This window comes from Rhizocola hellebori (assembly GCF_016862955.1).
Classification (GTDB): domain Bacteria; phylum Actinomycetota; class Actinomycetes; order Mycobacteriales; family Micromonosporaceae; genus Rhizocola; species Rhizocola hellebori.
Map to the genome: position 1 here is coordinate 1 of NZ_BONY01000083.1, position 40935 is coordinate 40935.

41 protein-coding genes and 2 tRNA genes are annotated in these 40935 nt (G+C 65.3%); 26 read left to right on the plus strand and 17 right to left on the minus strand.

The genetic code is table 11. The features are described from left to right. Positions 1-122 precede the first annotated feature (122 nt). Together Rhe02_RS40230 and Rhe02_RS40235 are read right to left on the minus strand one after the other, a co-directional pair. Complete coding sequence (locus Rhe02_RS40230; RefSeq protein WP_203913763.1) at positions 123-1310, minus strand: MFS transporter; 1188 nt, start codon at positions 1308-1310, stop codon at positions 123-125. 52 nt (positions 1311-1362) lie between these two features. Next, positions 1363-2211 carry an EamA family transporter gene (locus Rhe02_RS40235; protein ID WP_203913764.1) on the minus strand — a complete coding sequence of 283 codons (849 nt, stop codon included), beginning with the start codon at positions 2209-2211 and terminating at the stop codon, positions 1363-1365. Between the two features lie 42 nt (positions 2212-2253). Here Rhe02_RS40235 and Rhe02_RS40240 point away from each other — a divergent pair, with 42 nt between their 5' ends. Next, positions 2254-2877 (plus strand): helix-turn-helix domain-containing protein, encoded by a 624-nt coding sequence (locus Rhe02_RS40240; protein ID WP_203913765.1) that lies wholly within the window; start codon positions 2254-2256, stop codon positions 2875-2877. 12 nt (positions 2878-2889) lie between these two features. Here Rhe02_RS40240 and clpX read toward each other — a convergent pair whose 3' ends face one another. The 4 genes from clpX to tig form a co-directional block, all read right to left on the minus strand. Beyond that, positions 2890-4173 (minus strand): ATP-dependent Clp protease ATP-binding subunit ClpX, encoded by a 1284-nt coding sequence (gene clpX, locus Rhe02_RS40245; RefSeq protein ID WP_203913766.1) that lies wholly within the window; start codon positions 4171-4173, stop codon positions 2890-2892. 222 nt (positions 4174-4395) lie between these two features. Then, the gene (locus Rhe02_RS40250) at positions 4396-5028 is read right to left on the minus strand and encodes an ATP-dependent Clp protease proteolytic subunit (protein WP_203913767.1); all 633 of its coding nucleotides are present in this window, start codon (positions 5026-5028) and stop codon (positions 4396-4398) included. A 50-nt stretch (positions 5029-5078) separates the two neighbouring features. Further along, a complete protein-coding gene (locus Rhe02_RS40255; RefSeq protein ID WP_203913768.1) occupies positions 5079-5690 on the minus strand; it encodes an ATP-dependent Clp protease proteolytic subunit in 612 nt (203 codons plus the stop codon). A gap of 139 nt (positions 5691-5829) precedes the next feature. Continuing rightward, positions 5830-7197, minus strand: a complete 1368-nt coding sequence (tig, locus tag Rhe02_RS40260) for a trigger factor (RefSeq protein ID WP_203913769.1) — start codon at positions 7195-7197, stop codon at positions 5830-5832. A gap of 256 nt (positions 7198-7453) precedes the next feature. Here tig and Rhe02_RS40265 point away from each other — a divergent pair, with 256 nt between their 5' ends. The 3 genes from Rhe02_RS40265 (at position 7454) to Rhe02_RS40275 (ending at position 8517) form a co-directional block, all read left to right on the plus strand. Then, positions 7454-7999 carry a hypothetical protein gene (locus Rhe02_RS40265; RefSeq protein ID WP_203913770.1) on the plus strand — a complete coding sequence of 182 codons (546 nt, stop codon included), beginning with the start codon at positions 7454-7456 and terminating at the stop codon, positions 7997-7999. 301 nt (positions 8000-8300) lie between these two features. Continuing rightward, a tRNA-Pro gene (locus tag Rhe02_RS40270) sits at positions 8301-8374 on the plus strand. Positions 8375-8443: 69 nt separating this feature from the next. After that, a tRNA-Gly gene (locus Rhe02_RS40275) sits at positions 8444-8517 on the plus strand. A 100-nt stretch (positions 8518-8617) separates the two neighbouring features. On the opposite strand, the gene Rhe02_RS40280 is transcribed toward Rhe02_RS40275, so the two are convergent. The 5 genes from Rhe02_RS40280 to Rhe02_RS40300 form a co-directional block, all read right to left on the minus strand. Beyond that, entirely contained in the window at positions 8618-9346 is a 729-nt protein-coding gene (locus Rhe02_RS40280) for a site-specific integrase (protein WP_308442054.1), read from the minus strand. Further along, positions 9343-10044 carry a site-specific integrase gene (locus Rhe02_RS40285; protein WP_203913772.1) on the minus strand — a complete coding sequence of 234 codons (702 nt, stop codon included), beginning with the start codon at positions 10042-10044 and terminating at the stop codon, positions 9343-9345. The genes Rhe02_RS40280 and Rhe02_RS40285 overlap by 4 nt, the downstream gene beginning before the upstream one ends. A gap of 862 nt (positions 10045-10906) precedes the next feature. Continuing rightward, a complete protein-coding gene (locus tag Rhe02_RS50230) occupies positions 10907-11767 on the minus strand; it encodes a hypothetical protein (protein WP_239124362.1) in 861 nt (286 codons plus the stop codon). Further along, positions 11755-12339 carry a hypothetical protein gene (locus Rhe02_RS40295; protein ID WP_203913803.1) on the minus strand — a complete coding sequence of 195 codons (585 nt, stop codon included), beginning with the start codon at positions 12337-12339 and terminating at the stop codon, positions 11755-11757. The genes Rhe02_RS50230 and Rhe02_RS40295 overlap by 13 nt, the downstream gene beginning before the upstream one ends. 92 nt (positions 12340-12431) lie before the next feature. Continuing rightward, the gene (locus tag Rhe02_RS40300) at positions 12432-12791 is read right to left on the minus strand and encodes a helix-turn-helix transcriptional regulator (RefSeq protein ID WP_203913773.1); all 360 of its coding nucleotides are present in this window, start codon (positions 12789-12791) and stop codon (positions 12432-12434) included. A 368-nt stretch (positions 12792-13159) separates the two neighbouring features. On the opposite strand from Rhe02_RS40300, the gene Rhe02_RS40305 reads away from it, so the two are divergent. Genes Rhe02_RS40305 through Rhe02_RS40350 form a run of 10 tightly spaced genes read left to right on the plus strand, consistent with a single transcriptional unit; the run spans position 13160 to position 21738 of the window. Continuing rightward, the gene (locus Rhe02_RS40305) at positions 13160-13822 is read left to right on the plus strand and encodes an SAF domain-containing protein (RefSeq protein WP_203913774.1); all 663 of its coding nucleotides are present in this window, start codon (positions 13160-13162) and stop codon (positions 13820-13822) included. Next, positions 13819-14520 (plus strand): hypothetical protein, encoded by a 702-nt coding sequence (locus Rhe02_RS40310; RefSeq protein WP_203913775.1) that lies wholly within the window; start codon positions 13819-13821, stop codon positions 14518-14520. Before Rhe02_RS40305 ends, Rhe02_RS40310 begins: the two co-directional genes overlap by 4 nt. Then, positions 14517-15842 carry a TadA family conjugal transfer-associated ATPase gene (locus tag Rhe02_RS40315; protein WP_203913776.1) on the plus strand — a complete coding sequence of 442 codons (1326 nt, stop codon included), beginning with the start codon at positions 14517-14519 and terminating at the stop codon, positions 15840-15842. Before Rhe02_RS40310 ends, Rhe02_RS40315 begins: the two co-directional genes overlap by 4 nt. A gap of 4 nt (positions 15843-15846) precedes the next feature. Beyond that, on the plus strand, positions 15847-16680 hold the full coding sequence (locus tag Rhe02_RS40320; RefSeq protein WP_203913777.1) for a type II secretion system F family protein: 834 nt from the start codon (positions 15847-15849) through the stop codon (positions 16678-16680). Beyond that, entirely contained in the window at positions 16677-17588 is a 912-nt protein-coding gene (locus Rhe02_RS40325) for a type II secretion system F family protein (protein WP_203913778.1), read from the plus strand. The genes Rhe02_RS40320 and Rhe02_RS40325 overlap by 4 nt, the downstream gene beginning before the upstream one ends. A 20-nt stretch (positions 17589-17608) precedes the next feature. Next, positions 17609-17815: a hypothetical protein gene (locus Rhe02_RS40330; RefSeq protein WP_203913779.1), complete on the plus strand. Its 207-nt coding sequence runs from the start codon at positions 17609-17611 to the stop codon at positions 17813-17815. Beyond that, complete coding sequence (locus Rhe02_RS40335) at positions 17812-18195, plus strand: TadE family protein (protein WP_203913780.1); 384 nt, start codon at positions 17812-17814, stop codon at positions 18193-18195. Before Rhe02_RS40330 ends, Rhe02_RS40335 begins: the two co-directional genes overlap by 4 nt. Further along, positions 18192-18608: a pilus assembly protein gene (locus tag Rhe02_RS40340; RefSeq protein ID WP_203913781.1), complete on the plus strand. Its 417-nt coding sequence runs from the start codon at positions 18192-18194 to the stop codon at positions 18606-18608. The genes Rhe02_RS40335 and Rhe02_RS40340 overlap by 4 nt, the downstream gene beginning before the upstream one ends. Next, positions 18605-19015 (plus strand): pilus assembly protein TadG-related protein, encoded by a 411-nt coding sequence (locus Rhe02_RS40345; protein WP_203913782.1) that lies wholly within the window; start codon positions 18605-18607, stop codon positions 19013-19015. The genes Rhe02_RS40340 and Rhe02_RS40345 overlap by 4 nt, the downstream gene beginning before the upstream one ends. 35 nt (positions 19016-19050) lie before the next feature. Further along, positions 19051-21738 carry an AfsR/SARP family transcriptional regulator gene (locus Rhe02_RS40350; protein ID WP_203913783.1) on the plus strand — a complete coding sequence of 896 codons (2688 nt, stop codon included), beginning with the start codon at positions 19051-19053 and terminating at the stop codon, positions 21736-21738. A gap of 50 nt (positions 21739-21788) precedes the next feature. Here the strand turns inward: Rhe02_RS40350 and Rhe02_RS40355 are convergent, their stop codons facing one another. From Rhe02_RS40355 to Rhe02_RS40370, 4 genes are all read right to left on the minus strand, one after another. Next, the gene (locus Rhe02_RS40355; RefSeq protein ID WP_203913784.1) at positions 21789-22106 is read right to left on the minus strand and encodes a hypothetical protein; all 318 of its coding nucleotides are present in this window, start codon (positions 22104-22106) and stop codon (positions 21789-21791) included. Positions 22107-22433: 327 nt separating this feature from the next. Further along, complete coding sequence (locus Rhe02_RS40360) at positions 22434-23027, minus strand: DUF6879 family protein (RefSeq protein ID WP_203913785.1); 594 nt, start codon at positions 23025-23027, stop codon at positions 22434-22436. Beyond that, on the minus strand, positions 23024-23377 hold the full coding sequence (locus Rhe02_RS40365) for a hypothetical protein (RefSeq protein ID WP_203913786.1): 354 nt from the start codon (positions 23375-23377) through the stop codon (positions 23024-23026). The genes Rhe02_RS40360 and Rhe02_RS40365 overlap by 4 nt, the downstream gene beginning before the upstream one ends. A gap of 25 nt (positions 23378-23402) precedes the next feature. After that, positions 23403-24335: a helix-turn-helix domain-containing protein gene (locus tag Rhe02_RS40370; protein ID WP_275412681.1), complete on the minus strand. Its 933-nt coding sequence runs from the start codon at positions 24333-24335 to the stop codon at positions 23403-23405. A 444-nt stretch (positions 24336-24779) separates the two neighbouring features. On the opposite strand from Rhe02_RS40370, the gene fxlM reads away from it, so the two are divergent. From fxlM to Rhe02_RS40430, 12 genes are all read left to right on the plus strand, one after another. Further along, positions 24780-26018 (plus strand): methyltransferase, FxLD system, encoded by a 1239-nt coding sequence (fxlM, locus tag Rhe02_RS40375; protein ID WP_203913788.1) that lies wholly within the window; start codon positions 24780-24782, stop codon positions 26016-26018. Between the two features lie 14 nt (positions 26019-26032). Continuing rightward, positions 26033-26179, plus strand: a complete 147-nt coding sequence (locus Rhe02_RS40380; protein ID WP_203913789.1) for an FxLD family lanthipeptide — start codon at positions 26033-26035, stop codon at positions 26177-26179. 70 nt (positions 26180-26249) lie between these two features. Further along, a complete protein-coding gene (locus Rhe02_RS40385; RefSeq protein WP_203913790.1) occupies positions 26250-28982 on the plus strand; it encodes a lantibiotic dehydratase in 2733 nt (910 codons plus the stop codon). Beyond that, positions 28979-30052: a lanthionine synthetase C family protein gene (locus Rhe02_RS40390; protein ID WP_203913791.1), complete on the plus strand. Its 1074-nt coding sequence runs from the start codon at positions 28979-28981 to the stop codon at positions 30050-30052. Before Rhe02_RS40385 ends, Rhe02_RS40390 begins: the two co-directional genes overlap by 4 nt. A gap of 11 nt (positions 30053-30063) precedes the next feature. After that, positions 30064-30918 carry a thiopeptide-type bacteriocin biosynthesis protein gene (locus Rhe02_RS40395; RefSeq protein WP_239124364.1) on the plus strand — a complete coding sequence of 285 codons (855 nt, stop codon included), beginning with the start codon at positions 30064-30066 and terminating at the stop codon, positions 30916-30918. Between the two features lie 9 nt (positions 30919-30927). Next, positions 30928-32217, plus strand: coding sequence for a helix-turn-helix domain-containing protein (locus Rhe02_RS40400; RefSeq protein ID WP_203913793.1), 1290 nt, complete (start codon positions 30928-30930; stop codon positions 32215-32217). Continuing rightward, the gene (locus tag Rhe02_RS40405; RefSeq protein ID WP_203913794.1) at positions 32214-33140 is read left to right on the plus strand and encodes a phosphotransferase family protein; all 927 of its coding nucleotides are present in this window, start codon (positions 32214-32216) and stop codon (positions 33138-33140) included. Before Rhe02_RS40400 ends, Rhe02_RS40405 begins: the two co-directional genes overlap by 4 nt. A gap of 539 nt (positions 33141-33679) precedes the next feature. Then, positions 33680-34414 carry a GPP34 family phosphoprotein gene (locus Rhe02_RS40410; protein WP_203913795.1) on the plus strand — a complete coding sequence of 245 codons (735 nt, stop codon included), beginning with the start codon at positions 33680-33682 and terminating at the stop codon, positions 34412-34414. A 22-nt stretch (positions 34415-34436) separates the two neighbouring features. Next, complete coding sequence (locus Rhe02_RS40415) at positions 34437-35933, plus strand: APC family permease (protein WP_203913796.1); 1497 nt, start codon at positions 34437-34439, stop codon at positions 35931-35933. Further along, positions 35930-36547 (plus strand): GNAT family protein, encoded by a 618-nt coding sequence (locus Rhe02_RS40420; RefSeq protein WP_203913797.1) that lies wholly within the window; start codon positions 35930-35932, stop codon positions 36545-36547. Before Rhe02_RS40415 ends, Rhe02_RS40420 begins: the two co-directional genes overlap by 4 nt. Before the next feature lie 934 nt (positions 36548-37481). Beyond that, positions 37482-38006 (plus strand): hypothetical protein, encoded by a 525-nt coding sequence (locus Rhe02_RS40425; RefSeq protein ID WP_203913798.1) that lies wholly within the window; start codon positions 37482-37484, stop codon positions 38004-38006. Positions 38007-38237: 231 nt separating this feature from the next. Continuing rightward, on the plus strand, positions 38238-39083 hold the full coding sequence (locus Rhe02_RS40430; RefSeq protein ID WP_203913799.1) for a hypothetical protein: 846 nt from the start codon (positions 38238-38240) through the stop codon (positions 39081-39083). Between the two features lie 642 nt (positions 39084-39725). Here the strand turns inward: Rhe02_RS40430 and Rhe02_RS40435 are convergent. Beyond that, complete coding sequence (locus Rhe02_RS40435) at positions 39726-39923, minus strand: NUDIX hydrolase (protein ID WP_203913800.1); 198 nt, start codon at positions 39921-39923, stop codon at positions 39726-39728. Between the two features lie 29 nt (positions 39924-39952). Next, on the minus strand, positions 39953-40720 hold the full coding sequence (locus Rhe02_RS40440; protein ID WP_203913801.1) for a hypothetical protein: 768 nt from the start codon (positions 40718-40720) through the stop codon (positions 39953-39955). Between the last annotated feature and the right edge of the window lie 215 nt (positions 40721-40935).

The following is a 40935-nucleotide window of genomic DNA, read 5'->3' on the forward strand; positions in this document are numbered from 1 at the left end:
GTCAGATCCCATTTTCATGGGCCTCTTCGGGGGCTTCGTGTCCGGGGCGTCTTCCCCGCGGGCACTCGGAGAACTCTACGCCACCGAGTTCTGGTCCGCAAATCGGGGTGGGTTGTCGCCCGTCACATTGTCCCCATTGGACTTGGCGTGGGCACCGGAGCGTGAGCCACCTCTGCCCCGCGCAGGCGAGAAGCACTCAGCACAACGATCAGGATCAGGCCCGTGACCAGCGCGAACGACACCGGCAATGAGGTCAGATGCGCTACACCGCCAATAACTCCAGGCGCGGCTAGGCCCGCGCCGTAGGAGACCGTCGCCACCCCGGCGATCGCGTTGGCTGGATGGGCATCGGCATGGCCGGCCGCGCTGAACGCGAGCGGGACGACGACTGCGACTCCCACCCCGATCAAGCCGAACCCCAAAGTCACCAATAGCCCCGACCAGGAGGTGGCGACCAGGATCCCGCCGATCACGCCGGCCAGTCCGGCGAAGCGCACCGTCCGCACTGCGCCGATACGTGCCACGACGTAGTCACCGCTCAGGCGTGAGGCGGACATGGCCAGGGCGAATGTGGCGTAGGCCACCGCGGCTGTTCCTTCGCCTGTGCCCAGTACCCGCCTCATATAGACAGCGGACCAGTCTGCGGCGGCGATTTCGGCGAAGACGGCACACAGCCCGACCAGGCCAATGATCAGAACCGGGCCACGCGGAAGGGAGAAGCGCGGAGCCGAGTCCTGTTCGGAACCCGGCTCGGTGACCAACAGATACCGGCCCGCGAAGAACCCCGCGATCAGCAGCAGGAAGCCAACTGCTGCAAGGTTTGCCGGTGCTCCCACGCCGAGGTAGGCGGCGGCCGCGCCGATTCCGCCACCGATGAGACCGCCGACACTCCACATGCCGTGCAGGCTGGACATGATTGAGCGGCCCAGGCCCTTCTCGACCGCGACACCTTCGGCGTTCATCGCCATATCCGAGGTGCCCGCAGCCGCTCCGGCCAGCAGCAGGATCGCCATCAGCAGCCAACGGTTGGGCGCCAAGGGAACGAGCATCACCGCGACCGTCCATGCCGCGATGAAGACGCGGGTCACAGTCTTTCCGCCGAACCTGTTGACCAGCCGCCCGGCGAACGGCATCGACACCAATGCTCCGATGGCCGGCATCAGCAGCACCAGCCCGAGCTGCCCTGCTTCCAGGCGCAGATGGTCGGCGACCCAGGGGATGCGGGCGGCGAAACTACCGCTGGACATTCCGTGGACGGCGAAGATGGCGGCCACGGCCCAACGGGCGCGGGTCAGCTCGGGGGTGATCACGAAGGCGACCCTATGCCGGAGAACGCTCTCACGCCCACCCAATGGGGCATTTTCATGACGCCGCAAGCACTAGAGCGGCGCCGGCCAGACCGAGCCCGACGATCTGCAGCGGCACTAGCTTTTCCTTGTGTATCAGCAGAGCCAACAGCACAGTGCTTGCCGGGTATAGCGACGCGATCGGAGCCAAAATGCTGATCTGACCCTCGTACACCGCGAGAAGATAAAGCCCGTTGGCCGACAGGTCGAGCACACCGGCGATGGCGGCGAGCGGGATGATGCGCCGCGATAGTCGCAGACTGCCGCCCATCGGGCGCAGCAGGGCCAGGCCGATCGGCAGCGCGACGACGCGGGCGGCCGCGAGCGGCCACATTCCGGCATCATCACCGGCACGGGCTAAAAGCAGGAAGAACAGCCCAAACATCACGCCTGCGGTCAACGCGAGGCCGAGCACCCTCGGGCTCACCCGGCTCGGCCCCGAGGAAGGCCCTCTGCTGACCAGCCCGATGGCCACCACCGCGCAGAGCGCGCCGATGAGCGGGACGGCACCGGGCCGCTCACCCAACAGCAGACCACCGCCGATCGGAATCACCGCGGAGGTGACCGCTGTCGTAGGTGCGACAACGGCCATCGCCCCGGTGGACAGCCCCTGGTAGAGCAGCACGATTCCGGTCAGACCGGCCACACCGGCGATGGCGCCCCACAGCAGAGCCGACACGCTGAGCTTTCCCGGCACGACAAGCAGAAAAAGTGCGATCATGGGTATTGCGCACACCTGAGAAAAAACAGTTACAGATAGCGCCTGTCCGCGACCTCCCGAGCCCAGCTGAACTGCCCGGCCGCCACAGAAATCGGCGGTGCCCCATATCAAGGCGGAGGTTCCTGCGAGCAGAATGGGCCACATAAGCTAAGTCGTATCACAATATTGACCACAAAGGACAGTGTGTTGACCGACACCACGACCGACCGACCGGGCTCGGTCGAGGAGATCACCGCCGCAGTGGCCCTGCACGTGCGGGCGCTTCGTCAGGGACGGGGCTGGTCGCTGGACGAGCTGTCCGGCCGGTCGAGCGTCAGTAAAGGCATGCTGGTCCAGATCGAGGCCGCACGCACCAACCCCAGCGTGGGAACGCTGGCCCGCATCGCCGACGCCTTCGGGGTGACCGTCGCCCGGCTGCTGCAACCGGCTGCCGATCGCAGCGTGCACCTCTCCGACATGGCCGACGCGCCGGTGCTGTGGCGTGGCGGCCGCGGCGGCACTGGGCGCCTGCTGCGCGGTCTCAACGAGCCCAGCTTCGTCGAGCTGTGGGATTGGCGCTTCGCGCCGCATGAGCGTTATGAATCAGAAGATCATCAGCCTGGTACCCGCGAAATGGCCCATGTTCTAGTCGGTGAGATCGTCGTGACCGTCGACGGCGTGGATCACCCCGTTCTTGCCGGGCAGACCCTCGACTTTCGGGGCGACCGGGTGCACGTCTACCGCAACCAGACCGACTCACCGGCCCGCGTGGTCATGGTGGTCACCATGCCGCCGGGCGAGTTCGACCGCCGGCCGCCGAAGCAGCGCTAAACCCACGGCCGCCTAGGCGGAGTCGCGGTGGTGGCGGGCCCGCCGCCCGGATATCTCGCGGCGCGACACGATGGTCGGGTAGACCTTCTCCAGCACCGTCTCGCGGGTGATCTGCACCTTCTCCGCGTTGGGGTCGCTGGGGATCTCGTACATCACCGACAGCAGGACCTCTTCCAGGATGGCCCGCAGGCCACGCGCGCCGGTGTTGCGCAGCATCGCTTGATCGGCGACGGCTTCCAGCGCCCCGGCATCGAACTCGAGCACCACATTGTCGAGCTCGAACAGGCGCTGATATTGCTTCACCAGCGCGTTGCGCGGCTCGGTGAGGATCTTGACGAGCGCGTCGCGGTCGAGGCTGCGCACGGTGGTGATCACGGGCAGGCGGCCGATGAACTCCGGAATGATGCCGAACTTGAGCATGTCGTCGGGCATGACCTTGGCCAGCACCTCATCGGTGCTGCGCTCGGACACCGCGCGCAGATGGGCGCCAAAGCCCAGGCCGGAACGGGCCGTGCGCTGCTCGACGATCTGCTCCAGCCCGGCGAAGGCACCGCCGCAGATGAAGAGAATGTTGGTGGTGTCGATCTCGACGAAATCCTGGTGCGGATGCTTGCGGCCGCCCTGGGGCGGGACGTTGGCGCGGGTGCCCTCGAGGATCTTCAGCAGCGCCTGCTGGACCCCCTCGCCCGACACGTCACGGGTGATCGATGGGCTGTCGGATTTGCGCGCGATCTTGTCGATCTCGTCGATGTAAACGATGCCGGTCTCGGCGCGCTTGATGTCCCAGTCGGCCGCCTGGATCAGCTTGAGCAGGATGTTTTCCACGTCCTCGCCCACATAGCCGGCCTCGGTGAGGGCGGTGGCGTCGGCGATGGCGAACGGGACGTTGAGCATGCGGGCCAGCGTCTGCGCCAGGTGGGTCTTACCGGTGCCGGTCGGCCCGATCAGCAGGATGTTGCTCTTGGCAACCTCGACCGCTTCACCCGATCGGCTGTGCGAGGACTCGGCCTGCAGCCGCTTGTAGTGGTTGTAGACCGCGACGGCGAGCGCCTTCTTGGCCTGGTCCTGGCCCACCACATAGGAATCCAGGAACTGGCAGATCTCCACCGGCTTGGGCAGCTCTTCCCAGCGGACCTGCTCCTCGCCCGAGAGCTCCTCTTCGATGATCTCGTTGCAGAGGTCGATGCATTCGTCGCAGATGTAGACACCGGGACCGGCGATCAGCTTCTTGACCTGGCGCTGCGACTTGCCACAGAAGGAGCATTTCAGCAGATCACCGCCGTCGATCCGTGCCACCCGCCACTCCCCTGCGCTCGACGAAGACCTTCAAGCCTGTTCTTAGCCTGACGTTACCTGTTATCGAGGGATTTCCGTCGGCTCGACATGCCGCCGCGCTCGGGTCGCCCTCCCCAGCGGCTCACCCGGGTGGGCGCACCGCCGCCCGCCGATTGTGGCACGAGCCCCCGACGACGCCGCGGCACCGCCCGAAATTTTCCGGGCGGTGCCGCCAAATCGTAACTAACGGGCGCCTGCGCCCACCGGGGTCTTCTTGCGGTACTGCATCACCGTGTCGACGACGCCGTACTCGACCGCCTCTTCGGCAGTCAGAATCTTGTCACGGTCAATATCCTTCTTGACCTGGGCAAGATCCTTGCCAGAGTGCTTGGAAATCATTTCCTCAAGCTGGTGACGCATGCGCATGATCTCGCGCGCCTGGATCTCGATGTCGGAACCCTGACCGTAACCGCCCTCGGTGGCCGGCTGGTGCATGATGATCCGCGAGTTGGGCAGCGCCAGCCGCTTGCCCTTCGTGCCCGCCGCCAGCAACACGGCCGCCGCGCTGGCCGCTTGGCCCAGGCAAACCGTCATCACGTCGGGGCGCACGAACTGCATCGTGTCGTAGATGGCCGTCATCGCGGTGAACGAACCACCGGGCGAGTTGATGTAGATGGTGATGTCGCGGTCCGGGTCCTGCGCCTCCAGCACCAGCAGCTGGGCCATCACGTCGTTGGCCGACGCGTCGTCCACCTGCACACCCAGGAAGATGACGCGCTCTTCGAACAGCTTGGTGTACGGGTTGGATTCCTTCATCCCGTAGGACGTGCGCTCCACAAAGGACGGAAGGATGTAGCGATTGGACACCTCGGCCATAGCCTGCCGACCGGTGATTTCCGAGAAGTTGGGGATCATTGTGCGCTCCTTCAGTTCCCGACCGGCACCTGGGAGGTGGCGGTAATCACGTGGTCGATGAACCCGTATTCCTTGGCCTGCTCCGCGGTGAACCAGCGGTCGCGGTCGCCGTCGGCCTCGATCTGCTCCACGGTCTGGCCCGTGTGCAGGGCAATCAGCTCTTGCATCAGGCGCTTGGTGTAAATCATCTGCTCGGCCTGGATGGCAATGTCGGCGGCGGTTCCACCGATGCCGCCGGAAGCCTGGTGCATCATGATGCGTGCGTGTGGCAGGGCGTAACGCTTGCCCCGCGCGCCCGCGCACAGCAGCATCTGGCCCATCGACGCCGCCATACCCAGCGCGATGGTGGCCACGTCGTTCTTGATGAACTGCATCGTGTCGTAGATGGCCATGCCGTCGTAGACGGAACCACCCGGCGAGTTGATGTAGAGGCTGATATCGCGTTCGTCGTCCTCAGCGGCGAGCAGCAGCAGCTGAGCACAAATTCTGTTGGCGATCTGCGTGTTGACGTCACTGCCGAGGAAGACGATGCGCTCCTTCAACAGCCGGTTGTACACAGAATCGTCGAGGCCGCCGGCAATCGGATCGGAGCCCCGTGCGTCGGGAACATGCAAAGCACTCATGTGGCAGCCCTTCTGAGAATCTTCCTATGCCGACCCTAACCGCTGGCCAACAGCGCAGCTTCCCCGCTCTGGCCGTGTTCGCTCTCAGCGCATGTAGTGAGTAAAGGGACCCGCGATAGCGGGTCCCTTTAGTTCTGGCTCAGTGGTTGTGGCCCTCGTGATCACCATGGTCGTGACCGCTGTGGTCCTCGGTCGTGCGCAGCGCGTCGAGCGAAAGCACCTCGCCGTTGGTGTCGGTCATGATGACCCGCTCCATCACCAGCGCCAGCGCCTTGCCCCGGCGCACATCGCCGTAGACCGCCGCGGCGGCACCGGCCTTGACCAGCTCGTCGTAGTACTGCTGGGGCTGCATTCCGGCCCGCTGGGCCCGGTGGACGATCTCGTGACCGAACTCGTCGTCGCTGACGTCGACGTTTTCCGCCTCGGCGATGGTGTCCAGCACCAGCTGGATCTTCACGCCCTCGGCCGCGGCTTCAGCCAGATCCGAGTCGATCTGCTCCTCGGTCTTGTCCTCGACGCTCAAGTACTCCTCGAGGCTGGCGCCCATCCGCTCCAGCTGATCGACCATGGCCTGCTTGCGCTGGGCCACCTCGTCGGCCACCACACCCTCCGGCGCCGGGACACTGGCCCGCACGACCAGCTCAGCGAGGGCCTTGTCACGGGCGGCGTAGAGCTGCTCCACCTTCTTCACCCGGGTGATGCGCTCCTCCAGGTCGCCGCGCAGCTCGTCGAGCGTGTCGAACTCGCTGGCCAGCTGAGCGAAGTCGTCGTCGAGGGCGGGCAGCTCACGCTCCTTGACAGTGCGCACGGTCACCAGGACGTCCGCGTCGCTGCCGGCGTGCTCGCCGCCGACCAGCGCGGTGACAAAGGTGGCCGTCTCGCCTGCGCTGAGGCCAACTACAGCTTCATCCAAACCTTTGAGGAGGGTACCGGAGCCGACCTGGTGCGACAGGTTGGTCGCCGTGCCGCCCTCCACCTCCGCGCCGTCGACCGTCGCGTTGAGGTCAAGCTGCACGAAGTCGCCCTCCACGGCGGCCCGCTCGACGGTCTTGAGCGTCACGAACTTCTCCCGCAGCGCGTCGAGCTGCTCGTTGATCTCCGACTCGCCCACGGCCAGCGGATCCACTTCGACCTTGATGCTGCTCAGCTCCGGGAGCGTGAGCTCCGGGCGAACATCCACCTCGGCGGTGAACTTCAGCGGCTGGCCGTCGGCGAACTCGAGGTTGTCCACGCTCGGGCGGCCCAGCAGCTTCACGTCGTGCTCACGCACGGCGGCGAAGATCTGCGCCGGGATGACGTCTTCGATGGCCTCCTGCAGCACCGCTCCGCGTCCGACACGCTGGTCGATCACCTGCGCCGGGACCTTGCCCTGACGGAATCCGGGGATGTTGACCTGGCTGGCGATCTCCCGGTACGCCTTCTTGAGACTGGGCTCAAGCTCGGCGAACGGCACCTCGATGGCGAGCCGCACACGAGTCGGGCTCAGAGTCTCGACGGTGCTCTTCACTGCGTACTCCTTGAAGATCTTCTACTGCGGACGGATTCGGGCGCAAAACAAGCCCGGTCGAGTGTAGGCGAATCCACCATCGCCCACCCGCATCGGGCCGGTCAAACCCGGCAGATGTCACACCCAATTCAGTCGTGTTCCACCATCACGGCCGACGAACCCGACAAATTAGGATAAGTTACCTATCCGGAGGTGGCGCATGCCGGTACCCGGCGCAATGATCCTTGTTGCTCTTTTCGCCCATATCAGCGGCCCGATGATGAAGGTTCCCGCGCCCGGCGCCGACCACCTTCAGACCGCCACGCCATTGATGGGCATCACCATCGCCGACGACGCCTCGGCGGTCGTCGACGGCCAGCCGCTGCGCTACCAGATCACCGTCCACAACCCGACCGACACCGACACCCCGATCACGGTCCGGGTCACCCTCTCCTCGGTCACCAACCTGCAAGCCGACGAGGCCACCATCGTGTCCAACGCGGTCGCCTGGAAAAACACCCTCGCCCCCGGCTCGACCCGCACCTACACCCTCGCCGGCGTCGCCCAAACCCCCACCGCCGCACCGGATCTGGCCGCCACCGCCTGCATCTACCTCACCGCCGACACGCCCGCCCTCACCTGCGCGACCGACCTCGACCTGATCGCCGCCCCAGCCAGCGACCGCACCCGCACCATGGCCTGGCTGGCCTCCATCGTGCTCGGCCTGCTGTCCGTCATCGGCGCCATCTGGCTAGACCGCAAGATCAGGCCCGAGCTGCTGACCCCGGACAACGCCGCGCACAGCTACCTCGAACAGCCCTGACCTCTTCCGCGCATTTCTTCCGCGCGTGCCACCTTTTGCGCCTTCCGGCTTTGCGCCTTCCGGCTTTGCGCCTTCCGGACAGCCCGGTGGAGCCCCATCCGTCTGATCGGACAAAGCCCCACCGGGGGTCCTTGACGTCGATGGCGTCCTTCTCCCCGTCCCTGCCCAACCCTAATCCGATCGTGCAGCCCACCGGACGCAAACCCGTAAGAACCTCACGAACGGCTCGATATCTCGTTGGCGGGACTCCGCAGGGCGATGTGTACACTGCTCCAGGCGCGTTACTGCACAGTGACGCATCCGGGGTATGGCGCAGTTTGGTAGCGCGTCCGCTTTGGGAGCGGAAGGCCGTCGGTTCAAATCCGGCTACCCCGACAGAGCCCTAACGTGCAAGGTCAACAACCGACCCGCTACGCTAGGGACGCACCTCGCAAGAGGAGCAACGCGGGCGTAGCTCAATGGTAGAGTCTCAGTCTTCCAAACTGATTGCGCGGGTTCGATTCCCGTCGCCCGCTCCAACAGTTTCAGCAGCTCACAGGCTGTTTTGGTGGATCAGAAAATCGATGGCCATTGGCTCTATTGGCCAATTTGGTAGGGCGTTGGTAGGGATCTTGAAAACTACTCATTATTTGGTGGTTTCTTCTTCTTGCCTTTCTTCTTCTTTTTCTTCGCCTCCTCTGGGATAGCCGTGCCGCGAGGCACCATATTGGCCGCCGCGATCGCGGCGTTACGGCCGCCCTTGCCTATCAGGTGCCCGTAGGTGTCCACGGTGAGATCTATCTTGGAATGCCCAAGCCGCTTGGACACGATCGCGATATCTACCCCGGCGGCGATGAGCAGGCTTGCCGCGAGGTGGCGCAGCATGTGCAGCGGCCTAGGCGTGAGTCCGAGCCGGCGCACCGAGGCCACGAAGTTCGAATACACCCGGTGGGGGTCGTAGGGTTCGCCGTTCTCTTTGGTGAAGACCAGGTTGTCGGCGTTTTGGTAGCTGTTCCCCCACGCTGTCGCTTCCTCTGCCTGCTGCTTACGCCGGAGCCGGAGCACCTCCACCGTCTGGGGGTCTAGGTCGATTGTCCGCTGCTCGCCGTCTCTGGTCTTGGGCGGCGTGAGGTACTGGGGCGCTTCCCCGGCTTTGACGGCCCTTCGGGCCTTCCCGTAGCTCACGATCGTGATCTGCCACCGGACGGTTAGCTGCTCCCCTTCGAGGTCGACGTCATCCCAGGTGAGGCCGAGGAGTTCGCCGCGGCGCATGCCTGCGAATGCTCCCAGGTGGAACACGGGATAAAGGCGATGGTCGCTCACAGAGTCGAGCCACTGGCCGAGCAGCTCAGGCTGCCATGGCTTCACCTTCTTACGACGGACCGTCGGCTTCTCTGCTTGCGCCGCGACGTTGCGGCTGATCTCCTCAGCGCGGACCGCGGCGCTGAGGGCCGCCCGAAGGGTGGCATGAATGCGTTGCGCGGTGGCTGGCCGATGGGTCTCGGCACCCGGACGAGCTTGGGCTTGACCGGTCTCTTCAGACCTTTCTCGATTCGGGTCTTGTCCCGCGCTGCCGCCTCGACCGTCGCTTGCCGGTTCTGTGCTTGGGCTTGCTCGCGCAGTCGTTCGCGACGATTTCTGATTTCGGCCAGGGTATTGGTCACATCGCTGGGGCGTAGCTCGCCAAGCCGGATGGTGCCGATGGCAGGGATCCAGTACTTCTCGACATGACGGCGGTAGTCGATCATCGTGCCGTCGCCGAGACCTCTAACCTCCTCCTGTACTCGAAGCCAGTTGACGAGCCATTCGCCCACGGTGAGTTTGTGATTCTTGGGCTGCATGCCCTTGCGGTGCCGGTTCAGGATCTCCGCACGAGCATCGGCAGCTGCCTTGCCGGTGGCGAAGCCGCCCTTCTTGACTTGCCTGCGGCCATCGTCGACAGCTGGCAATTCGATGCGGTACTCCCATTTGTGGCCAGCCTTGCAGGCCGATGCGGGACAGCTTTGGTGGCAGCGCTGGAAGACACCTTCGATGACTTGCCCTCGCAGAACGAACTTGCGGTACATACACAACTCCTTGAGTGATCAATGTGAGGGGCACCGGACACGGGTGTTCCAGCGCCCCAATGGGCTATTTGCTGTCGGGGATCGAAAGCGCGGCGAGTAGGTCTGCTCGGCGCACTATCAGGCGGCGTCCCAGCCTCAGCGGAGTGATGGGAAGTTCTCCCGCCGCCAAGGCGCGGTAGGCGGCACTTCGGCTGATGCCAAAGGCCCTCGGCACCACTGGATCGAAGGGGAATGCGACCGGCAGCTCTTCGAGTTCCTGGGGCGACAGACCGTTTCGGCCGGCGGTGAGCGGCCACGATGGCGCTCCGCTGCCAGACGACCGGCCTTCGGAATGCGTTGCTGTATGGATGGGGTCTTCTTGCGGCATATGACTCCTGAGAGTTGGTGCCCATTGGGCTGAATGCTGGAACGAGACACGGGAACTCCTTTCGACTCGCGTGCGAACGGTGCAGGACGTTGCGTCATCCGTGAAAAGCCATAAATGGCGGCGATTTTTTGCGGACTATTGCGTCGCTGATCAGGTGCGACGTCAGGAACGTCTCTCCATCCCTACCGAATGTCAAGCTCATTGAATAGGCTCTGACCTGGGATTATGGAGATCATTTGATGAAATAGTGTCGCCAATTTGTCCGGGACAGGCCGGAACGTTGCCAACGTTCTGCGGCGCAATCGTTTGCATTGGGTATCGATCGCTGCAGCGACGTCCATAGTGGATGGTCGTTCCTAGCGCGTTCATCGCTTCTCCTTTGTTAGATTGGCATGCGAAAAGGCCCGCCAAGCAGTTGCTTGGCGGGCCTCGCTTTATTCGGGCAAGCCCGCTATGGCGCACGGCGGGCCTTCCGTCTTGCGGGCCGGCGGCTCTTTAGCCGGTGATGACAGCCCGAAGCTCGGTGACGGTGATGTCGATCGTGGTAGTGGTGGTGATCGGGGGCAGGACTCCGCTCATGCCTCCGCCAGTCCACGTGATGTCCCACGTCGCGACGGCCTGAAGGGTGAAGGTACCGCCGGGGCTAAGTTTTGAGGTAGCTGTATAGGTGTGTCCGCAGTCTGGCGACGGCGTATTCGGCTCGGTTCCTGCGGTCCACGGGGTGCCCGGCCCAATGCAGACCGTCGTGGTGCCATCGCCCGCATGCCACGTGATGGATCGCGGTGTCGCCTGCGCGGTGATGGACAAGCTCCCGGCCGTGGCCGTTGCGGTCTGGGATTGCCAGAAGCCCGGTTCTGCCCACCACCACACGGGCACATGGACCATCTGCGGTGCGGATAGTGAAGGGCTGGCGGCGATGACCGGCTTTGGGATGGTCATCGCCGCCACGGCCCGCTGCGTCACCGAGTCCAGGGCAACCGGTGGGCGGGGAAGGTAGACGACTCCCCACCGGGTGACCACGTCAGTGGCCGGGTCGATACAGGTTTTGATCCATTCGTTGGGTGGCAGGAATCCTTGCGGGTCTTTGCCGTAGTAGCATCCGTCGCTGCCCAGCCAGCCGAAGCCGTTGCTGCACTCGACGACTACACCGCCAATGGTGCACTCCAGGCGGCCGCCGCCGCTGGTGTTGCCGTTGCCGACTCCGATGTAGACGACCACCACGGTGCAGCGGGAATCGGCCTGGTCTTTGGAGCAGTTGACCTGACCCCAATCATCGGCGTGCGCGACGGGCGCAACGGCCAAAGCCAGCACGCCAACCGCGCCGAGGGCCATGAGAATATGGGCTACCCGGTACATGATCCCACGCCCCGGACAGCCAGTGAGAACACTTTCCATGTGCCGTCATGGAACTCCACCTCGGCGAAGACCAGCCGACGCCCGCCCGGCGTGTCCTGATACGGATCGCCATTGGCTTTGTACTGCGAGGTGGCGCTGGTGTCCATGCAGTCCTCGATGGACACTTTGGTCGGTGCGACAGGCGGCGAGAGCGCAGTCACCCTAGGGTGGAAGATGGCCTGCCCACGGCCCAGAAGCCCTTTGACCTTCGACGCGTTCAATGCGTCGGTGTAGAGCGCGAGCGCATCGCCGGTCCCGTACTTTGCCAGGTCCGGGTACGACGGGTCGCCCATCCTGCTGGCGGCCGAAAAGGCGTTCTGCAGAGCGATGTAGGCGTCAACGGCCTGCTGCGAAGCCGATTCCGGGGTATTTGCCGAAGGCCGTGTGCCAGTCGCCACCGAAGCCGGCGAAGGCGATCCGCTTGTGGCGGGGTTGGTGTCCGGCGGCGTCGGCGTGCTGGTGCAGCCAGCAAGGGCGTTTGCCGTGACGGTTGCGGCTACCAGGGCGAATACCCAATTACGCGCGTTCCTCATGTTTCCCCCAAACGTGAGCTTCGAAAGTGTTCTTCGTACCTCAAGCCTCCTGATCGCGCCACCCCGTTCCAAGGCCTGTTGGGTCGGACGGCTTACGCGGATTGTGGATGGTGCGGCTGAATGCCTCTTGCCGGGTCGCTGTTCTGTCCGGCGGCATGTTGTTCATAGGTCGCCGAGAGCGACCGGTACGCCGCCAGGTGCTCACGGCCTTGGTTGGTGAGTCGGTAAAGGTTGATGTCACGCTCGCCTAGGCGCTGGTTGTCGGCGGTGACTAACCCACTGCGGATGAGACGGCGCAGGCTGCGAGTCAGCGTGCTGTCGTCGAGGTGCTCACCCGCCTGGGTTTGAAGGTTCACACTCAGGGCCCGATACCGGAGCGGTTGTCCGGCCAAGGCTGTGATGACGTAGGGATCCCAGCGGTGCCGGAACATGCTGCTGATGTGGCCGAGCATAGTGGTCACCGCCCGCGCTCCCATTCCTGTTGGTGTGCCTTCACGTCTCAACGTCAGGACCGTGGTGAGCGGCGAACGCCGGAGGTGGTTCTGGAGACCAGACGTTCGCCGCACCACCTCATGATTCGGGATCGCAACAGAACCGCCCAGATTCCTACGGTACCTGTGCCAACAGCACCTGTGCCGTAAGAAGCACCATCCACATCAGACACTCCGGACTGTTACCGCACTGCCTGTTTTCGTCTCTGACAGGGTGCACGTGAACTGCGCACGTTTGGCGTCAACGTGCGCATTTGCTGGTAGCGCGGACTTTGATCCCTTCGGTACTAACGAATGACGACGGGCTTGATTGGAATCGGGGGTGGACCATGGTTACGACTGCGCCAGCCGACGCAATGCCGCGTTCGGCACAGTTGCGGCAGGGACCGGCCGGGGCGCTCGTGCCGAAGCGGCGGGTGCCACTGCTGGTGGGCGGGCTGTTGCTAGTGCTGCTGTGTGCCGGGGTGTTCGCGCTGATGCAGATGTCACGTGATGCCTCGGTGGCGGTGCTCGCGGTGGCCCGGCCGGTGGCAGCGGGTCAGCAGCTGACCACAGCCGATCTGCGCATCGCGCATGTGGTTCCCGATCCGAGTGTCCCTCTCGTGCGCGCCGCCGACCTGCCGCAGGTGACCGGGCGCAGCACTGCCGTGCCGCTCAGCGAAGGCAGCCTGCTAGCCCTATCGCAACTAGGACCGCCTGCGTACCCGCAGCAGGGCCAGGCTGTTGTGGCGGTCGCAATCAAGCCTGGCCGCGCCCCAGCACGACTCTCCGCCGGTGCGGCCGTACGGGTCGTCACCATCGTCAAAGACACCGGTTCCACCACGCCACCGCCGGCAGCCAACCCCGTTGCAGCCGTCGTGGTCGACATGTCCCCCACTGTCGACGGCACCGGCACGCGCGTGGTGTCCCTCCTGCTTGCCGAGGCTGACGCCACAAGAATCGCCGCCGCAGGCAGCGACCTGGCACTCATACTGGTGGGGATCCCATCATGATCATCGCCGTCGCTTCGCACAAATCCGGTGGCGCTACGACAACCGCTGCAGCCCTGGCTCTGTCGTGGCCTGGTGAGCCTGCGGTGCTGGTCGAGGCCGACCCGGCCGGCGGGGACATGAGCGGCTGGCACGCCGTCCCCGACGTTCCCGGTCTGGTCACACTTGCCAGCGCCTGCCGAGCTGGTGTCGGTGTCGAACTTTCCGCACACTCGGCGCACCTCCCACTTGGACTGGAGGTTGTCCCAGCGCCTGCGGGACGTCCGCAGGCGTCGGCGTCGATTGGGCTGCTGGCCGATGCCGACACCGGCATGTGGGCCAAAGCCCGGCCGGTGGTGGTGGATGTCGGCCGGCTGGAGCCGGGCTCGCCAGCGCTACCGCTAGCCGCAGCTGCCGATGTGCTGCTCGTGGTTTGCCGTGTCGATGTGCTCTCGCTGCTGCGGGCATCCCTTGCCGAGCAGGCATTCCCGTCGGCCGCGCTGGTGTTGATCGGCCAGTCCATTCACGACACGCATGAGCTGGAGACCCAGCTCACCTTGACTGTCGCGGCACAGCTGCCGCTGGACCGGCACGCCGCCGAAGTGATCGCCGGGACGCGCCGCCCGCCCAAGGGGTGGACGCGCGTCGGCCTGCCCGCCGCTGCCCGCGCCCTGGCCAGACTCATTGCCCCACAGCCACTTATGGAAGGAGCGCCCGAATGACCATCACCACGAGGTTGGCCAGCGAGCCACAGCTGGTCGCCGAAGTGCGAATCCAGGTCGCTACCGCACTGGCCGGCCACGCCCACGATGGACGACTCACCGTCACCGAACGCCGCGAACTCGCGGAACGCTACATCGGGCAGGCCCTCGACCTCCTCGCCCGGCAATCACTGGCTGCGGGACAGCCGCCGCTGTCGGCCGCGACTGAGGCCCGCATCGCCCGCGCCGTCGCCGATCACTTGACCGGAGCCGGTGGCCTGCAACAGCTTCTCGACGATCCAACGGTCGAAAACATCGACGCGAACAGCTGCGATCAGGTGTTCGTCCGCTACACCAATGGCCGTGTCGAGCATGCTGAGCCGATCGCTGACTCAGACGAGGCGATGATCGAGTTGATCCGCACCCTGGCCTCGGATGCCGCATTCGGCGACGACACGGCCGGCCTGGGCGAAGAGCGGGCGTTCGACCGGCACAACCAGCAACTCGACCTTCGCCTGCGCGGCGGTGCCCGGCTATGCGCCGTTATGTCGGTGTCCCGGCGCCCTGGTCTTTCGATCCGAAAACCCACCCTGCTGCGGGCCGAACTGGAAGACCTGACCAGCCGCGGCACCCTAGACGAGGCCCTGTGCCAGGTGTTGCAGGCGGCGATTCGCGCCAGACTTAACCTGATCATCGCCGGCGGCACCAACACCGGAAAGACCACGTTCGCCAGGGCGGCAGCGAGGGCGATCCCGCCGAAGGAACGCCTGATCACCATCGAAGACGCCTACGAGCTCGAGCTGTTCGACCCCGCGTCGCACCCGAACGTGATGTCCTTCCAGGCGCGGCGCCCCAACCTGGAAGGCGTCGGCGCGGTACCCATGGCCGCACTAGTTCGCACTGCGCTGCGGATGAACCCCGATCGGGTCATCGTCGGCGAGACCCGCGGCGACGAAGTCATCGACCTGCTCAAAGCCATGAGCCAGGGCAATGACGGCAGCTTCGCCACCGTCCACGCTTCGTCATCTCAGCAGGCGTTCTCGCGGCTGATGATGTACGCCGTCCAAGCCCCAGAGCGTTTGACGTTCGAGGCCTCGGCGATGCTGATCGCCGAATCGGTAAACCTGGTCGTGCATCTGGCTTGGGCGGACAGCACTCACCGGGTGGTGTCGTCGGTACGGGAAGTTACCGGCTTCGACGGCCGCGACGTCGTCTCCAACGAGGTGTGGCGGCCTGGCCCCGGCAAACGCGCTGCCCCCGCCACACCACTGCGAGCCGGCACCCTGGACCGACTTGAGGCCGCCGGACTGCCGCCGCACACCATCGACCGGATCGGCTGGTGACACTATGACTGCACTGGCCGCCCTACTGGGAATCGGCATAGCCACAGGCATTCTTGCCATCATCGCCGGCCTGCACCCCGCCGCCCTCGGACGACACCGCCACCCGAAATGGTGGCAAGTCCACGTGTCGCGCCAGCAGCTATCACGGCTGGCCACCGCAGCGCTCGCCGCAGCGCTATTTGGCGCATGGACGCGTTGGCCAGTGGGTGCGCTACTGGCCGGGATCGCCGCCTACACCTTGCCCGCGGCGCTGGGCCGTGACCGCCACGCGGCCCGGGCGTTGGCCCGCACCGAGGCCATCGCGACCTGGGCGGAAATGCTGCGGGACAACCTATCCGCCGCAGCCGGGCTAGAGCAGGCCATCATCGTGACCGCACCGTTCGCCCCCGCCGCGATCCGTGACGACATCACCGAACTCGCCATCGCCGTGCGGCTCGGGCAGCGGCTTCCCACGGCCCTGGGCATGCTGCAGGAACGGATGGATGACCCGACCGGGCGGCTGGTGGTTCGGGCTCTGTTGCAAGCCTCACAACGTCATTCCCGCCAGCTGTCCGAACTGTTGACCGAGCTGGCGGCACGGGCGAGGGCTCGCGCCAACGTACGCATGCGCGTCGCGCCCGGGCACGCCCGCATCCGAACCAACGCCCGCATCATCACCGGTTTCACCCTCGCCATGGCCGTCGGCCTCATCTTGATCAACCCAGCCTTCCTGAAGCCCTACAGCACCTTCGCCGGGCAGCTCGTGCTGCTGATCGTTGGCGGCGTGTTCGCCTCTGGGTTCGCCGGGATCAGCCGCCTGGCCAATGTCGGCTTTACCAGCGAAAGGTCCCAATCGTGATCACAGTCGCGGTGATGTGTGGCGCGGGCACAGGCCTCGGCCTGGCATTGCTGGCGGGATATCTGTTCCCGCCGCAGCTCTCCCTCGCCGCGCAATTCGCAATGCTGCACCCGCCACCGCAAGGCCTCGGTGTGACGGCCCGCCCGGCGATCATCGATCGGCCCTCGGGGCATCTGGCCGCGGCAGGCAAACCCTTCGCCCCGCTCCTTGAGCGCTTTGGGCTACCACGCGCCTCCGTGCGCGTAAATCTGGGCATCGTCGGCCGCGTCCCTGCCCGGCACACGGCCGAACAAGCTGCCACGGCACTGCTCGGGTTCCTTACCCCGCCCGCGCTGGCGGCCCTTGCCGCAGCCGCGCAGGCCAACGTGGACTGGCAAATCCCGCTGTGGGCCTCGCTGATCTTCGCCGCGCTCGGCATCTTCGCCCCTGACCTCGCGCTGGCTTCCGAAGCACAAAACCGACGCACCGAACTGCGACAGGCCCTATCCGGGATGCTCGATCTGGTCGTCATCTCCCTGGCCGGAGGCGCTGGAGTCGAACAAGCCCTGCGCGACGCCACAGCCGACCCACAAACATGGGCACAACACGCCCTGCGTCACACCGTAGAGGAGGCCCATCTACGACGGCTGGCACCGTGGCAAACCCTCGCCGAACTCGGTGCTACCACAGGGCTTTCGGCTTTGTCGGAGATGGCCGCCGCGTTGTCGATGGCCGGAAGCGAAGGCGCACGCATCAAAGCCACCCTGTCCGCCCGCTCGGCCGCGTTGCAGGCCCATCAGCTCACCGACGCCGAAGCCGCCGCCGCATCCGCCACCGAACGGATGGTTCTGCCGATGGTCGGCCTCCTCGCAGGCTTCATGATCTTCGTCGTGTATCCGGCATTCTCCACCATCCTTACCAGCTTCTGACACCGCCGACACTGTGAGAGGTGAACCTGATGTTGCTGCTCGATCGGCTTGCCGCCGTTTGCACCACCCGACTTTGCGAACTGCGTCAGCATGCCCAGCGCCGACCCGACGGCGGCTATTCGACCGAAGCCATCGCCGTCACGGCATTCCTGGTCGCGCTCGCGCTGGCTGCGCTGGCGATCTGGGGGCCAAAGCTTCTCGACAAGATCCGCGGGATGCAGATATGAGCCCGCCACGTTCGACATCGGATCGTGGGTCGGCAAGCGCTGAGTTCGCCATCGCCGCTGTTCTGTTTGGGCTTCTGCTGATGACAGGAGTGCAGTTCGCGTTGTGGACGCACGCCACCCACATGGCGCAGGCCGCCGCGAACACAGGAGTCCAAACCAGCCGTGTCCTCAATGGCAGCGCGGAGGCCGGAAATGCTGACACCACGGCGATGCTGGCGCAGCTGTCCGGCAACGTCCTACACGACCCGCGGATCGCCGTCACCCGCACCACCACAACCGCAACCGTGCAGATCGCCGGCAAGACGACCTCGATCCTGCCACTGCTACCCGACCTGCCGGTGTCGGTGACCGTGACTGCACCATGTGAGCAGCTGCCATGAAACGGCGTAAACCGTTTTCCGACAACGGGTCAGTCACTACAGAGATGGCCGTCTTCGCCGTCCCGGTGCTAGTAGCACTCGCTATGTTCGTCGTTTTCTGCGGGCGCGCCGCCTCAGCCGCCATCGATGTGCGGGCCATTGCCGGCGCCGCCGCCCGCGCCGCAGCAGACGCGCCGTCGGCGGCACTGGCTCCCGACGCCGCCAGCCGTGCCGCCGCCGACATGGCCGCCAGCATGAAGTGGGCTTGCAGCACGGCCGCCGACACAGCCCAGTTTCATCGCGGCGGCACCGTCGCCGTCTCGGTGACCTGCGTCATCCAGCTCAGCGACCTCGGCATCGCCGGCCTCGAAGGCACCAAAGCCGTTACGGCAACCGCTGTTCAGCCCATCGACACGTGGAGGGCAGGGCAATGAAACATAAGCGCGATGAAGGAACGGCCACCGCGTTCGTGGTGGTGTGGCTGATGGCCGCGATGCTGTTGTCCGGGCTCGTCTTCGACTGCGGCATGGCCATAGCCAGCAAGGTGTCCGCCGTCGACGTCGCCCAGGCCGCCTCCCGCGCGGGAGCCCGCGAATTGGACGTCACCGCCCTTCGCACCACCGGCACCATCCGCCTGGACCCGATCAAAGCCGAGATAGCCGCGCGCGATTGGCTTGTCCGTTCCGGCATCAACGGCACCTGGATTGTGACCGTGATCGGCAACCAGGTCACCGTCACGATCACCAGCGCACAACCCACCCAACTGCTTCACCTGGCTGGCATCGAACAGATACCGCTACACGCCTCCGCCACAGCCGACGCCATCTCGCCCGCCCGATAAGCCGACCGCGTCCCACGAGCCAGAGGAGGATTCCAATGCTCGCCGCTGTTCGCCGCATCGCCGTCCAGGCCTGCGCCAGCACGATTCTGGCCGCAACCATCATCGGGATACCCGCCTGGCTCACCATCGCAATTGGGTGGCCGCTGCCCGATCGCCCACCAACAGTGGAAAGCCTGGCTGCCACCATCAACGGCACCGTCACTGACCAGACGGTGGTCAACCTGATCGCCATCGGCATCTGGCTAGCGTGGGCCGCGTTCATCCACGCCATTACCACCGAAGCCTATGCCATTCTGCGCGGCCGTGCGCGCCTGCGACCCGGCCGCAACCCCATGCGCAGCACCGCAACCGTCCTGATCGGAGCCGCGCTGGTGGGTACCGTCATGTCCGCCACCGCAGCAGCATCAGCCTCGACCCCAGCAGGCGCCACCACCGCAACACCCCAAACTGCGCCCGTACGGGCCGCCGCAATGGCTGAAGCGGTAACACGGCCGACCACGATTCACGTCGGCAACCAGCGTTACATCTACACTGTCGTGCACGGCGACTACCTGTCGAGAATCGCGCAAACGTGGCTCGGCGACGCGAGCCGATGGCCCGAAATCTGCGACCTCAACTGGCACAAGCATTTTCCATCCGTTGGCGGAACACTAACCAACTGCAACGTCATCTACCCGGGTTGGGACCTGATGCTTCCCGCCGACGCGACACCACCACCCGGAGCCTTACCCGCACCCGCAGCACCGGCAAGACCGGCTGAAAACGCACCGGCGGCTGAAAACGCACCGGCGGCTGAAAACGCACCGGCGGCGCCGAATACGCCACCCGCACCGACAACGCCGCCGACTCCGGGCAGCGCGGCACCATCGCCCGCCACCTCGGCCCCGCCGGTGTTGCCATCTACTTCGCTTCCGGCAACCACGCCGGCGTCGGCGGCCCCAGCTCCTATGCTCCCTGCCACGCCAAGCAGTCCGGCAGGCCCAGCACCAGCGACAACAGCTGACGCGAAAGAGACCGGCCAGGCGCAGGCAGATGAAGGCTGGATCAGGCTGTCCGACCACACTTGGGTACCCTGGGCCTTAGCTGTCGCGATCACCGCCGCCGCCTCGGCCGTGTGGCTGCAGCGGCGCCGTCGCTACCGCGGCGAACTCGACGACGAACCCGTCACCAGATTGCCGGAAGTGGTCGGCGAGCTGCGCCGCGAACTCCACGTCAACCCGGCGATTACCCATGCCGCCAGTGACGCCGACATCGCCGCCGCCGTCCCGGACCTGGCCCCGTTGCCGCCCGGTGGGATCGGGCTTGTCGGCGATGGCGCGCACCACGCCGCTCGTGCTGCGATCACCGAAACCCTCGCCTCCGGCGGGCCGCTGCGCCCGGCGGCGCGAGGTGAAGTCATCATCGACGCCAACACCCTCATCACCCTCATCGGTCCCGACGCCATCACCCTCGGGCCGTGGCCACGTCTGCACATCGCCGACAACCTCGACCACGCCCTCTCGCTGGTCGAGGAAAGGCTCCTTCACCGCAGCCGCATACTCGACGAATACGAGCTATGCGACGTAGACAGCCTCGCCGCCCAGGAACCGGAAGAAGAACCCCTACCACCGGTCCTGCTCGTCACCGAAACTCCGCCGCCCGGGACGCGCCAGCGCGCCAAAATCACCATCGCGCTCGGCACCGGCCTAGGCGTGTCGGCATTGATCCTCGGCGAATGGCTATACGGGGCAACCCTCACCATCAGCCCCGACGGTCACACTCAGCTCGTCAGCGGCTTGTCCACCAGCCACATCCCAACCCGGATGGCCGTACTCGAACCCGACCCGGCCATAGCGATCCTGGCGACCTTACGCGAAGCTCATACCGGCGAGCCCACACCCACCACCGTCACACCCATCACGCCGCACGCAACCGAAGCGCCTTCGCCGGACACGACGGAACACCCCTCAGAAAACACGACAACCCCGTCGCCGGAACAGGCACAGGCCAAAGCGCGGCTTCATGTCCTGGGCAAGCCACGCATCGACAACACCGCCGAATCCCCATATCACGTGCGAGGCAAATCGTTGGAGCTCGCTGTCTACCTAGCGTGCTATCGCGACGGCAAAACCGTGCCGCAACTCGTCGAGGTCCTGGAAGTCGACGGCCGCGCCAGACAGGCCGAAGGCAGGATCCACACCCAGATTTCCAACCTTCGCCGTGCCCTGGCCGAATACTCCCGCATCACCCACCGCTACGTCATCAAAGACGACGCCCGCCGCCACAAACTCGATCCCACCGCTATCGACGTCGACCTGTGGCGTCTGCAGGCCCTCATCACCGAAGCCCGCCACAGCCCAGCCGAATCCCGCCGCGAGCTACTGCGCCAGGCGTGCGACCTCTACGCACCTCTGGCCCAAGGGGAAACCTATGAGTGGCTGCAGCCACACGCCGAAGCCGTACGTCGGCTCGGCCTGCACGCTCACATGAAACTCGCCGAAGACCTGCTCGGTGACGACCCGCACACCGCCATCACCGTCCTCGACGCCGCAATCGCTATTGACCTCTACAGCGAGGCTGTCTACACCCAAGCAATGCGCGCACGCCACGCCATTGGTGACGCCGAAGGCATCCGCCACCTCATGCGCGCCCTCACCAAGGCACTATCCGATATGGATGCCGAGCCGAGCGAGGAGACCATAGCCTTGGCCAAACAGTTGCGGGCCAGCCTGAACCAGAATTGAGCGCCCTGGAGCAGCAGTACTGCACCATGCTGGCTTGCGCTACCTACCCGCTACACGGTGGCCTGGGCCAGTGCCTTTGCACCCGTCAGGAAATGCCATGCGCTCACCATCCGCTGCTGACCATCCTCAGCGAGTTCGATCGCACGATCCAGCGTGTCCACATCCGCCGACCTTGTCGCGGACGCCGCCTCAGCCGCCATCCGCAATAGTTCAATTGCGGCCCCTGTAAGGCCAATGGCCAAATTCACCACCTCAGTCCGCACCATCGAACCGTCCGCCAAACAGCCACGGCATAGTGCTACCGCAGCGTCGACATCACCGAATGGGCCAGCTATACGCGGCTGACCATCATAACCATCAACAGTCACTGATCCTCCTCGCCATGGCAGGGTCCGCCAGTTAGGAAACTGTTCCCCGCACCGGATTCCCGCTCCATCGGTGCCAAATGTCAAGGGGCAACGATGCGACCAGGGCACATAGGTTTGCGCCAATGCTGAATCCGGTCAACAACGACGTTGCGAGCCGATCGTTCGCTGTTCTTCGGCCAAAGATCATGATGATGTCACAGGCCCAACTCGTTACGAGTGGCGCACTTCGTGCTCGCCAGCACCCGGGGCAGATGTTGTGCCAAGGAACGGGGGCCCGCCAGCCCGATCACCTGGAGGGAGGTCGTGGCCGACGGGCCAGAGTTCGGTCTACTTGTGGCTCATCGTGGGCGGTGGCAGGGGTGCGATTTCGCGGGTGAAGAAGGCGTCCAGGTCTTCGCCTTGTTCCCAAAGCTGTTCGAAGTCAGCTCGGCATGCGGCGATGATGTCGTGGGCCAGGATCTGGCGGCCTCCAGCCAGGAACTTTTCCTGGTTGTAGATAACCTCGAACATTGCTAGTGGGCCAAGGATGACCAGCTCGGGCAGCAGTTGCGCGGTTTCGTAACCGGCGATGGCGGCTGGATCGATGACCCGGATCTGTTCGTCTTCGTTCCCGGGCCGTCGGTACCAGTGCAGCTCCCATTGCAGGTATGGCGTGACGGGCAGTTCCACCACCCGCAGGCGTCTGCGTGCGAACGTGGTGATCAGTTCCGGACCGCCTGCGGTCTGCATGAGTTCAAGTGACAGTTGCCAGTCGCCGGCGGAGGCCGCGTCCCAGCTTGGGGTGTCCAGTTCCTGGAAGTGCTGCTGCCGTTCAAGTTTGTCAAACCGGTCGGGGATGTGCGGCCAGACCTGCCAGAAGGCAGCCCGGTACTTCGCCAGCGCCAGCATCTCGCCGGGTGTGTCTCGGACCTTCTCGATCATTGTTCCGGGCTCTCCGATTTGCTGCCTCGCTTTGCCTCGAGGTGGGCGAGGTAGTCGCGGCAAATCGTTTCGAACTGCGGCCCGAAGATGACCCCAGCCACTTCGTCGTGGCGGGTGCGCATGTCGGTGGGTTTGTGAGCCAGCAGCGACTCAGGTGCGACCCTGAGTTGCAAGAACACATCGCCGCTTTCCAGTAGCTGGGCCTCTGGGCAGCCATCAGCGCCGCCGGTCTCATAGCCTCTGGCCGGGTCGGCCGGGTCTAGGAGGACTTCCCATGCGGGTTCGCCTAGTCGCCTGATGAAGGTGTCATTCGGATCGGCTTCCCAGCCTAGCGGGTTGGTGGTGTTCACGATGGCCTCCCAGGTCAAATCGGAGTCATTTGAGGTGCTGTTGTGCCCATCTGATCGTTTCTTGCGGTGTGAGCGCCGAGCCGGTGAAAAGCCGCCAGCGGTGCTCGTACTCCTCCAGGTCGCGTGCTGCGGTGAAGGTCAGCTGTGCGCTATAGGTTTCGACGTACACCGTGGCCTTGCCACCTGTGCTTGTGGCGATGCCGAATCCGCCCAGGATCATGGAGGGCACCGGAGCCGACATCGGCAGGATCTGAATGGTGATGTTGGGACATGTTGCGGCGTCGACCAGGTTGCGCAGCAGCCCGGATCGCAGCTTGGGCGACGCGCCAGGCAGCGGCAGGCGCAGCGCATATTCGGTGACCACCGCGTGGAAGATCACGTCGGGCCGTTCGCGCATGCTTCGTCCGTAATCGAGCCTGCCTGCGATTGCCGCGTCGATGTCAGCGGGCTGGAGCCCGGCGTGTTCGGCGTCGAGGGCGAACAGCAGACGGGCATACTCCTCCGTCTGCAACTGGCCGGGCACCAGTGCCGGGCCGAAGCTTCGCAGCTCGGTGGCGGTACTCAGCTCGGCCCACAGCGCACGCTGGCGTTCGACTAGCCCTTGCCGGTAGATCGTGAACATCGACGCGACCTCGGTCTCGGCGTCATCGAGCAGCCGCTCCAACCGGTCCGGAAAGGCGGGGTCATCCATTTCGGCGACTGCGGCCTGCAACTCCTCGTACTGCCAATGAGGCAGTGACCGGTTATCTATCCGTATGCGTGCTGCCGCAAGGCAATGCGCGTGCCATGCGCGGACTACTTCCCGATCGGGTCGGCGCTCGCCGCGGTCGAAGCGACTTACTGCACTTTGCGAAAGGCCGATCAGGCTGGCGAGCTGGGTGGTGCTCATCCCAGCCAGCGTGCGCAGCCGGTGTAGCTCGGCTCCCAACGGAGCCAGGTTCGTGGGCAACGTGTTCACCCTTGCAAGTCGGGGTAGGGCGGAATAGAGTCAGCCTACGCTAGTCCGACCTACCCCGGTACTCCCGGGAGCTCGAATACCCCGGCTGGCACCTGCCGTACAAAGGGCGGTGCCAGCCGGTGAGGAAACGCCACTGCGCCGAGGAAAGATCCATGCTTGACGTTGTCCCCTTGCCGCGACCCGTATCCGGATCAGGCAGAACACGAGCCGGTGCCGGGCGGCCCGCGCCGCCTTTCGACCACCACGGCACCACAAACCTGCAGAGAACGCCCTTCCAATAAGCAGCAAGTCAACGGGGTCCAATCCAGACGCAAACGTGAAGCTTGCGTCGAGCCCCTCCAATGTGCCTCAGCTGGCGACGGCCCTTGAAACGACCGCAAGGGCTGGAAGTTCGGAACGTCGTGCCGCTTAGTGCGGCCTCACGGATAGAAAGCGTGACGCCTGATGAATGTCAGTACGGAAGGCAACCAGGGCATTCGCGACGCGATGGTGGACCAGATCATGGCCGATCATGAGGCGAGAGGGCTGAGGCTGCCACGGCAGGTGGAGGCGGCACTGCGGACGGTTCCCCGTGAGCTGTTCGCCTTGCCCGGGACCGCGCTGATAGACGTGTACCACCACGACAAGCCATTGATCACGAAACGCAGAGGCGACGAGACGATCAGCTCGGTGTCGGCAGCGTGGCTTCAGGCTGCGATGCTCGGCCAGGCCTACAACGCGCTTGGCTCGTTAGACGGAAAGCACGTTCTGGAGATCGGCTCCGGCGGGTACAACGCCGCGCTGCTGTCCGAGCTGACCGGTCCGCAAGGCTCAGTCACTACGGTGGATATCGACTCTGATGTCGCCGGCCGGGCGCAGGAGTGCCTTGCCGAAGCCGGGTACCCAGACGTGACCGTGGTGTGCGCGGACGCCAGCGAACCTATTGATCCGCCACGATTTTACGACCTGATCATCGTCACCGCCGGTGCCTGGGACATCCCGGCAGCGTGGACTAGCCAGCTGGCTGAAACCGGGGTGCTGGTGGTGCCTATGCGGACGTTCGGGCTGACCCGCTCCTGGGCGCTTGCCCGTAACGGCGACCGGCTCACCAGCCGCAGTCAACTGATGTGCGGTTTCGTCGCCATGCAGGGCTCTAGCGCATATGAGTTGCGCTACGCCGACATCGCACCCGGTGTGCACCTGCGCCTGGATGAGGGCGAGCACGCAGACCCTCAAGCAATCGGCACCCTGCTGGAACTGCCGCAAGAACTCGCCTGGGCTGGGGTCAGCCTGGCACCGCGGACGGTCCTGGCCGATCTGGACTTGTGGCTAGCCACTCGCGTTGCCAGCGAAGGAGGCCAGTTCCTTGTGCTAACGGCGCAAGAGGAAGCCATCGAATCCGGTGTGGTTTCACCGTCGTGGCGGTTCGGCACCCCGGCCACTTTCGCCGCTGGCACGTTCGGCTACCGCTCGGACGTGCGGTGGACCGGAGACCGATTCGACCTGGGGGCGCGAGCGCATGGACCAGAAGCCGCCACGACAGCTCAGCAATTGATCGAGCACATGCGTGCCTGGGTCGAAGCGGGAACCCCGTCACCCACGCTGCATGCCGCGCCCGCCAAGACTCCCGACGGCGACCTGCCGGCTGGGACGGTGCTGGACAAGCGCCACCGGCGCCTCGTCCTCACCTTCACCCCCGCATAAAGGAAGGGACCGAGATGGACTTCGACCTGGAACCCGACTACGAGCTGGACATCCGCCTCGTCGACGCCGGACCGATGGCGACTGGTTACGCCACCGGAACCGACGACGGTTGCGGCTCGGGAAACACCGGCTCCAGCGCCTGCACAGGCGGCAAGGTCTAAGCCTGCATGTCCGGCCGGGGTCTGGCGTTCAACGCGCCAGGCCCACACTCGTCTTTAGACCGGAGGCGATATGCGTGCCATCGACAACGTGGCGTTGATAAGAGTCGCCGCCTACCCAGCCGGGCTGGATCTGCCTGCCTGGCCAGATCTGGCGACCGGCCGGCCAGATCAGTGGATTCAGTGGCTCACCGCAGTATGGACGCTGCCCGGGTATGGCGCCGCCATCGAGGCCACCGCGCCGGATCTGGCCCGGCAGATTACCCGCGCCGCTGTTGGAGATCCAGTGTCACCGCGCCAAATGCGCCGCCTCACCGAGACCGCGATGCGCTACCTGTTGCGGTGGACCACCCGAGCGACACCGTTCGGCCTGTGGGCAGGCATCGCGCCAATCCAATGTGGAGCAAACGCCGAGTTCCAGTGGGGCGGCGCCCATACCGAGCTGGCTAGGCCCACCGGTCAGGCGATCACCGAATACGCGACACACGCTGAGTGGGACCTTGACAAACTGCGCGGCACCTTGGTGATGACCAACTCGCTTGGCTTCCGCCGCGGCCACATATGGGTGCTTCCCTGCGCGAGGACCGAACGCGAAAGGCGCTGGGACGTAGAGCTCCACCTGACCGAACCCACCGCCACCGCCATCGGCATCGCGCGGACCCCTGTGCTGTTTGGTGAGCTCGCCGCAAAAATCGGTAACCCAGACAGGATCGGCCCAGCAGAGGTGATGCTCGCTGGCCTCGTGCGTGCCGGGGTGCTGCTGACCGGGCTGCGCCCGCGGACGACCGTCACCGACCCAGCCGAACATCTCGGAATACAGCTCGAGCCTGGAGGCAGTGTTGACCGAGATCTGCGCGCCGATGTCCGTGTGACGCTGCCAAGCGCCGTAATCGCCGAAGCCGAAAAGGCCGCATCAGCACTGACAGCGGTCGCCCCCTATCTGCCGGGCTGGGCCGAATACCACGACGCGTTCATCGCCCGGTGGGGTCCGGGCGCGGCAGTACCACTTCGTGAGGTCCTTGCCGTACTTGGATTTCCGGCCGGCTTCCGCAGCTCGGCCCGGCGCGACACCACGCCATTCACCTCCCGCGACCGGCTTCTCACCCAGCTAGCACAGCGGTCCATCGTCGATGGCGGCCAGATCGTCCTCGACGACGACCTGATCGCGCGGATAAACGCCGGAGACAGCCGGGCACCGGTACCCCACACCGAGCTGCGGTTCACCCTCGCCGCACCCACCCTGCGCGAGCTAGACCGAGGCGCGTTCACTTTGACAGTCGTCAGCGGGTCACGGCACGCAGGCGTCGCGGCCGGAAGGTTTCTGCCCCTGCTCACCCCGACCGAGCTCGCCCAGGTACGCCGCGCCTACCAGACGCTGCCCACGGCGATACCCGGCGCTGTCCCGGTGCAACTGGCCAGCCCACCGCTTGACGACAGGCTCGCTGGTGTAGCGCGCACCCCGGAACTGCTGCCAATCCTGCCTGTGGGCGACTTCCACCACGATCCACAATGGACAGTCGACGATTTGGCGGTAACCGGCGACGGAGCACGCCTGTGGCTGGTATCCCAGTCCACAGGCCAGACTGTCGAGCCAATGCTGTTCAACAGCGTCCTGCTCGCCACGCTTCAACATCCACTCACCCGGTTCCTGGCTGAGATATGGACAGCCTGGAGCGCACCATGCACCAAGTTCGACTGGGGCCACGCCTCCCACATGCCCTTCCTTCCCCGCATCGTCAGGGGCCGCAGCATCCTGCACTCCGCCCGCTGGATCCTCACCCCAGCAGAGCTGCCGCCGCATAAAACACCCTGGCCAGTGTGGCGTGACGCCTGGCAGCGCCACCGTGACCGCTATGACATCCCGCAAGGCGTTCTGGCCGGTACCGGCGACATCCAGCTGCGCCTCGACCTCGCCAACAACGCTCACCTGGCCCTGCTGCGAAGCGAAATTGACAAGCGTCCCACCACCGTGATCACCGAGGCGCCTGGCCCCTCCGGCTGGAGCGACGGCAGGCCGGCAGAAATCCTGCTCACCCTTGCTCATCCCCAGTCCACTCAGGTGCCACCGCGTGAGCATCGGCACGTGCTTTCCATCGCCCACCGGCCCGGCCGTTCACCCTGGATTGAACTGCACCTAACCGGCCGCACCGACGACATCCTCACTGCCTTGGCCCAACGGTCCGGCCTGCTGCCATCTCAATGGTGGTTCGTGCGCTACCACCAACCCGAACCACACCTACGCCTGCGCATCCACACCGGATTTGAGGCAACGACGGCCGAAATCACCAGCAGACTGGCCAGCTGGGCACAGCACCTCGAAGACCAGCACCAAGCGCATGACTTCACATTGCATACCTACCGGCCCGAAACCCGCCACGGCAGCGGTATCACCCTCACCGCCGCTGAAGCCGTCTTCGTCGCAGACTCTCACGCCGCAATTCGCCGGCTCGACGGCGACCGGCACGCCACCACGGCCGCAGGCATGATCGCCATCGCAGACGCTTTCACCAACGGCCAGGGCATGACATGGCTCACCACACACATCCCCCGCCGCACCGGCCCACGCCTCGACCAAACCCAACTCGACCGAGCCCGCGTGCCACTACACGATCAGCGGCTCCACACGACCCTCATCACCTACAGGCAACTGGCCGAACAGGACGCCCTCGACCTCGATCTCGTCCTGGCCGACCTGTTACACCTACACCACGCCCGCATGATCGGCGTCGACCCCTTATCCGAACAACACTGCGCACGGCTGGCCCGGACCATCGCCTACAACTCAATCCAGCGGGTACCTCAATGAACGCGCAGTCGCTGGCTGACGGTGCAGCCGGGATAGCGCTCCTGCACGCCGAACGCGGCGACTGGGCCGCAGCCAACCAGGCAATCAAACAAGCGACTGCCGATGGGGTCAGCATCGCTGCAGGTGCCAGCCTCTTCTACGGCGCCCCCGCCATCGCTTTCGTCCTATCCACGGCCAGCCATCCCCAACTGGCTCGAGCCCGTTCGATCGCCGCCGCCGGCACCGTGACGGTGATCCGCCAGCGGATAGATGAAGCCCACCGCCGCATTGACCACAAGCAGCAGCCCCATTTCCGCGAGTACGACCTGATCCGTGGGCTGACCGGCCTCGGCGTGGCCGCACGCCGACTCGGTGAGCACGAGCTGCTCCGCGACATCTTGGACTACTTCGTAAGGCTAACCGAGCCCATCAGCGGCCTGCCCGGATGGTGGTGTCACCACGGACCCGACCGTAGCCAGCCAGCACCCCCGGGCGGGCACGCCAACCACGGCCTAGCGCACGGCATCACGGGCCCACTCGCCCTGCTCGCCATGGCCCACCGCGACGGCCTCACCAGCCACAGTCACACCAACGCGATCACCACCATCTGCTCCTGGCTCGACACCTGGCAGCAGCACTCCAGCACCGGCACCTGGTGGCCACAAACCCTCGCATTGGCCGAACTTGACAGTGGCGTGCCCGCACAACTTGAACCACTACGGCCGTCGTGGTGCTACGGCACACCAGGCATCGCCCGCGCCCAGCAACTCGCGGCACTCGCGACTCAGGACGCCACTCGCCAGCAGATGGCCGAAGCCGCGCTCGCGGCGTGCATCAAGGATCCTGCCCAAGTCAGCAGACTCGCGGACCGCAGCCTGTGCCACGGCACAGCAGGCATCCTCACCACCGCAAGACAGGTCGCGGCCGACGCCGTCGCACCGTTCCCGCTGAATCCACTGATCCAACTGCACCAGCAGGCCAAACCCGCAGAAGGCGAACCAGCCGGCCTCCTCGAAGGCACTGCCGGAGCCGAACTCGCGACCGAAGGCACCACCGCAACCGCATGGGACGCCTGCCTCCTGCTCACCTGAAAGGGCTTGCCGTGCAACAAGATTCGTGGCGACAAGTTAACATCGCATACCCCGGCGGAAGCCGGGCCGAACGCGAGCGCCACGCCATCGACCACCTCACCCGTGCGATCCCGGCCGCCGGGCACATCGCCACATGGTGGTTCGTCCGCAAAGGCCCGTGGCGCATCCGCTACCAGCCCGCAGCAGAACAAGCTGCCACCTCAACAGAGCAGCTACTCGTCCAGGGCATGATCTGGACCCCCGACATCTACGAACCAGAAGTTCACGCCTTCGGCGGGGTTGAGGCGATGGCCGCAGCGCACGCGCTGTTCCACGCCGACAGCAGCCACCTGCTGCGCTATCTCCACAACAACCCGGCAGACCGCCGCGAGATGTCATTGCTCCTAGCTACTGCGCTAATGCGCGCCGCCGGGTTGGATCTTGAAGAACAGGGTGACGTATGGGCATGCGTGGCCGAACACCGCGCCGATCTCCTGAACGACACTCCCACGCCGGACGTCCTAACATGGACAAGATATGTAGAGCAAACCCGGACCCTGCTCTGCGGAATACCACGCAGTAGTGAAACAGACGTCCAGTGGCTCAACGCATTCAGCGCTGCTGGACAAGCACTACAGCATCTTCGGTCGCGCGGCAGTCTCACCCGCGGACTCCGCGCCGTAATCACGAAGCACGTTATCTTCCACTGGAACCGCATCGGCATCCCCGGGCGTGCGCAGGCCCAACTTGCAAGCGCCGCCAAGGATGCCATTCTCGGCACACCGCAGCATATTGGGTGGCTGCCCAGCTGGCATGAAGAACGAGTGGGCGGATTGTCGCTACCAGACCCGAGTGCTCTAACCTTTCAAAGCGGCGCGACCGCGTAGGTGATCCCATTGCACAGAACGTTGTTACGGCAGTTGGTGGCTGAGCGCAACCTGTCGTACCAAGAGCTTTCCGAGGTCTTGGGTCGGCGGGCCAAGGCGCTTGGCACACGCCCGCTTGATTTGTCGGAGCGGCAGCTCAAACGGCTGGCAAACGGGCAGGTGAAATCGCTACCGACACCACTGACACGCCGCGTGTTGGAGGCTGAGTTTGGCCACCCCATCGAGGAATTGCTCAAGCCAGCGGTTGCAGTCGCTTCCCGTTCGTTACCCGTGGCGGACCGGAGCCTGGAGATGGCGGCGCAGGCGTCTGCCGGGTACACGATGTGGCAGGGTGTGGACGAGCTGAGTGTCTCAGCCTTGCTAGGCCAGCTCGGCCAGCTCGCGCAGGAATATGTGCACGGGGAAATGACGCCGGTGGCCGACGGCTTCAGTGTCGTTCGCGAGACCGCAATCGAGCTTCTACCTCGGGCGGGAGCGCTGCATCGCCACCTCTATTTGATCGCAAGCGTATCGAGTGCGATGCTGGCACACGCTGCGGGCAACCTGGGTGACCTGGCTCGGGCGCCAGCCCATGCCCATGCCGCGCTGCGCTTCGCGGAGCTGGGCCAGCTGCCGGGAGTGGGCGCGTGGGCGCTGGCCGTTCTGGCGCTGCAGCAGGAATGGTCTGGATCTCCCCGGCAGAGCCTCATCTTTGCTCAGCAGGCGAGGTCCTACTTGGGCTCCTCCGTGGAATCCGTTGCGGTGTGGCTTTCGGCGATCGAGGCTCGCGCGTACGCGCGCCTCGGCAACCGCCCAGCGGTTAACGACGCCCTGCAGCAGGCAGATCGCGAGCGCCACGCCATTTCACAACTCGCCGCCAGCGAGTACGGCGTCGATCAGTTCGGTGGGATCCTGAGCTTCGGTGAAGCGAAGCAGCACTACTACGCTGGCACCGCCTTGCGCCGGATAGGCGAGATGGACCACGCACGCATTCGCGCATCTGCGGCGATCGCCGCCTATGAAACCGGCCCTGCCCACGAGCGATCATATGGTGATGAAACCCTGGCCCGGCTCGACTTGGCCATCGCCTACGTTTTGGGCGGTGATCCCGACCTTGACGCAGCCGACGTTGCGCTGCAGCCTGTCACGCAGCTGCCAGAGGCGCTGCTCCTGCCCGTTCTCCAAGGCCACCTCGGGGAGCTCACCGCCGCGTTGTCGTGCCCACGAATGATCGGCAGCCGACAGGCCATTCAGCTGCGAGACACCGCTATGGCATTGTCGTCCATGTGCACCCCGCACCCGACCCAGATCACCAGGTGAGCCTCAGCAACAACCGACTGCCCGACGTCGCCGAAGCTCTGAGGGTGGCGTGCCAACAAGCCGGCGTCGACCCTCGCGGTGCGGCGCTGCTCAGGCACTTCGCCAATGCGGTGTTTCTTGTCAATGGGGTCGTAGCGCGAGTGGCCTACGGTCCGGATGCTGTCCAGCGATCGGCACAGGCACTCATGGTGACGCATTGGCTTAATCTTCAAGGCTTCCCGGCGACCGAGCCCATCCTCGGCCTTCATCCCACCTTGGAGCCAGTCGTCATAACCGGCCACGACGGCGAACTTGCGGTGACCTTCTGGGTTTACTATCCGCAGCCCAAAGACGATAGGCCGGACTTCAAAGTTCTCGGCAATTTGACAAAGCTGCTGCACCAGGTGGCAGGGGCGCCGCCGATCCCGCTTCCGACGTACGAGCCGCTGCGCAGCCTGCGACATCTTCTGTCCACATCAACGGCGAAGGCCGTCCTCGGGCCGGAAGCCTCGGCGTGGCTTTCGGCCCGTGCTGCAACGCTTGCCAACGAAGCGAACACCCTCACGTCCGCCCTCGGGGTTGGCATGATCCATGGCGATCTGTACGCGGGGAACCTGCTGGCATCAGGCAGCGGCGACGTTCCATGGCGGCTAGGCGATTGGGACTCTGTCTGTATTGGACTCCGCGAGATCGACCTCGCGCCGACCGCAGTCGCCGCCAGGTTCGGTCTTGATGCCTCCTCCATTGAACAGGCTAGCGACGCGTATGGCTTCGATGTACGTGCTTGGCCCGCCTTTCCCGTTCTGCGGGAAATAAGGGAACTGAGCACCCTCACTGCCTTAATTCGATTGGCGGGTACCCAGCCGCAGTCGGCAAAAGAGCTGAACCTGCGCATAAACAGCCTTCGTGACGGCGACACAACCATTTTCTGGCACCCCCAGTAACAGTCGCACAAGCGCAACAGCGGGGAATGGGAGCAAACACTTCACCGTGAAGGCACTGCCATGTCCCCACCGTGTCATCCCGATGTCCCGTCGTCTGCCGCCAATATCGATGAGCACTACCTGACATTCCGCGGTGCTGCCATGCCACGGATGAATTCCTTGGCCGGAGGAGAGCTTGTCGAGGACATCTGCGCCGTACACCTTTCACTCTGTACGGCAGAACCCATCGAGCAACTGGCCAAGCCTGAAGTCGGCGTCGACGCCACCGTCGGGGAGCAGTCCAGGCCCCGTGGGTGCACCGGCGTCCGGCCGGTCATATTGCCTAGCCGACCCCCTCACCACGATGTCCGCTGGTCTCGGTACGGATCATCACTCGATCAGTGGCTCACAGGGCTGGTGCTGCACGTGAGTGACCTCATGCGCTCACTGGCTAGTACACCTGCGGCCAGGTCTGGGAAAACGTGAGTCTCGTCTCTACGCGGAAGCGCGGGTGGCCACTTCGCGGCCAGTCGAGCCACCGACCACAAAGGACAGTCAACATGGAACGCTCATTCGGCTTTTCGGATACGGGCACCTGGACGGGCAGATCTGGGCAGGCCGAGCTTGCACCGCACGAGGCCGGGTTGGTCGCCACCTCATTGCTACTCGCCGCGATCGACGTGCGTACCGGCACCTCGCCGATCCCCGACGACGCACTCACGGTGGGGCTAGCCGCCGGACAGCTGGCCGAGATGCTGCTCACCAGGAAGATCACCGTGCGAACCGGGCGGGTGGCCCCTTGCCAGCCACCTGGCCGGGCCGACGAGCTGCACTATGCCGAACTCACGATCATCGGCGAGGAGGCCAGGCTCGGCGAGCACCACGACCTGGCGACCTGGGTGGACTACCTGGCGCAGACGGCACTCGGCCGGGTACTGACGAGGGTCAGCCGCCATATCGTCGGCCATCGCGCCGATGCTGGCTTCTGGCCGGTCCACGGCCTGGACTCTCAGGCTGTCATGTGGGCCGGGGACCGTCTGCTGATCCTCACCGGCGCCAGCAGAACACTGCACCACGCCATCAGTACACCCCACGACGCCGCCGTGGTCATGCTCGCCGATGTCACCGGCCTGCTCGGACAACTCAGCGCCCTGTCCGACCGGGCGGCCAAAACCACGATGGCCGCCACCGTCGCCGGTATCCCCGATCAGTTCGCCTCCGTACTGCCTTGGCTCGCGCCGCTGACCGACGCCGTCGCCCAGCATCGCGCCCGCCGCGCTGTACGCCTCCGTTAACAAACCTCAAGGAGCAATCCCTGTGAGCATCGTCAAAGCAGCGTTGGCGCGCGATCGCATCGGCACTCCCACCGTTGTGCAGTACGCCCTTACCTCGGCCACCGCCCTGCTCGCCGTGGCCGGGCTGATCACGACTGGATGGGCTGTCACCGGCATCGTTCCCGCGCCGCTGGTCTTCGTTCTCATCGCTTCCGTCGTGGCGATCTTCATACCGGGGTATGCAGCGGTGATCTCCCGGCTGCGTCACGCTGGTGCCCTTTACGCGTGCATCACCGCGGGCCTGGGCCGCCCGGCTGGGGTCGCCGCAGGGCTGATGTCCACCTACGTCTACAACCTGTTGCAGATCGGCCTGTACGGGCTCATCGGCGTCGAAGCGGCTACCATCGCCGGCCTGCTCGGCGCTGACATCCCTTGGTGGGTCGGTGCCGGTGTCGGCTGCCTGGTCTGCGCGATCTGCGGGGTGCTGCGCGTCGACCTCAGCGGTCGGGTCCTGGCCGTCGTTCTGATGGCGGACTTAGCGCTGCTCGCGGTGTTCATCGTGCTCGCCTTCGCCCACCCCCACGACGGGCACGTGTCCCTGGCCGCGCTGTCACCTTCGAGCCTGCTCGTCCCGGGCCTGGGCGTATGGGTCGCCGTTGTCTACACCGCCTTCTGCGGCTTTGAACAGCCCGGGGTGCTGTCCGAAGAGGCCCGCGACCCTGGCAGCACGGTGCGCCGGGCGATGTGGTTGTCCGCCGTGGTGATGGCCACCCTGTACGTGACCGCAAGCCTGGCCATGACCGTGGCGGCGGGACCCGGGCACATCGTGGATGCCGCCCGCCAGCACGGTCCCGACCTGCTGTTCGTGATGCTCGGTCAATGGACCGGTCAGTCCGAGCTGTTCATCCTGTGTGCCCACATCCTGTTCCTGGCCAGCATCATGGCCGGGGCAGTCTCGTATCACGCCAGCTGCGCCCGCTACATGTACGCCCTGGGCCGCGAAGGTGTGCTGCCCCGCCGGCTTGGCGACACCGGCCGGCGCACCGGCGCGCCCGTGCCCGCCTCGCTCACCCAGTCCACGCTCGGCGCCGCCGCCATCACTCTGTTCGCGGTCATGGGCTGGGATCCGCTGACCCGGCTGTTCTTCTGGCTCGGCACGATGGGCGGAGCCGGGCTGCTGATCCTGCTCACCGTCACCTCGATCGCGGTCGTGGCCTACACCGTCCGCTGCGACCAGGACGGACCCGGTATAGGCCGCGGGATCGTCCTGCCGCTGATCGCGGCGCTGCTGATGGCCGGCGGGCTGGTCGTCACCGGTCAGAACCTGCCCGTGCTGCTAGGCGTTGACCCTGACAGCCGCTGGCTATGGATATGGCCGGCCACCTTCGCAGCCGTCATCATCATCGGTCTGATCCGCGCCGTGGTGATGCGCCGCGACCGGCACACCTACCGGCAGATCGGCGCCGGTGTCACCGCTACCACCGTCCCCACCCCCGCATCCACCCCGGCCCACGCCGCCGTGCCGCAGGCCAACCGGTGACCGCCCCGATGCACCACATCGCCGACGCCACCGTCGAGCAGCTGCCGGCCGCCGCCGCCATCATCGGAGGCGCGTTCGCCAACCTCGACATCGCCAGCTGGCTCATGCCCGGCGAACCACCTACCACCCGCGCCGACATCCTCACCCGCCAGCTCGGCCTGATCGTCAACCATGCCTTCCTGCACGGGCGCGTGCAGATTGAGCAGCAGCTGGCCGGCGTTGCCGTCTGGCTGCCCGGCGGCCACGGCCACCACATCCCCGACATCGACGGCTACCAACAGCTCCGCGACCGGATCAGTGGCGTGCACCGAGACCGGTTCGCCCAACTCGACAACCTGATGGCCGCCAGTTACCCCACCGCCGAGCATTGGCACCTAGCGCTGCTGGCTGTCGTGCCCAGCCGCCACCGCGACGGCATCGGCACCACCTTGGTCAAAGCAGGGCACTACTTTACCGCCGGGGCCTCGACGTTTCTGCAAGCGTCCAGCCGGGCCAGCCGCGACCTGTACCTGCGCCACGGCTACCACGACATCTACCACCCGCTCCTACCCGATGCGACCACCCCGCACATAGCCATGTACCCGATGTGGCGACAGAGCACCGGTGGCGAATAACCAAGCATTGCATGACACACAACGTTTTCCGTCTGAGAGGCCACCATGGAACACCTGCCCGCCCGGAGTCACCGGCGTCGTCGTATCGGGCCACAAACTCTTGGGCGCCCTGATGCCCAGCGCGCGGTGCGGGCATACCGTCGCCCGGCACTTGTGGCAGCGGCCGGATGGCTGTCGTATGTGGACAGTGTCGACACCACGACCACAGGTTCACGCTCCCTACGCAGCCCGCTGCTGCTGTGGCATGTGATGACCACGCTAGACGGACGCGGGCTACATGCCCCCGCCGAGGAGTCGCCGGAACTTGCCGAGTACACCTTTGGGAGGCCTCCCGACATCGGCTGGAAGGCAAGGATGAACCCACCGCAGGCGACACGTGGGTGTTCGCCGACGAGGGCTACTGGTCGCATGTTATCTGCATGCCTTGTGTTGACAAGGACCAGGTCGACGAATTCATTGACTTGCTCATGCATCCGTGGGACACCGCTGCGCCGCCCTCACACCATCTTCCGTGCCGGCTGGTCTGTAGCCGCTTCGCGGGTCGACCGCGGGAGATGCCCGCTTGTGCCAACAGGTTCACCCGCACCCTGTACGGGGGATGGCCGCGTCCACTCCCATGGCCACGCGGACATCCCCGCCTCCTATTTGTCCGCACCGGCACACGCCGAACCGGGACAACGCCGGTGCGGGCCGCCCCCGGCTCGGTGGCGCACCTCCGCCCGCGCCACCGAGCCAACCCACCACGTTCCGACAACGCGGTGACAACCACGTGAACCGTTGGGGTGCTTTATGTCTGGCCCTCGGCCCCACCGCTAGGGCCGGACCCCACCAGCCGCGTTACATGCGGATGGATCCGGTTGCCTGCACGTTGCTGCGTGCCGGGCAGGCAAATGCCACCACAGTTGCTGCTTTCCCTTTCAGGACAAGGATCCCTATGACTCACATTATAAAACCGCCCGTAGGTCAGTGGCGCGTCACGGTTGCGCTGATGTTCGCCGCCGTGAGCGTCGTGCTCAACCTGATAGGTGTCGCGTTTTACAGTGGGCTATTGAGCGAGAGCATCGAGATGCTGCCGGTGCAGTCAAGGCCTGAACCGGCCACCGCCTCGCAGGTCGAGGCCGTCGCGGAGGTCACCCTGCCACCCGGCACCGTGTTCCTGGCCGCCGCCTACAGCAACGGCTTGGAAACCATGCTGTCGGCCAAGTTTCGTATCCCCCGCGACACGCTGGACGCCTTCCTGGCCTCCGCAGCGCTTCACGGCACGCTGACCCCGGGCCTACACGCGATTACAACGCAGCACGACGTAGGCCGCGGCAACTTGTGGCACCCCGAGACTGCCGTCACTGTCACGGGTTTACACGAGACGCAGCCCACCAGCCACGGCACGTACCGCACCGTGATGCTCGATCTGGACGCCGCGTCAGCCCTCACTGTCTACCTGCATGCCCGACGCAGCTAACAACTCGCGATTCTCCGTTGGCCACGAAGAGTCGTGCGGACGAGTGCCTCCTCCATAGGAGCCGTCCCAGCCAGCAGTACCTATGAATCACCCGAGCTTGCTCGGTTCTGGCAAGGAACCGACCCTTCTCATCAAAGGAAACATATGCCTCGCCTTGAGTCTGACCACACTACCGCCGACCCGAAGACACCGCGTCGTGCGTGGCTTCTGGGGTTGGCCACGTTCGCTGTCGTGCTAATGGTGCCGACCGCCGCAGCCGTGGTGTTCCGCAATGCCGCCGCCATTCACGCGTACGCCAAGCCAGCCGAACCCGAGCCCGACAACAGGACCCGCCAACCCCAGCCCCAGCCTTTGCCTCGCCGAGACGCCCCAGATCCGGTTTTGGCCGCGTTGGCGCAACAGGCGGTGACAGGCCCGGCGCCTCGGGTGACAGCGTCCAGCGTGTTCTGCGAGTTGGAACTGTGGACACGCCACGGGCCGGCGATGTCGCGCAGGCGCACCGTGTCTTGGCGCGACGTGGACGGCTCTGGCTACCTGCGCACCCTGGACCTGCCCGACATACCCGCGGCCGAATTCACATCCATGATGGTCGGCGCCAACATCTGGACAGCCAGCACCTCCACCCGCCAAGGCTTCGCGGCAGGGCAGACGCCCCACCACGGGCATTGGCCGCCCGTCCTGGCCGCTGAGCCGGACATGATGCTGCGGCAGCTGGAAGCCATCAGGCCTGGCATCGATACTCCCGCCCACCTTCTACGCGCGATCGCCGCCGCCCACACCCACTACCTGATCACCCGCGAAACCCGGGCAGCCGAACTCATGCTCCTCGCCACCACCGCCGGTATCAGCGTGCGGGAGGCCGGCATCCCCACCTACGCCGCCAGCGGCACGACGACCCCGGGCGTGATCATCACCGCCGACGACCCCCGAGGCAGCATCACCTTGCACCTGCACGCCGGGACCGGCTATCTCGCCGCCGCCGTCGAACACTCGTACCTTCGCGGTGGCGGAAGCCGCCGCATAGATAGCTACCTCATGTTCATGGGCACCCAGCAGCACATCCCGGCCGGGTGGTGAACCGGCGGCTCGAGCTGGTTACCCCACCCATCGGGAGCGTCGCACCATGCCGACACTGCGACCGGCAAGTCATCTGGGACGAGATCCACGGCTGGACGCATCTGGCCACCGGCCACATCGGCTCCGACCCGCCGGACCTACCTGATGCTTACTGGCCACGGCGGTAGACGACGCCTGGCAAGCGATCTGGATGGCCAGGCCGCCTCTTGGCGGCCTGGCTACCGGCATGCGAGCGCGAGCACGTTAACCAGATCCGAAAACGCAGGATGCCGTAGGTCGGGCGTTGATGGCGACCCAGCGCATCTGTGCCCTCCCACGCACACACGGCGGTTCTTGCCTGGCCAAGCGCATGACGATCGCCTCCGTGCTGATGGCCTTGACGCTGGCAGCAGCCGTTTCCCCGACCAGGCCTCTGTAATGGGCCATCCTCCGCCACCCGCCGGCGGACCATTTCGGCGCAGGTCGTTCTTGACGCACATGCCACTGGAAGACTTTGCGTGTTCACCCTAAGGTTGCACGAGTTAAGCCTTGGCCTGACCTGGGCCGACGCGCTTGGCGACCGAGACCGACCACTGTCCGGAATGGACAGCCAGGGCACGCCGCTGCTCTCATCCGGTCATAGCCCGATGTTGGCATTCGCGCCTACATAGGAGCCAGCGGCAGGCCATCCGGCGCTGGCAGCTCCACAAACTTCTCGGAGAAGCCAAGACCTGGCAGCTCGGAAAGCTTGACGAACTCCACCGCCCGGATCGGCCGCGAATCCATCCCCGGCGTGATCGCTCCCAGCGTCCCGCTGGTCCGGCGACACTCGAAGGTCAGGTGAACCACATGGGCAGACACGACATCATTGCGCCGGGAAGGCCCAGCGCCTACTCTTCTCGGGTATCGGCCAAAACCTCTCGTGCTTGCCTTATCAGCCCGAATAGCTCCTCGACCTGTTCATCGGATAGGGAGATTTCCATGGACTGCCCACGCCCTGACAGGTGCATCGCAGCCATGATCTGGATCGATAGTTCGTCCAGCTCGGCTGCCTCGGCGAGGTCGACTACCGGTTCGGGGTCACGTCCCGCTCTCATTTGGATTGCGGGTGGTTCGCTGGCGCTCGGGTTGTCAAAGCAGACGAACTGTTCAACAGAGACAGCGACGTAGTAACGCTGGCTGGGCGTCTCGATTCCCGAAGCGGAAACCGTTCCGACTACCTGCCGGTGGAACGCTGCGCCCGCTGCGAGCGCACAGTCGCCGCGGTCGGCCGGGACGCATTGGCGGCACCATGACGGACAGGGCCGGACGGGCTCGCAGACATCACGACCGCAGTCATGGTCCCGGCCAGAGGCCGAGCGTGTGCGTTCTAGCGGCGACCCTGCGATGACCTCGGGTTCGACCAGCCCGAACTCTTGCATGAGGTCGGCGTAACGTGCGTTGACCGCGGCCAGGCGAGCCTGTGCTCTGCGTACCTCGACGGTTTGGTGCATCAATTCGGCAAAGGCCTCCCGTACCTCGATCGGTTGCCGTTCGTCCTCCAGGCGTTGGCGTATCCGCATCACGACGTCGTGTGCCTGCGCATGCCATGCGGTTACCTCCGGTGCTTCTCCTTCGGGTACCACTCGCAGCAAGCTAGGCCCTTTGGGACGTCGCATCTGTACCTCCAACCATCAATCGCACGATGCGCCGTATGTCGCGCCCGTCGCAGATACTCATCCTCATCATGTGCTTGCCAATCTCAGCCTTCTGGTACGGCGCTGGGAGTCAGGTACGCCAACTGGCTGTCCGGTGACGGTCTCGACGAGCGGGCGCAGCTCGTGATCGGAAACGGTCAGAATGCGATCGGCTCGGCCTGCCACGACCTCAGCCA

Bases quoted from the DNA above. Each gene is read 5' to 3' on its own strand.
- Rhe02_RS40360 (WP_203913785.1), bottom strand. From the start codon at position 23,027: ATGATCGAGAAGGTCCGAGACACACCCGGCGAGATGCTGGCGCTGGCG.
- Rhe02_RS40305 (WP_203913774.1), top strand. From the start codon at position 13,160: ATGGTTACGACTGCGCCAGCCGACGCAATGCCGCGTTCGGCACAGTTG.
- Rhe02_RS40390 (WP_203913791.1), top strand. From the start codon at position 28,979: ATGAACGCGCAGTCGCTGGCTGACGGTGCAGCCGGGATAGCGCTCCTG.
- Rhe02_RS40345 (WP_203913782.1), top strand. From the start codon at position 18,605: ATGAAACATAAGCGCGATGAAGGAACGGCCACCGCGTTCGTGGTGGTG.
- fxlM (WP_203913788.1), top strand. From the start codon at position 24,780: ATGAATGTCAGTACGGAAGGCAACCAGGGCATTCGCGACGCGATGGTG.
- Rhe02_RS40440 (WP_203913801.1), bottom strand. From the start codon at position 40,720: ATGCGACGTCCCAAAGGGCCTAGCTTGCTGCGAGTGGTACCCGAAGGA.
- Rhe02_RS40425 (WP_203913798.1), top strand. From the start codon at position 37,482: ATGACTCACATTATAAAACCGCCCGTAGGTCAGTGGCGCGTCACGGTT.
- Rhe02_RS40300 (WP_203913773.1), bottom strand. From the start codon at position 12,791: ATGCTCGGCCACATCAGCAGCATGTTCCGGCACCGCTGGGATCCCTAC.
- Rhe02_RS40310 (WP_203913775.1), top strand. From the start codon at position 13,819: ATGATCATCGCCGTCGCTTCGCACAAATCCGGTGGCGCTACGACAACC.
- Rhe02_RS40410 (WP_203913795.1), top strand. From the start codon at position 33,680: ATGGAACGCTCATTCGGCTTTTCGGATACGGGCACCTGGACGGGCAGA.
- Rhe02_RS40380 (WP_203913789.1), top strand. From the start codon at position 26,033: ATGGACTTCGACCTGGAACCCGACTACGAGCTGGACATCCGCCTCGTC.
- Rhe02_RS40295 (WP_203913803.1), bottom strand. From the start codon at position 12,339: ATGAGGAACGCGCGTAATTGGGTATTCGCCCTGGTAGCCGCAACCGTC.
- Rhe02_RS40250 (WP_203913767.1), bottom strand. From the start codon at position 5,028: ATGGCCGAGGTGTCCAATCGCTACATCCTTCCGTCCTTTGTGGAGCGC.
- Rhe02_RS40340 (WP_203913781.1), top strand. From the start codon at position 18,192: ATGAAACGGCGTAAACCGTTTTCCGACAACGGGTCAGTCACTACAGAG.
- Rhe02_RS40235 (WP_203913764.1), bottom strand. From the start codon at position 2,211: ATGTGGCCCATTCTGCTCGCAGGAACCTCCGCCTTGATATGGGGCACC.
- Rhe02_RS50230 (WP_239124362.1), bottom strand. From the start codon at position 11,767: ATGTACCGGGTAGCCCATATTCTCATGGCCCTCGGCGCGGTTGGCGTG.
- Rhe02_RS40315 (WP_203913776.1), top strand. From the start codon at position 14,517: ATGACCATCACCACGAGGTTGGCCAGCGAGCCACAGCTGGTCGCCGAA.
- Rhe02_RS40285 (WP_203913772.1), bottom strand. From the start codon at position 10,044: ATGTACCGCAAGTTCGTTCTGCGAGGGCAAGTCATCGAAGGTGTCTTC.
- Rhe02_RS40320 (WP_203913777.1), top strand. From the start codon at position 15,847: ATGACTGCACTGGCCGCCCTACTGGGAATCGGCATAGCCACAGGCATT.
- Rhe02_RS40255 (WP_203913768.1), bottom strand. From the start codon at position 5,690: ATGAGTGCTTTGCATGTTCCCGACGCACGGGGCTCCGATCCGATTGCC.
- Rhe02_RS40385 (WP_203913790.1), top strand. From the start codon at position 26,250: ATGCGTGCCATCGACAACGTGGCGTTGATAAGAGTCGCCGCCTACCCA.
- Rhe02_RS40265 (WP_203913770.1), top strand. From the start codon at position 7,454: ATGATGAAGGTTCCCGCGCCCGGCGCCGACCACCTTCAGACCGCCACG.
- Rhe02_RS40350 (WP_203913783.1), top strand. From the start codon at position 19,051: ATGCTCGCCGCTGTTCGCCGCATCGCCGTCCAGGCCTGCGCCAGCACG.
- Rhe02_RS40335 (WP_203913780.1), top strand. From the start codon at position 17,812: ATGAGCCCGCCACGTTCGACATCGGATCGTGGGTCGGCAAGCGCTGAG.